We start from the raw sequence: 56869 nt of genomic DNA, 5'->3' as shown, positions 1-56869 counted from the left end.
GGCGCGCACAGCCGGACGGCGCCTGACGCGACGTCGCGCCGCACCAGACACCCCGCACCGCGACGTCACCCCGCCGCCTCACCGCACCCACGCGACGTCGTACCGACGCCCCGCCCGCCCCACGTCGCGACGTCACCCCGCCCACGCGAACCCGCCCCGTCCCACGCGACGTCACCCCGCCCCGTCCCACGCGACGTCGCACGCCCGTGTCCTCGCCCGTACCCGTCAGCGCACCGTCAGCGCACGGTAAGCGCCCCGCCCGAAGCTGTCCCCATGACCGAGAAGAGCAAGCCCTCCCAGTTGCCCGACGCCGCCCGCGTCACCCCCGTCGTCCCCACTGCCGCCGCCGCGGCGCCGCCCCTCGCCGGGCTGCGGGTGCTCGTTTCGGGGGCGAGCGTGGCGGGGCCCGCCGTGGCGCTCTGGCTGGATCGTTACGGTGCGGAGGTGACCGTGGTGGAGAAGGCGTCGAAGCTGCGGCCCGGCGGCTTCGCCGTCGACTTCCGGGGCAACGTGCACGCCGAGGTGCTGCGCGCCACGGGCATCGCGGACGAGGTGGCGGCGCGGCAGACGCACATGGGTGTGCAGCGCATCGTCGACGCGAGGGACCGGGTGCTCGTGGAGCTGCCGGCCTCGATGCTGAGCGGCGACGTGGAGATCCAGCGCGGCGACCTGGCGGAGATCATGTACGAGCGGACGCGGCGCTCGGTGCGCTACGTCTTCGGCGACTCCATCGCCTCGCTCCGTCAGGACGACGACGGCGTGGACGTGGCCTTCGCGCGGGCGGCGCCGCAGCGGTACGACCTCGTGGTGGGGGCCGACGGCCTCCACTCGCACACCCGCGCCCTGGTCTTCGGCCCGGAGGAGCGCCACGTGCGCTTCGGCGGCTACTGCTTCGCCGCCTTCGGCCTCCCGAACCACCTCGGCCTCGACCGCACGGCGCGCATGTACACGGAGCCCGGCCGCACCGTCCTGCTCAGCCATTACGGCGGCGACCCGGCGCGCGCCCTCGCCTCGCTCGTCTTCGCCTCGGACGCGCCGCCCCGCGACCGCCGCGACGTCGCGGCGCAAAAAAGGCTGCTGCGGGAGCGCTTCAGCGGCGGCGGCTGGCACACGGCGCGTGTCCTCGACGCGCTGGACGACGCGGACGACCTGTACGTCGACGCGCTCGCCCGGAGCGACGTCGACGGCCTCGCGCGCGGGCGCGTCGTCCTGCTCGGCGACGCGGGATACGGCGCGACGCTGGGCGGCATGGGCACGGGCTGCGCGCTCGTCGGCGCGTACGTGCTCGCCGGGGAACTCGCGGCGGCGGGCGGCGCGCACCGTGCGGCGTTCGCGGCGTACGAGGCGGAAGTGACGGCCTTCGCGCGCGGCTGCCAGAAGAACGCCGCGAACGTCGGCCCCTTCTTCGCCCCTGCGACCCAGGCGGCGATCCGTCGGCGCGACCGCATGTACCGCGTCCTCGCCACTCGCTCCATGACACGCGTCTTCCGCCGCCTCACGCTCCGCGCCGCGCAGAACATCCGGCTCAAGGACTACCCGCAGCGGTACGGAACGCGTCGCGACGTCGTGCGCGGGTGACCCCGCAACGACGCGCGCGAGCGGCGGGAACGTCGCGTACGGACGAGGCGCGACGCCGCGTCGCCGGCGCCGCCACGTCGCGTGGAGCGCCCCGCATCACCGCAGGTCACACGCGACGTCGCAGATGCCACGTCGCGCAGCCGCCGCATCGCGAACACCGCACCACGCAACGTCACGCGGCGTCCCCCGCCCCTCAGCCCTCCGGCGCCGCCCCCGGCGCCCCCGGCATCCCCCACGCCCCCTCGCCCCCGCGAAACCGCCACGCGTGGTCCACGGGCCCGATCCCGTCGCCCAGCGGGAAGCCCGCCGCGATCGCCCCCGTGACGTACTTCTTCGCCGCGCGCACGGCGGCCGGCACGTCGTGGCCGAGTGCCAGGTGGGAGGCGACGGCGGAGGCGAGGGTGCAGCCGGTGCCGTGGGTGTGGCGGTTGTCGAGACGGGGGGCGCGCAGCCAGTGCTCTTCCGTGCCGTCGGTGAGGAGGTCGACGGCCTCGCCCTCCAGGTGGCCGCCCTTGATCAGGGCCCAGCGGGGGCCGAGGGCGAGGACGGCGGCCGCCGCCTCGGGCAGGTCATCGGGGCGCGTGACGTGGACACCGGTGAGCTGGGCGACCTCGTCCAGGTTGGGCGTCGCGACGGTGGCGACGGGGAGCAGTCGGGTACGTACCGAGTCGAGGGCGTCGGCGGCGAGCAGCGCGTCGCCGTGCTTGGAGACGCCCACGGGGTCGACGACGGTCGGTGCGTCCGTCGTCGCGAGGAGTTCCGCGACCGTCTCGACGAGCGCGGCGGAGGAGAGCATCCCGGTCTTGACCGCCTGGACGCCGATGTCGTCGACGACGCTGCGGTACTGGGCGCGTACGGCCTCGACGGGGAGGTCCCAGGCGCCCTGCACACCCAGCGAGTTCTGCGCCGTGACGGCGGTGAGCACGCTCATCCCGTGCACACCCAGCGCGAGCATCGTCTTGAGGTCCGCCTGGATGCCGGCGCCGCCGCCGGAATCGGAACCGGCCACGGTCAGGACGCGCGGGGGTATGTGCATACGCCCGAATCTACCGCCCAGCCCGCGTCCCGGCGCACCCACGTCGCGCTACGTCGCGCACGCCGCCTGTGCCCCGTGCACCGCCCGCCCCGCCCTGTCGCCCACACCGCCCACACCGCCCACGTCACGCACGCCGCGCACGTCGCCCACGCCGCCCAGGCCGCCCACGCCGCGCACACCGCCCACGCCGCGCACACCGCCCACGCCGCGCACACCGCCCACGCCGCGCACGTCACGCACATCACCGCAGGTCACACGCGACGTCGCAGATGCGATGCCGCGCGCAACTCCCCACCCGCCCCCCGCACCCGTACGCCGCGCAAGCCCTCCGCCCCCACGCACTCCCCCGCGCCCGCCCCTCACCCCCGCCCAGGCGTCTCGATCCCGTCGTCCCCCTCGTCCCCGCCGAAGTGGTCCCAGCCCCCCGCGCGCGTCCACGGCGCGCCGTCGACCGTGACCTCGGGACGCGCCGAGGGGTGCAGGACCTCGCCGATGACCTTCCAGCGCGCGGGCAGCTTCACGTCCGGCGGAAACGTCGCGACGATCGCGTGGTCCTCGCCGCCCGTCAGCACCCACTGGAGCGGGTCGACGCCGACCGCCTGCCCGATGTCGTACATCTGCGACGGCACGTCGACCTTGCCGGAGACGAGGTTGATGCGGACGTTGCTCGCCTCGGCGATGTGCCCGAGGTCGGCGATGAGGCCGTCACTCACGTCGGTCATGGACGTCGCGCCGAGCGCGGCGGCCGCGGGGCCCGCGTGGTACGGGGGTTCGGGCCTGCGGTGCGCCTCGACGAAGGCGCGCGGGGAACGGAAGCCGCGCGACAGGACGGCGTGCCCGGCGGCGGACCAGCCGAGCCAGCCCGTGACGGCGACGACGTCACCGGGGCGCGCTCCGGAGCGCACGACCGGCTCCTGGTTGCGCATGTCGCCGAGCGCCGTGATCGCGACGGTGATCGTGTCGCCGCGTACGAGGTCGCCGCCGACCACCGCGGCGCCCGCCACCTGGCACTCGTCGCGCAGCCCGTCCATCAGCTCGGTCGCCCACGTCGCGGGCAGCGTCGCCGGCACGACGAGCCCGAGGACGAGAGCGGTGGGCACCGCGCCCATCGCGGCGATGTCGGCGAGGTTCTGCGCCGCGGCCTTGCGCCCGACGTCGTAGGCGGTCGACCAGTCGCGCCGGAAGTGCCTGCCCTCCACGAGGACGTCGGTGCTCACCACGACACGGCGGTCGGGCGCGGCCACGACGGCGGCGTCGTCGCCCGGGCCGAGCCGCACCGCCGGTGTCGTGGTGAGTCGCGCGGTCATCTCGCGGATGAGCCCGAACTCGCCGAGTTCCCCCACAGTGCCCTTCATCCCTGTGCCCCTTCTGCGCCGTACCGTTCACGGCCGCGTGCCTTCGTCGCCGCGGGTACCGCCAAGTCTTGCCTGAACTTCCGTGCGCCGCGTCCCCCGGAAGCGGCACCGCCGTACGGAGCGGGGCGCAGCACGCGCGGGGGGCTCCCCGCGGCGCGCGGCGACGCGATACCGTGACGTCCCCTTTCCCCCATGATCCTCATGGCCGCCCTGGAGGTTCCGTGGTACAGGCGTACATTCTGATCCAGACGGAGGTCGGCAAGTCCTCCGCGGTTGCCGAACTCGTCGGTTCCTTCGACGGTGTGATACAAGCCCAGGACGTCACGGGCCCGTACGACGTGATCGTGCGTGCCGAAGCGACGACGATGGACGACCTCGGCCGCATGGTCGTCGCGAAGGTGCAGCAGGTGGAGGGCATCACCAGGACCTTGACCTGCCCCGTCGTCCATCTGTAACCCCCGTCTACGCTGGGCGGCGTGAACATCTCCGTGCTGCGACGACTGCTCGTTCCCGCCGTCCTGCTCCCGCTGCTGACCGCCGTCGGCTGTTCCTCGGCGGATTCGGCTGCGGGTTCCGGGGCGAGGGCCTCGGTCCCCACGCCGGACGCCGCGGCCGCGAAGGCGTGCCGGAAGCTGCGTACGGAGCTTCCTGAGCACGTGGACGGACTCAGCAGGAACGACCCGGCTCCGAAGTCCGAACTGACGGCCGGATGGGGCGACCCGGCGATCATACTGCGCTGCGGGGTGCCCCGTCCGGCCGCTCTCGACGACCCGAAGACGGACAGTGTCGAGGTCGACGGCGTCGACTGGGCCATCGAGCACAAGGACGGCGCCCCCTACCTCCTGTCCACGACGCTGCGCATCGCCTACGTCGAGGTCACGATCCCCGCCTCGCGCGCCGGCAACGGCCTCTCCCCCCTCACCGACTTCGCGAAGCCGGTCGCCGCCACGATCCCCAAGGGCATCGCGGAGGGCTGAGCGCCGCGCGAGGAACCGCGGCGACGGCGGTACGGGGCAGGACGCCGGTACGGAACCGACGCGCCCCCCACGTCGCGCACACCGCACGCATCACCGCAGGTCACACGCGACGTCGCCGATGCCACGTCGCGCCGACCGCGACATCGCCGCGCACCGCGCCGCGCGACGCCACGTCGCGCACGTACGCCACCACGCGACGTGCCCGGCGCGACGCACCCACCGGCCTGACCCCGCCCCGAGGCCACCCTGAGACGCGACGCCGCCCCGGCGCGAGCCTCTCCGGCCCCGCCCCGACGCCCCCCGACGCGACACCGCCGCCAACGCGCCACAACGTCACCCGCGCCGCGGCACCGGCCTACCGCGCCCCGTCAGGCCCGCCGGCGCCGACCGGCTCAACCGGGCCCGTCAGGCCCCGTCAAACCCCGTCAGGCCCTGACCGGCTCAACCGGCCCCGACCGCGCGCTACCGCAGCCCCGTCGACCGTCGCAGCGCCGCCTGGATGAGCCGGTCGACGAGTTCGGCGTAGCCGACCCCGCTCTTCTCCCACATCTGCGGGTACATCGAGATCGGGGTGAAGCCGGGCATGGTGTTGATCTCGTTGATGACGAAGCCGTCGTCGGTGAGGAAGAAGTCGGCGCGCACGAGCCCCTCGCAGGAGGTCGCTTCGAAGGCCGCGACGGCCAGGCGCTGGACCTCGGCCGTCTCCTCGGGCGTGAGCGGCGCGGGCACGAGCCCGGACGCGGAGTCGATGTACTTCGCCTCGAAGTCGTAGTAGGCGTGGTCGGTGACCGGCGGGATCTCGGCGGGCACGCTCGCGCGCGGCCCGTCCTCGAACTCCAGGACCCCGCACTCGATCTCGCGGCCCTGCACGAGCGCCTCGATCAGGAACTTCGGGTCGTGCCGCCGCGCCTCCTCGATCGCCTCGTCCAGGTCGTCGAAACCGTCGACCTTGCTGATGCCCACCGAGGAGCCGCCACGCGCGGGCTTCACGAAGAGCGGCCAGCCGTGGTCGCCCGCGAAGTCGGCGATGCGGCGGCGCGCCGCGGCCGGGTCCTGCTCCCACTCGCGGGGGCGGATCACGAGGTACGGGCCGACCGCGAGGCCGAAGGAGGTGAAGATCCGCTTCATGTACTCCTTGTCCTGGCCGACCGCCGACGCGAGCACCCCGGCGCCGACGTAGGGCGTCCCCGACAGCTCCAGGAGACCCTGGAGGGTCCCGTCCTCGCCGTAGGGCCCGTGGAGCATCGGGAAGACGACGTCGACCTCGCCGAGCGCCTTGGGGACCGAGCCGGGCTCGGCGTAGACGACCTCGCGCACCGAGGGGTCGAAGGGCAGGACGACGCTGCCCTCCAGGGACTCGGCGAGGCTCTCGACGGTCGGCATCGCGCGGTCGGCGATGGCCATCCGGGCCGGTTCGTCGACGGCGAGCGCCCAGCGGCCCTCACCGGTGATGCCGATCGGCAGCACGTCGTACTTTTCCCGGTCGATGGCGCCGAGCACAGCACCGGCGGTGACGACGGAGACTCCGTGCTCGGAGCTTCGCCCGCCGAAGACGACGGCGACCCGCGGCTTGCGCGGCTCCCCCCCTTCGACGGAGGGAACAGGGCTCTGGGGGAGGTTCTGGCTGCTCATATCGCGATGAGGGTACCTGCTGCCCCGCGCGCCGTCAGTGCCCGGAGCCCGGCTTGTCGGCCCGCCCCACCGCCCGGCCGAACGCCCTCCCGCCCGGCCGGAACGCCGTACGCCCTGCCGAACCCTCCACCGCCCCGCCGAACGCCGCGTCGCCCGGCACGAGACCCACCACACGGGCCGCGGCGTCCAGCCCTTCAGCCCTGCGGCGCCCGAGGAGCGCGGCGCGGAGCCGAGCCCCGCGCCTCCCGCCGGTTACCCCCGCTCCGACTTCGCACTCCGCGACATCAGCTCCTCCAGCGCCACGAGCGGCGCCTTCCCCTCGTGGACGATGCTCACGACCGTCTCGGTGAGGGGCATGTCGATGCCGTGCCCGCGGCCGAGCGCGAGGACCGATTCGCAGGACTTGACGCCCTCGGCGGTCTGGTTGGTGACCGCGATCGTCTCGGCGAGGCTCATGCCGCGCCCGAGGTTGGTGCCGAAGGTGTGGTTGCGCGAGAGCGGCGAGGAGCACGTCGCGACGAGGTCGCCGAGGCCCGCGAGCCCGGAGAAGGTCATCGGGTCGGCGCCCATCGCGAGACCGAGCCGCGTCGTCTCGGCGAGCCCGCGCGTGATGAGCGTGCCCTTGGTGTTGTCGCCGAGCCCCATGCCGTCCGCGATGCCGACCGCGAGCCCGATGACGTTCTTGACCGCGCCGCCGAGTTCGCAGCCGACGACGTCGGTGTTGGTGTAGGGCCGGAAGTACGGCGTGAGACAGGCGTGCTGAATGCGCCGGGCGACGCTCTCGTCGCGGCAGGCGACGACGGCGGCCGCGGGCTGGCGCGCGGCGATCTCACCGGCGAGGTTCGGCCCCGTGACGACGGCGACGCGTTCCTGCGGCACCTTCGTGACGTCCTCGATGACCTCGCTCATGCGCATCGTGGAGCCGAGTTCGACGCCCTTCATGAGCGAGACCAGCACACTCTCGGGCCCGAAGAACGGCGCCCAGGCGGCGAGGTTCTCGCGCAGCGTCTGCGAGGGGACCACGAAGAAGACGTGATCGGCGCCGTCCGCCGCCTCGGCCGGGTCGGCCGTGGCCCGTACCCGCTCGGGCAGGACCGTGCCCGGCAGATAGCCGGGGTTGGTGTGCGTCGTGTTGATCGCCTCCGCGACGTCGGGGCGCCTGGCCCACATCGTCACGTCGTTCCCGGCGTCGCCGAGGATCATGGCGAAGGCGGTGCCCCAGGAACCGCTGCCGAAGACGGCGGCCTTGGCGGGACGGTCGTTCCGGCCGGGCTGGCCTGTCACGTGGTGTGCTCCCCTGTCGCGTGCGTCGTACTCTCCTCGCGCGAACGGCTCCCGTCGGCACCGTGCGAACGGCTCCCGTCCGCACCGTGCGGACCGTTCCCGTCCGCGCCCCGCGCCCGGTCCGCGCCGTCCGGACCGCCGGCACGCTTGGCCGCGGCCCGACGACGCTGTTCTATCCGGGCTCTGCGCGGATCGTAGATCTCCGCGGGCGCCTTCTCGCCCCGCAGCTCCTCCAGGAGGTCGGTGACGGCGCGCATCAGCACCTCCGTGACCTCGCGCAGGAGTTCGGGCGTCGGCTCCTTGCCGTAGTACGCGGAGAGGTCGACGGGCGGCCCGGCGAGCACCTGGAGGGTCTTGCGCGGCAGCAGCCGCAGCTTCTTCTCCTTCGCGTACGGCGGCATCGCGAGGTTGGCACCCCACTGCGCGACGGGGATCACGGGGCAGCGCGTCGCCAACGCGACGCGCGCCGCACCGGTCTTGCCGCTCATCGGCCACTGCGCGGGATCGCGCGTGAGGGTGCCCTCGGGGTAGAAGGCGACGCACTCGCCGTCCTTGATCGCCTTCACGGCGCCCTGGAAGGCGTCCATCGCCTCACTCGTCTCGCGGTAGACGGGGACGTGGCGCATTCCGCGCATCGCCGTACCCACGAAACCCTTGCGGAAAAGGCCGTCCTTCGCGAGAAAACGCGGCAGCCGCCCGGTGTTGTACTGGTAGTGCGCGTACGACAGCGGGTCGATGTACGAATTGTGGTTGACGACGGTGATGAATCCGCCGTCCTCGGGCATGTGCTCTGCTCCGCGCCATTCCCGCTTGAAGAAGACCAGCAACGGCGGCTTCATGATCGCCGCGGCAAGGCGATACCAAAAGCCGATTTTACGGCGGGACACGCGTGCACCTTCCTGTTCGGCCCGACCCGGGCCAAAGATCACGTACTGCGCCTGGCAGGCCGCACAAGTGTGGACCCGCCTCCCCCGTCTGTCGAGAACACGGTACGCCCGCACGTTCCCCCGACGCCGGTTCGCGCGCCCCCTTCCGCGCCCTCCGGGCCGCCGTACCGCCCCCTGCCCACGCGGCGTCCACGGGCGACAATGGCGCCGATGAACACTCCCGCCGGGCCCGCAGCGCCCCCACTATGGACCCTGGTCGTGCCGGTGAAGCCGCTCCCCCTGGCCAAGTCCCGCCTCGCCGGGCCGCTCTCGGCGCCGAGCCGCAGCCGCCTCGCGCTCGCCTTCGCGCAGGACACGGTCACGGCCGCGCTCGCGTGTCCCGAGGTACGGGATGTGGTGGTCGTCACGGACGACGCGCGAGGCGGCGGCGCGCTCGCTGCCCTCGGCGCGCGTGTGGTCCCCGACACCCCGGCGGCCGGGCTCAACGCCGCGCTCGCGCACGGGGCGCGCGCGGCGCGGCACGGCACCGCCCACGGCGCCGTCGCCGCCCTCAACGCCGATCTGCCCGCTCTGCGCCCCGCGGAGCTGTCCGCCGTGCTGCGCGCCGCCGCGCATTTCCCGCGTTCTTTTCTTCCCGACGCCGCGGAAATCGGCACGACATTTCTCGCCGCGCTTTCCGGTACGGAATTGCGCCCCCTTTTCGGCGGGCACTCCAGGAGCCGCCACCGGGACTCGGGCGCGGTGGAGCTGAATCCGCCCGCCGTCGCCTCGGTGCGCCAGGACGTGGACACGGTCGCCGATCTGCGCGCGGCGCTGGTCCTCGGCGTGGGCCCGCACACCCGCCGCGTCGCTGCCGGTCTCCCGGCCACCGAAGGCGTCGCCGGCCCCGCCGGTACGTAACGCGGCCCCGCCGGTACGTCGCGCGACCCCACCCCGCGACCCCACCCCGCGGCCCCGCCCCGCGCGACGCCCCGCCCCGCGCGACGTCCCCCGGCCCGCGCGCGACGTCCCCGCCCCGCGCGACGCCCCCCGTCCCCGTTAAGGTCCCCCCATGCAGGCAACGGCGTACACCTACGACCCCTCGGACCACAGCGGCAGCGTGCTGCTCGACGACGGCACCCCGGTGCCCTTCGACGGCGCCGCGTTCCTCGCGGGCGGGCTGCGGCTCCTGCGCCCCGGGCAGCGGGTACGCATCGAGACCGAGGGCGAAGCGGCGGGACTGCGCGTCACGTTGGTGACCCTGCAAACGTTCTGAACCGCCGTCGGCCGCGTTCCCCCGCGTGCGTGCGGGCACCGGCTTTGCGGAGTGCGTCCGGCCCTGACGGGAGCGCGTTCCCCCGCGTGCGTGCGGGCACCCCGCGCGTCAAAGACCCCGTACACAGGCCCCCGCACAGACCCCGCGCACAGGCCCTCCGTGCGCACGCCCCCCTCACGCGAGCACCCCTAGGCCCTCGCGCGAGCACCGGTCCGCGCATCCGCGCGTCAAAGACCCCCGCACACGCCGCGGGCCGGGCTCCCCGAGGAGCCCGGCCCGACGCGTGGGTGCCGCGTCCCTCCGGAGGGCCGGAGGTCCGGCCGCGGCCGTGACGTCACTGCGTCCGGTGCGGGAGAAAGAGCGTCACCGCCGAAGACGCACGACGTGCGGGGACGTGCAGGAAGGTCACTTCTTGCGCGCCGTCGCCTTCTTGGCGGTCGTCGTGCGCGCCGTGCTCTTCTTGGCCGGGGCCTTCTTGGCGGTCGCCTTCTTCGCGGGCGCCGTCTTGGCCGTGGTCTTCTTCGCCGTCGCGGAGGTGCCCGTCGTCTTCTTCGCCGCCGGGGTGGCCTTCTTGGTGGTGGCCTTCTTCGCCGTCGCGGTGGTCTTCTTCGCCGCGGTGGCCGTGGTGGCCTTCTTGGCGGCCGTCGCCTTCTTCGCCGTGGCCTTCTTCGCCGCCGCCTTGGCGGTGGTCTTGGTGCCGCCGGTGAGGCTGCCCTTGGGGGCCTTCTTCACCGCGACGTCGTTCTTCGGAAGCTTCTTGGTCCCCGCGACGAGGTCCTTGAAGCCCTGGCCCGCGCGGAAGCGCGGCACCGAGGTCTTCTTCACGCGGACCCGCTCCCCGGTCTGGGGGTTGCGGGCGTACCGGGCCGGACGGTCGACCTTCTCGAACGAGCCGAACCCGGTGACGGAGACCCGGTCACCGGCGACGGTGGCACGGACGATGGCGTCCAGGACCACATCCACGGCGTCGGCGGCGTTCTGCCGCCCGCCGAGCTTGTCGGCAATCGCTTCCACGAGCTGCGCCTTGTTCACGTCTTCCCCTTCGGAGACATTGCCAGAACGAATCTGTTCAAGCTTTTTCGCACGCTAGGCGGATATATACCGCAAATCAAACACGAAACGGGCTAATCACCCTTGTGCCGCAACACCCACTGGGCCCGGGAGAGTCCCGCTCCACGGCTGGATTCAGCCGTCGCCGGGATAGCGTCCCTCGTCGATGTCCTTCAACAACCGGTCCAGGCGTGCTGCCGCACCTGCGAGATCGTGTTTGGCCGCGGCCGTAATGACCAGCAGCTTCCGGGTCAGCGCCATCCGTACGCTCTCCGGGACTTGCAGTGTGCGCACCCTTGTATGTGCTTCTTTGAGTCGGTCGGCGACCGCGCCGTGAAGCTGGAGTTGGCCGTCGCTTTCCATGCCTCGATTGTGCCATCTGGCCTGAGTTGTCGCCTGCGCAGGGGGTAACTACCGTCTGGGGCGGCCTCGTCGGCGGGCAGGGACAGTGCAGGCAGGGCCCATAATCGCAGGTCTTCTGCCTTGTGGAGCAAGGGAGTTGAGACCACCCGTTCGGCGGCGCCCCGGGCGCGTCGCCGCCTTCGCAACACTGCGCCGACCGAGGGTTTTTGGCCAAAGCTCCGCGACACGGCCACCGGCCCCCCGCCCCGTGCCGCCGCGCGACATGCCCACCCGTACCCCACCCCTCCCCCCCCGTGCACACCTGTGCCCCCGGTCGTCGTACGACCGGGGGCACAGTTCGCGTTCCGCACGCGGCGAACGGCCGGTTCACACCGGCCGGCGCCGCTTCGGCGTCGTCACACCGGAAGCGTGCGCGGCTTGAAGGACGGGCGGCGCACCTCGTACGCCGCGATGGCGTCCTCCTCGCGCAGCGTGATGCTGATGTCGTCGAGCCCGTTGAGCAGCCGCCAGCGGGAATTCTCGTCGAGGTCGAAGTCCGCGGTGACGCCCTCGGCGCGCACCTGGCGCTCCTGGAGGTCGACGGTGATCTCGGCCTGCGGGTCCTTCTCCACCAGCTCTTGGAGGGCTTCGACGACTTCCTGGTCGAGTACGACCGTCAGGAGGCCGTTCTTGAGCGAGTTGCCGCGGAAGATATCGGCGAAGCGCGAGGAGATGACGGCCTTGAAGCCGTAGTTCTGGAGCGCCCAGACGGCGTGCTCGCGCGAGGACCCCGTACCGAAGTCCGGGCCGGCGACGAGGACGGTGGCCCCGGCGCGCTCGGGTTTGTTCAGTACGAACTCCGGGTCCTTGCGCCAGGCCTCGAAGAGGCCGTCCTCGAAACCGTCGCGCGTGACCTTCTTGAGCCAGTGCGCGGGGATGATCTGGTCCGTGTCGACGTTGGAGCGCCGCAGCGGGACGGCGCGGCCGGTGTGGACGGTGAAGGCTTCCATGAGGTTCAGACTCCCGAGGGCGCGGTGGCGGACAGGTCGGCGGGCGAGCCGAGGCGGCCCAGGACGGCCGTGGCCGCAGCCACCTTGGGCGAGACGAGGTGCGTACGGCCCCCCTTGCCCTGCCGGCCCTCGAAGTTGCGGTTCGACGTGGAGGCGGAGCGCTCGCCGGGGGCGAGCTGATCCGGGTTCATGCCCAGGCACATCGAGCAGCCCGCGTGCCGCCACTCGGCCCCGGCCTCGGTGAAGACCTTGTCCAGGCCCTCCTCGACGGCCTGGAGCGCGACCCGTACGGAACCGGGGACGACCAGCATGCGGACATCGTCGGCGACCGAACGCCCGCGCAGCACGTCGGCGGCGGCGCGCAGGTCCTCGATACGGCCGTTGGTGCACGAGCCGACGAAGACGGTGTCCACGGAGATCTCGCGCAGCGGCTGCCCGGCGGCGAGGCCCATGTACTCCAGGGCCTTCTCGGCGGCGAAGCGCGCGGAGGGGTCCTCGAAGCTCGCCGGGTCGGGGACCTGCGCGGACAGCGGCGCGCCCTGGCCCGGGTTGGTGCCCCAGGTGACGAAGGGGGCGAGCGCGGAGCCGTCGATGACGACCTCGGCGTCGAAGACCGCGTCGTCGTCGGTGCGCAGCGTCTTCCAGTACGCGACGGCGTCCTCCCACTCCGGCCCCTGCGGCGCGTGCGGGCGGTCCTTGAGGTAGGCGAACGTCGTCTCGTCGGGCGCGATCATGCCCGCGCGGGCACCGGCCTCGATCGACATGTTGCAGATGGTCATGCGGGACTCCATCGAGAGCTTCTCGATGGCGCTGCCGCGGTACTCCAGGATGTAGCCCTGGCCGCCGCCCGTGCCGATCTTCGCGATGACGGCGAGGATCAGGTCCTTCGCCGTGACGTCGGCGGGCAGTTCGCCCTCGACGGTGATGGCCATCGTCTTCGGGCGCGCGAGCGGCAGCGTCTGGGTGGCGAGCACGTGCTCGACCTGCGAGGTGCCGATGCCGAAGGCGAGAGCGCCGAAGGCGCCGTGCGTCGAGGTGTGCGAGTCGCCGCAGACGACGGTGGTGCCGGGCTGGGTCAGGCCGAGCTGCGGTCCCACGACGTGGACGACGCCCTGCTCGACGTCGCCGAGCGGGTGCAGCCGTACGCCGAAGTCCGCGCAGTTCTTGCGCAGGGTCTCCAGCTGGGCGCGCGAGACGGGGTCGGCGATGGGCTTGTCGATGTCGAGGGTCGGGGTGTTGTGGTCCTCGGTCGCGATGGTGAGGTCGAGGCGCCTCACCTGCCGGCCGTTCTGGCGGAGGCCGTCGAACGCCTGCGGGCTGGTGACCTCGTGCAGCAGGTGCAAGTCGATGTAGAGGAGGTCGGGCTCGCCCTCGGCGCGCCGGACGACGTGGTCGTCCCAGACCTTCTCCGCGAGTGTCCTACCCATCGCTTTCCCTTCGGCCGGCGGCGATGCCAGGCCCAACTAGAGAGGTGAGTGCCCAACCGTCCCCTCGTGGGTGGCGGCGGTCCTGGGCCCGGTGGTCCTCGGGCCCGCTCCTACAGAGTGGCAACTTCCCGTGGAAATTGAACTTGCGTTTCACAGAGTGAGACGCGAATATCGTTGCATGGACAACTCTAGCGGCGTCGGCGTACTCGACAAGGCTGCTCTCGTTCTGAGCGCCCTTGAGTCCGGTCCGGCCACTCTTGCATCGCTCGTCGGCGCGACGGGGCTCGCCAGGCCCACGGCACACCGCCTCGCCGTGGCACTGGAGCACCACCGCATGGTGGCGCGGGACATGCAGGGCCGTTTCATCCTCGGCCCCCGTCTGTCGGAACTCGCGGCGGCGGCCGGTGAGGACCGGCTGCTCGCCACGGCCGGTCCGGTGCTCACGCACCTGCGCGACGTGACGGGCGAGAGCGCGCAGCTCTACCGCAGGCAGGGCGACACCCGCATCTGCGTCGCGGCGGCGGAACGGCTGTCCGGACTGCGGGACACGGTCCCCGTCGGCTCGACCCTGACGATGAAGGCGGGTTCCTCGGCGCAGATCCTGCTCGCCTGGGAGGAACCGGAGCGTCTGCACCGCGGCCTCCAGGGCGCGCGTTTCACGGCGACGGCACTCTCGGGGGTACGGCGCAGGGGCTGGGCCCAGTCGATCGGCGAGCGCGAGCCGGGCGTGGCCTCGGTCTCGGCTCCGGTACGCGGCCCTTCGAACCGTGTCGTCGCCGCGGTCTCGGTCTCCGGGCCCATCGAGCGCCTCACGCGCCACCCGGGCCGGATGCACGCCCAGGCCATCATCGACGCCGCGGCCCGCCTCTCCGAGGCCCTGCGCCGCAACGGTGGCTGAACACTTCGTACCCGCACGCACGACCCCGTACCGCACGCACCACATCCCGTACCCGCCGGTACGGGCGGGACGCCGACGAAGCCGCCCCGCCCGTCCGGACAAGCGCCGCCCGGGAGCGCACCCGCCGCACGGCCGCGCACACCACGAAGCCCCCCATCCACGAGGGATGGAGGGCTTTTCGAGAAGTACCCCCGACCGGATTCGAACCGGCGCTACTGCCGTGAGAGGGCAGCGTGCTAGGCCGCTACACAACGGGGGCGAGACCACGTGAAGTGATCAGCTGGGCTACCAGGACTCGAACCTAAACTAACGGAACCAGAAACCGTCGTGCTGCCAATTACACCATAGCCCAAGGAACTTCCGTACCCCCGACCGGATTCGAACCGGCGCTACTGCCGTGAGAGGGCAGCGTGCTAGGCCGCTACACAACGGGGGCTTTTGGCGATCCTGCGTCTCAGAGGCATCGGGTGCGACCCGGATGTCCCCGCGGGAAGGATCTGTACCCCCGACCGGATTCGAACCGGCGCTACTGCCGTGAGAGGGCAGCGTGCTAGGCCGCTACACAACGGGGGCGAGATCACCTGAAGTGATCAGCTGGGCTACCAGGACTCGAACCTAGACTAACGGAACCAGAAACCGTCGTGCTGCCAATTACACCATAGCCCATTGATACGCAAGCCCTGAGGCCCGGTATCCGCTTCGCGCTTTCTTTCGGGTGTTCCTCCCGTCCGGCGGCGCAGGAAGAACATTACCCGAAGGTCGACGGCGCTCCAAAACGGGTATCGCCGAGCAGCCCAGGCAGCTCGGCGAGCCCGCCGATGCGGTGCACGCCCTCGGGAACCTCCTCGTGCGCGTGGCGGCCCGCGCGATCGAGCCAGACCCCGACGAGGCCCGCGTCGACCGCGCCACGTGCGTCGATCCAGGGTTCGTCGCCCACGTACGCGATCTCGGCGGGCGCGAGGCCGAGGGCGCGCGCCGCGGCGCGGAAGGCGCCGGGATCGGGCTTGGAGACGCCGAGTTCGGCGGCGCACAGCAGGGCCTCGAAGCGATCGCCGAGGCCGAGGGTGCTGAGCTTGGGGCCCTGGACGGTGACGGAGGAGTTGGACAGGACGCCGTGCCGGTGGCTCGCCGCGAGCGCGTCGAGGGCCGGCAGGACATCGCCGAAGAGCGTCCAGGCGGCCTCGTAGTGCCCGAAGTACGCCTCAAACCACGCGTCGGCCTCCGCGTCGCTCAGCGGCGCCTCCAGGAAGTCCCGTACGCGGTCCCTGCGCTGCTCCAGGAAGCCGACACCGCCCTCGGCGAAGCGGCCCCAGTGGTGCCGGGTCAGCGTCCTCCAGCGTGTGAGCGCCGCCTCCGGGCCGCCGAAGCGCTCCAGGAGGCCCTCGGCGCGCAGGTGCGCCGCGAGCCCCGCGGTATCGGCGCCGGTGTAGTCGAAGAGGGTGTCGTCCACGTCCCACAGGACGGCTTTGACCGCTGTATTCGCTGCCACGCCGCCGAGGATAGGCGCGGACCTGCGGGTACGCCCGAGGGGCGGGGGCCGGACGGTGGTTCCGGTGCCCGCCCCTCGGGACGCTCGTCCGTGCGGTGGCGCGCGGCCGCCGCGTGATCAGCCGGCGAGCCTGGCCAGCGCCGCGTCGACGCGCGCGAGCGTCTTCTCGCGGCCCAGGATCTCCAGGGACTCGAAGAGCGGCAGGCCGATGGTGCGCCCGGTGACGGCGACGCGGACCGGGGCCTGTGCCTTGCCGAGCTTGAGGCCGTGCTCGGTGCCGGCCTCAAGGACCGCCTCCTTGAGCGCCTCCGCCTTCCAGTCGGCCGCGGCGATCTTGGCGCGGGCCGTGGCGAGGAGGGCGTCCGAGCCCTCCTTCATCGCCTTGTTCCACGAGGTCTCGTCGATCGCGGGCTCGTCGAGGAAGAGGAAGTCGACGTTGGCCGTGATGTCCGAGAGGACGGTGAGGCGCGTCTGCGCGAGCGGCGCGAGCGCGGCGAAGGCGGCCGGGTCGAAGTCCTCGGGGGCCCAGGGCGCGAAGGGGGCCTTGAGCCAGGGCTCGCACCGCGCGGTGAAGTCCTCGACCGAGAGCATCCGGATGTGGTCGCCGTTGATCGACTCGGCCTTCTTCAGGTCGAAGCGCGCCGGATTGGCGTTCACGTCGCCGATGTCGAACTTCGCGATCATCTGGTCGAGCGTGAAGATGTCCTCGTCGGCCGAGAAGGACCAGCCGAGCAGCGAGAGGTAGTTGAGCAGGCCCTCGGGGAGGAAGCCGCGCTCGCGGTAGAGGTTGAGGCTCGCCTGCGGGTCGCGCTTGGAGAGCTTCTTGTTGCCCTCGCCCATGACGTAGGGGAGGTGCCCGAAGGCGGGGATCTCCTTGGCCACTCCCAGCTCGATGAGCGCCTCGTACAGGGCGATCTGCCGGGGCGTGGAGGAGAGCAGGTCCTCGCCGCGCAGGACGTGGGTGATCTCCATGAGCGCGTCGTCGACCGGGTTGACGAGCGTGTAGAGCGGGGCGCCGTTGGCGCGGACGATGCCGTAGTCGGGCACGTTCTCGGGCGCGAACGTCAGCTCGCCGCGCACGAGGTCGGTGAAGGCGATGCTCTTGTCCGGCATGCGGAAGCGGACGATTGGCTTGCGGCCCTCGGCCTCGTAGGCGGCGACCTGCTCGGCGCTCAGGTCGCGGCAGTGGCCGTCGTAGCCGGAGGGGCGGCCCGCGGCGCGCGCGGCCTCGCGGCGCGCGTCCAGCTCCTCGGTCGTGCAGTAGCAGCGGTAGGCGTGCCCGGACTCCTCCAGGCGGCGCGCGACATCGCGGTAGATGTCCATGCGCTGCGACTGGCGGTAGGGGGCGTGCGGGCCGCCGGTCCCGGGGCCCTCGTCCCAGTCGAGGCCGAGCCAGCGCAGGGAGTCGAGGAGCGCCTCGTAGGACTCCTCGGAGTCGCGCGCCGCGTCGGTGTCCTCGACGCGGAAGACCAGGGTGCCCTGGTGATGGCGCGCGAAGGCCCAGTTGAACAGGGCGGTGCGGACGAGACCGACGTGCGGGTTGCCGGTCGGGGAGGGACAGAAACGTACGCGGACGGAGCCGTCGTTAGCCACGCTTGATCACCTTGTTGGTGAGAGTGCCGATGCCTTCGATGTGGACGGCGACCTCGTCGCCGACGCTGAGCGGGCCGACCCCTGCCGGGGTGCCCGTGAGGATGACGTCGCCCGGGAGCAGGGTCATGGCCTCGGTGACGTGGACGACGAGGTCCTCGACCGAGCGCAGCATGTCGCTCGTGCGCCCGAGCTGGCGTTGCTCGCCGTTGACGGTGCACTGGAGCGTGAGGTCGGCCGGGTCGAGGTCCGTCTCGATCCAGGGGCCGAGCGGGCAGGCGCCGTCGAAGCCCTTGGCGCGGGCCCACTGCTGCTCGCGGCGCTGGGCGTCGCGCGCGGTGACGTCGTTGGCACAGGTGTAGCCGAGGATCACGTCCTTGGCGCGTTCGCGGGGCACCTCGCGGCACATGCGGCCGATCACGACGGCCAGCTCCGCCTCGTACGACAGCTCCTCGGTGAAGGAGGGGTACGGGATGGGGTCGCCCGGGCCGCTCACGGAGGTGGAGGGCTTGAAGAAGGTGACCGGGTACGCGGGGACCTCGTTGCCCATCTCCTTGGCGTGGTCCGCGTAGTTGCGGCCGACGGCCACGACCTTGCTGGGCAGGGTCGGCGGCAGGAGGCGGACCTTGTCCAAGGGGACCTTGGTGCCCGACAGCTCGAACTCGGCGAACGGAATGCCCTTGATGATGTCGAGGACGAGCCCGTCCGGGCCCTCGCCCTCGACGGCTCCGAAGGCCACATTGCCGTCGATGGAGAATCTGGCGATGCGCACGGCTGGCGGGTGCCCCTCTGTCGTCCTGGGTCGGGTGTGCCCGGTCGCCGTCCCGCGGGTGTCACCGCCGGTAACGGGGGCAGACGCGACACGGAAGACCGGTTCCCCAGGCTAACGCGTACGGGCCCCCTCCCCCTCCACCACAACCGGCACACGACCTCCCCATGTGAGTTTGCTCACGAGCGGCCCGCGAAACCGGGACATATCGTCCTGGCCCCAGGAGAGGGGGAATCGGTCATCGCGGCACGGACTCAGGCATTCCGCCCGTCGGTCCACCCTCGCGGGCGCGAGCGGGGTGAGGGCGGCGAACGTGGGATCGGACCTGTATGCCCGTAATGTTCAAGATCCTTTCGCACTCCTGGTGATGCGCCCGGCACACGCCGTCACAGGTCTCGGCGGGGGCTCTTCGGACCTTGTTGGAGATCCCCGGCTGTGCTGGAATTCCCGGGACCGCCGCGGGTATCGGCCGGCACGCGAGGGCGCAACGCAGCGCCGAGCGACGGTCAAAGGGGAGACGCGCCGGTCACTACGACCACCCGGGGGTTCACGGACCTCCACGACTCGACACCGTCCCGAGCGCCACGGCGCGAGGGGCGCCTGGTCCAGAGGTTGCGACGCTAGTGCAGGGACGTTTCAAGAGGGATGGCAGTGCTCCGGCCGAGCCGGAGCCGAACGGCGCGACCGATCGCGGCGCCGCTGCCCCGCACGCACCGCAGCAGGGGCTGAGCACCGCGGGCCAGGAGGAACAGGGCCCCGAGGGCGGCGAGGCCGCGCGCGACAAGGGCGACAAGCCGGGGAAGGCCGACAAGGCCGAGAAGAAGCCCAAGGCGAAGGCGAAGGCGGCCCCCAGCGGGCCGGGCTCGCGCATAGCCCTGCGCAACTGGCGCATCTCGACCCGTCTGGTCTCGCTCCTGGTGCTCCCGGTGGCGGCGGCGACCACCCTCGGTGGCATCCGCATCAGCGACTCCCTCGACGACATCCAGCAGCTCGACAACATGAAGCTGCTGACCGACATGACCAAGCAGGCCACCGAGCTGGCCGCCGCGCTCCAGGACGAGCGCGACCAGTCGGCAGGGCCGCTGTCGCACAAGGTCAAGGCGACCGACTACTCGGTCGCGAGCTGGCGCCAGAAGACGGACCGCCAGGTCGCCACGTTCTTGCAGAACACCAAGGACATCACCGGCAACAACGAGCTGAACGGTGTCCGCAGCAACCTCGACGCCATCACCAAGCGCGTCGCCCAGCTCAAGGCGATACGCCGCGACGCCTACGCCGACGACGCCTCGATCACGCAGACCGTCGACGCTTACAGCCAGCTGATCGACCAGCTGCTCAGCCTCTCCCAGGAGATGGCCCAGGCGACGTCGAACCCCGAGATGGTCCAGCGCACCCGCGCCCTCGCCGCGTTCTCCTCGGCGAAGGAGTACGCCTCCATCCAGCGCGCCGTGCTCGCCGCCGCGCTCCCGCCGAACAAGTCGGACTTCGGCAAGCTCTCCGAGACCGATCGCCGGTACGCCCTCAACGCGCTGAGCAACGAGGACGACGAGATCAACCAGTTCAAGGAGATCTACGGCGCCTACGCCGGCGACCCCGAGGACCTGCTCAAGCCGATCGACCCGGACGAGCAGCCCACCATCAAGGGCGCCCGCGACTACGCCCAGGGCTCCTTGAGCACACAGGGCGGCATGGAGCTGCGCGCCAAGCGGTCCTACAAGGACTGGACGGACTCGGCGTCCGAAGAGATCAACCAGATGAAGACCATCGAGCTGACGCTGCTCGGCCAGATGGAACAGAAGGCCCGTGAGCTGCGGCAGAGCGCCGAGCGCGACGCCATCATCAACGGTGCGCTCATCGTCCTCGTCCTGGGCGTCTCGCTCGTCGGCGCCTTCGTCGTCTCGCGCTCCATGATCCGCTCGCTGCGGCGTCTTCAGGACACCGCCACGAAGGTCGCCCAGGAGCGCCTGCCCGAACTCGTCGGCCAGCTCTCCGAGGCGGACCCGCAGGACGTGGACCTCTCGGTGGAGTCCGTCGGTGTCCACTCGCGCGACGAGATCGGGCGCGTGGCCACGGCCTTCGACGACGTGCACCGCGAGGCGGTCCGCCTCGCCGCCGAGCAGGCCATGCTGCGCGGCAACGTCAACGCGATGTTCACGAACCTCTCGCGCCGCAGCCAGGGCCTCATCCAGCGTCAGCTCTCGCTCATCTCCGAACTGGAGTCCCGCGAGGCAGACCCCGACCAGCTCTCCTCGCTCTTCAAGCTCGACCACCTCGCGACGCGTATGCGCCGTAACGGCGAGAACCTCCTCGTCCTCGCGGGCGAGGAGCCCGGGCGTCGCTGGACGCGCCCCGTGCCCCTCGTCGACGTGCTGCGCGCCGCGGCGTCCGAGGTGGAGCAGTACGAGCGCATCGAACTCTCCGCCGTGCCCTCGACCGAGGTCGCGGGCCGGGTCGTCAACGACCTCGTCCACCTGCTCGCCGAGCTGCTTGAGAACGCGACGTCGTTCTCCTCGCCGCAGACCAAGGTCAAGGTGACCGGGCACGCGCTGCCCGACGGACGGGTGCTCGTCGAGATCCACGACACCGGCATCGGCCTCTCGCCCGAGGACCTCGCGGCGATCAACGAGCGCCTGGCGGCTCCGCCCACGGTGGACGTCTCGGTCTCGCGCCGCATGGGCCTCTTCGTGGTCGGCCGCCTCTCGCAGCGCCACGGCATCCGCATCCAGCTCCGCCCCTCCGACTCCGGCGGTACGACGGCACTCGTCATGCTGCCCGTCGACGTCGCGCAGGGCGGCCGCAAGGCTCCCGGCAAGCCCGCGGTGGGCGGGCAGGGCGGTCCCGCGGCGGCGCAGGCCGCGGCAGGCGCGGCGGCGGCCCGACGCGCCCCCGCGGGCGCGCTCGGCGGCGGCCAGGGCGGCCAGGGACAGGGCGCGCCGGGCGGCAAGCGGCTCGGTGCCGCGCCCGAGCGCGGCCAGGTCGCGCCCGGCGGCACCCCGCGTGCCGCGCTGCCCGCGCGCGGCAACGCGCCGCAGGCCCCCGGCGGCCGCGAGTCCTTCCCGCAGGTCGGTGGCAACCGGCAGCAGCAGGGTGCGGGCAGCCTCTTCGGCGAGACGCGGCAGGGACCGCCCCAGGGCGGCGGCCGCCCCGTACCGCCGCAGGACGACAGCCGGCAGGATGCCTTCGGCGGCGGCAGGACCGCGCCGATCCCGCCGCAGCGCCGCGCCCCGCAGGACGAGGGCCAGGACGGCCGCCCGCAGCTGCCGCCACGCGGCGGCCCGCGCGCCGAACTGCCCGGCGGCGCTCCGCAGGCGCAGCACCCCGCGCCCGCCGAGCGGCAGCAGCCGCCCGCGCCGTGGGAGCCGCAGGCCCAGGACGCGCCGCGCGGGCACGACGAGCCGCGCGGCCCGCGCCAGGGCTTCGCCGCGCCCCGCAACGACAGCGGCCCCGGTTCGACCGCGCAGTTCCCCGCGATCACCCCCGACATGCCGGCCCCTGAGGGCATCGGGCGCTACGAGGCGCAGGGCGACCCCGCCTCGACCGGCTCCTTCCCCGCCGCGAACCCCGCGGACGCCACCGGCGCGCGGGGTCCGCAGGGCGGGTACAGCCCCGAGGACACCGGCGCCTGGGCGCGCCCCCAGGAGGGTTACGCGCCCGGCGGCCAGGGCCAGGACCGCGGCTACCCGCCGCACCAGGACCAGCACCGCGAGCCGCAGGACCAGGGCGGGCAGCGCCGGGGCGCGCCCGGCCGTCAGGGACAGCAGCAGGGGTACGGCTACGAGGACCCCGCGCGCCAGCAGGGCGGCTGGTCCCCGCAGGAGACCGGGCAGTACCCCGCGCCGGGTGGCCCGGGAGCCCCGTACCCGCAGGCGAACGGCTACGACACCGGGCAGTACCCCGCGGCCTCCGACACGGGGCAGTTCCCCGCGCCCGCGCCGCAGCAGGGGCAGTACCCGGGCGACACGGGGGCGTACCAGGGAGCGTCCGAGACCGGGCAGTTCCCCGCGCCTTCGCAGCAGTCCGGGCAGTACCCCGCAGGCGGGCAGACGGGACAGTTCCCCGCCGCCTCGCAGACCGGGCAGTTCCCGGCCGCCCCGTACCCCGAGGACGGACGCCCCGGCGCGTACGCCGAGGGCAGGAACGGACAGCCGCACGCCCCGCGACAGCCCGGCCCCCAGGGCCCGCAGGCGCCGCAGGGTCCCCAGGCACCGCAGGGTCAGGGCGGCTTCGCGGTCAGCGAGACCTCGTCCTTCCCCGTGAACACCGGGTACGAGCCGCCCAGGGCGCCGCGTCCCGACGGGCCGCCCGCGCGCGAACTGCCGCGTCGCGGCCCCGCCGAGAACGCGCTGCCCCCCGCCGGTCCCGGCGACGGTCGCACCCCGCTGTACGACACGCTGGAGACGAGCTGGTTCCGCGGCCCGCAGCCCGGGGGCCAGGAGCAGCCGCCGGAGCAGCCCGAGCCGCCGCGCGCGGCCGAGCCGCCCCGCGCCGCCGCTTCCCGGCCGCCCGTCGAAGAACCCCGTCCCGCCGCCGCGCCCGAGCGTGCGGAGGACACCGCGGGACAGGGTCCAGGCGCGCTGCCCGCGCAGGCGGGCCAGGAGAACTGGCGCCCTTCGCCCAACGACGAGTTGGTGCGGCAGGCGGAGCGGGTGCGGCAGCCCTCGGCGGGCGGCGTCACCACCTCCGGCCTCCCGCGCCGGGTGCCCCGCGCCAACCTGGTGCCGGGTACCGCTCAGCAGCAGCCGCAGCAGCAGTCGGGTCCCCAGGTCTCCCGGGCGCCCGACGACGTGCGCGGCCGGCTGACCAATCTCCGCAGGGGCATCCAGCAGGGCCGCTACCAGGCCGGCAACAGTCTGCGTCCGTCCGGTGAGAACCGGCCGAACGAGGGCTACCCCCGCCCCTCTCACCAGCAGGAGCGCTAGTTGACCCCCATGAGCCAGGCGGCACAGAACCTGAACTGGCTGATCACCAATTTCGTGGACAACACCCCTGGGGTGTCGCACACGGTGGTGGTCTCCGCCGACGGACTTCTCCTCGCGATGTCCGAAGGCTTTCCCCGCGACCGCGCCGACCAGCTCGCGGCCGTGGCCTCCGGTCTCACCTCGCTCACCGCGGGTGCGTCCCGGATCTTCGAAGGCGGCACCGTCAACCAGACGGTCGTGGAGATGGAGCACGGCTTCCTCTTCATCATGTCCGTCTCGGACGGCTCTTCCCTTGCCGTGCTCGCCCACCCCGAGTGCGACATCGGCCTCGTCGGTTACGAGATGGCTCTTCTGGTGGACCGGGCGGGGGCCGTGCTGACGCCGGACCTGCGTGCGGAACTCCAGGGCAGCCTGCTCAACTGACGCCCGCTCACCCGCCACCCGCCCGGCCGCATCAGCCCCCCACCGGCCACAGCCTGACGGCGCCGAGACCATCCGCTGTTCCGCCCGGAGGATTGCATGACACCGCCCACCGCACCGCACGACCCGTACGGGAATCCGCCCTCCGCCGGCTACGCGGTCGAGGGTGACCAGCCCCTGGTGCGGCCCTACGCGATGACGGGCGGCCGGACCAGGCCCCGTTACCAGCTCGCCATCGAGGCCCTGGTCAGCACGACGGCGGACCCGATGCAGATGTCGGGCCTGCTCCCGGAACACCAGCGGATCTGCCACCTGTGCCGCGAGGTCAAATCGGTGGCGGAGGTCTCCGCGCTCCTGACGATGCCCCTCGGCGTGGCCCGGATTCTCGTCGCCGACCTGGCGGAGGCCGGTCTCGTCGCGATCCACCAGCCCGGCGGCGACGAGAACGCCGGCGGCCAGCCAGACGTGACACTGCTCGAAAGGGTGCTCAGTGGACTTCGCAAGCTCTAACGCCGAGGCGGCACGGTCGACGACCAGCGCGAAAATCGTGGTCGCCGGCGGCTTCGGCGTGGGCAAGACGACCTTCGTCGGCGCCGTCTCGGAGATCAACCCGCTGCGCACCGAGGCCGTCATGACGAGCGCGAGCGCCGGCATCGACGACCTCACCCACACCGGCGACAAAACGACCACCACGGTCGCGATGGACTTCGGCCGCATCACCCTCGACCAGGACCTCATCCTCTACCTGTTCGGCACCCCCGGACAGGACCGCTTCTGGTTCATGTGGGACGACCTCGTCCGCGGCGCCATCGGCGCCATCGTCCTCGTCGACACCCGCCGCCTCGCCGACTGCTTCCCCGCCGTCGACTACTTCGAGAACTCGGGCCTCCCCTTCGTCATCGCCCTCAACGGCTTCGAAGGACACCAGCCCTACACCCCCGACGAAGTACGCGAAGCACTCCAGATCGGCCCCGACACCCCCATCATCACCACCGACGCCCGCCACCGCGCCGACGCCAAATCCGCCCTCATCACCCTCGTCGAACACGCCCTCATGGCCCGCCTGAAGTGAGGGCGCGGGAGCCGCGTGAGGGCTCCGTGCGGCCGGCGTGAAGGTCGCGACAGGGAGCCGGGAGGCCGCGCGGCGCGCGCGGCCGGCCCCACTGTGTCCTTCGACACGGTGTCGACAAGCTTCATAACGTTTCGACAGAGAATTGAACCCGCGCCACCACGCGCAGCGCCCGCACGGTGCCGCTGCGCGCATACGAGTCCCGGCTTTTGCCGGGGCTCGTTCTTTTATGCCCCTTTTATTAGCCTGGCGCGGCGTCTCGGGTGTCCGGAAGACCACTTCCGCAGAACGTTTGGCGGCGCACGGCGGGGCGTGCTGAAATCGCTGAACTGCCCAGTAGTAAGGGCGGCCACTGCCCACTGTTGAGGGCCTGAAAACGTCAGCGGCACGCGAGAAGTGCCGACGCCGAGAGGTTGTTGGTCGAGTGAGGCGAAGCACGAAGGGCTCAGGCCCGGCGGAGCGGGCCCGGGGGAACTTCACCCCGCCCGCCACCGCCGAGGCGCCCGCCGCAGTGCGGGAGAACGGGAGCCCCACCTCCCCCTCCGCCCGCGGCAGCCGGCTGTCCCCCCGCAACTGGCGGGTGCCGACACGGCTGAACGCGATCCTGCTCATACCCGTCATCGTCGGCCTGGTCATGGGCGGCTTCCAGGTCAAGGGGTCGATCGACACCTGGCGGGAGGCCGAGGACGCCGAGCACACCGCACGGCTCGTGCAGGCCGCGATGACGTACGGCAACCGGCTCATCGAGGAACGCGACATCAGCGCCGAGCCCCTGCTCAAGGGCGAGGGCGCGAACGCGGCCGTGGCCAAGGCGCGCTCCGCGACCGACACCGCCGCACGGGAGTTCAGCGCCGCGGCCGCGAACATGCCGCACACCGAGGGCCTCGACCGGCGCATGGCCGACTTCCGCAAGGTCGAGCCGCGGCTCGACGCGCTGCGCAAGGCCGCGTACACGAAGAAGCTCGACGGGGTGCGGACCGAGGAGGGGTACACCGAGGTCCAGCACCCGCTCATGGAGTTCGCCAACGAACTCGGTCTCGGCACCGGCAACATCACGAGCTACGGGCGCACCGTCTACGCGATCTCGCTCGCGAAGGCCGCGCTCTCGCTCCAGCGCTCCATCGGCATGCACCTGTGGCTCAAGCCCGGCCCCGACGCCGCGGGCGCCGCCAAGCAGCGCACCGCGCTGCCCACGTACGCGTACCTGGAGGGCATCGCCGTCGAGGAGTACACCTCCGGCGGGACCCCCGCGGACGTCGCGACGCTGGACGAGGCGATGAAGCGGCTCGCCGCCGACGGCAAGAAGGCGAACGCGCGCGCGGCGGTGGCGGCGAAGGAGGCGGGAAAGAAGTACGTGGCCCCGCCCGCCCAGGAGACGATGGTCACCCTCCTCGCGAGCCCCGCGGCGACGCAGTCCCAGCTCACCGCCCAGGGCGTCACGCCCGCGAGCTGGTGGGCCACGACGACGGCGCGCTTCGACGCGTACCGCACGATCGAATCGGACCTCACGCGGAAGGCGGTGACCGAGGCGGCGGGCATCGCTGACGACGCCAAGCGCGACACGCTCCTCGTCGCCGCCGCCGTCGTCGCCGCCCTGCTGCTCGCCTTCCTCATCGCGGGGATGATGGCGCGGCAGATGAGCAAGTCGATGCGGCGGCTGCGCACGGAGGCCTTCGGCATAGCGCAGAAGCGGCTCCCCTCGCTGGTCGACCAGCTCTCACGCACCGATCCCGGCCGCGTCGACACGCGGGTCACGCCGCTGCCGATCACGTCGACCGACGAGATCGGCGAGGTCGCCCGCGCCTTCGACCAGGTGCACCGCGAGGCGGTCAGGCTCGCCTCCGAGCAGGCCCTCCTGCGCGGCAACATCAACGCCATATTCACCAACCTCTCGCGCCGCAACCAGTCCCTCATCGAAGGGCAGCTCACCCTCATCACGGACCTGGAGAACAACGAGGCGGAGCCCGAGCAGCTGGAGAACCTCTTCAAGCTCGACCACCTCGCGACCCGCATGCGCCGCAACGGCGAGAACCTGCTGGTCCTCGCGGGCGAGGAGCCCGGCCGCCGCTGGGACCAGCCGGTGCCGCTCGTCGACGTGCTGCGCGCCGCCTCCTCCGAGGTCGAGCAGTACGAGCGCGTCGAGCTGTCCGGGGTGCCCGAGGCCGAGATCCACGGCCGTGCCGTGACCGACCTCGTGCACCTGCTCTCCGAGCTTCTGGAGAACGCCACGACGTTCTCCTCGCCGCAGACGAAGGTGCGGGTCACCGCGACGCGCATGCCCGACGGGCGCGTCATGGTCGAGATCCACGACAAGGGGATAGGGCTCACGGCGGAGGACTTCGCCGACATCAACCACCGGCTCGCCAATCCGCCGGTCGTGGACGCGGCGATCTCGCAGCGCATGGGGCTCTTCGTGGTCGGGCGGCTCGCCGACCGGCACGGCATCCGGGTCCAGCTGCGGCCCTCGGGCGAGCAGGCGGGCACGACCTCGCTCGTCATGCTTCCCGAGTCGATCACGCACGGCGGGGGCGGGCAGGCAGGTCAGGAGGGCGAGTTCACGGTCTCGTCGATGATCCCCTCGCAGCCGCACGCCGAGCTGAACGCGGGGCACGCGCCGCTGCGCACCGCCGCCGAACTGGGCTTCGACGACACGCGGTACGGGGCCAGGCAGCACGCCCTGCCCGGTGGCGACAACCCCGCCGAGCTGGACCCGGTGGGCCGCTCCCTGTTCCGCGAGGAACGCCGCGCGGCCCTGGAGGCCCAGGCGCAGACGCAGGAACAGCGCGGGGACGAGGGCGAGGGGCGCGCGTACGAGAACGGCGACGCCCCGGCGCCGTACGGCGAGGACCCCGGGTACCCGCAGACGCCGCCCCCGCCCGCCTACGGCGGCGGCGAGGACTACGCGCAGGGGGGCTACCCGGGCCCGTACGAGAACGGTCAGGGCGGCTATCAGGGCGAAGGCGGCACCGCCTACCCGGATGCCGACGCCTACGCTCCGCAGCCGTCGTACCCGGGCTTCGCGCAGGGGGCGTACCCCGGCGCCGACATCGGGACGGCGGGCGCCGAGGGCGGCTACCCGGCGCAGGAGCAGGGCGAGTACGCCCCGCAGTCCGCCTACCCGCCCTATCCGGAGCTTCCGCACGCCCCGTACGCGCCGGACGCCGCGGGGACGGGCGGCTACCCGTCCGCCCCTCACCAGGAGGAGTGGCAGCGGGGCGCCGGGCAGGGCGGCGCCGCCGGGGGTGAAGCGGAATCCCCCGCGCGCGCTCCCCAGGAGGACGCGGACCGCGTAGGCTTCGGCCCGCACGGTGGCGCCGCCGAGCAGGACGGCGGAGTGACCGGAGCAGGTCTGCCGCGCCGGGTCCCCGCCGCGGGGGCCGGTGAGGTGACGGACCGTCAGGGATGGGACAATGGCCCGAGCGGCACCCCGCCCCCGGACGGCACGCCCGCAGGCGAGCAGCCGCAGGCGGAGCAGGACCCCGGTTCCTCGGCCAACACGGCCAACGAGGACCGTGCCCAGCGCGCGAGCGGCCTGCGCCGTCCGCAGGCGGGCGGGGTCACCTCCTCCGGTCTGCCGCGCCGGGTGCCCAGGGCCAATCTGGTCGAGGGCGCCGCGGAGGCGGAACAGAGCCCGCAGGGCGGCCCCCAGGTCTCCCGCGCTCCCGAGGACGTCCGCGGCCGGCTCAGCCGGCTCCGCAACGGCGTCGCCAGGGGCCGCACCGCGGGAAGCGACACGAATGGCACGAACGGTCGGGGTTCCGGCCCCGACAGCACCTACGACCAGGAGCGTTAGCGTGAGCCCGATGAGCCAGGCGGCACAGAACCTGAACTGGTTGATCACCAATTTCGTGGACAACACCCCCGGGGTGTCGCACACGGTGGTCGTCTCCGCCGACGGTCTTCTCCTCGCGATGTCCGAGGGTTTCCCGCGCGACCGCGCCGACCAGCTCGCGGCCGTGGCCTCGGGCCTCACCTCGCTCACCGCGGGTGCGTCCCGGATCTTCGAGGGCGGCACGGTGAACCAGACGGTGGTGGAGATGGAGCGCGGATTCCTCTTCATCATGTCCATCTCGGACGGTTCCTCGCTCGCGGTCCTCGCCCACCCGGAGGCCGACATCGGCCTCGTCGGCTACGAGATGGCCCTGCTCGTGGACCGCGCGGGCTCCGTCCTGACGCCGGATCTGCGCGCGGAACTCCAGGGTGGTCTGCTCAACTGACGCTTTTCTCAACCATCAGACAAGCGGTGCGTTTTCGCGTCCCGGGGCCGTAAGGTTTCGGGACGCGGCTCCACACTGACGGCGCCCGGACAGCAGGAGGAGGAAGAACGTGACGACACCCCCCGGTGGTTCGCCTGCCGACTGGTCCCACGGCCAGGGCGGGTACCAGGGTGACGGACCGGGTCCGCACTCCTTCCCAGGGCAGCAGCAGGGCGAGTGGCAGTACGAGCAGCAGCAGCCGTACGGGGACCAGCGTCCCTTCGGGGAACAGCAGCCGTACGGGGAACAGCAGCCGTACGGGGAACGGTCGTACGGGGACCAGCAGGGCCCCTTCGACTCGTACCCGTACCCGCACCCCGGCCGGCAACCGCAGCAGCCCCAGCCGCAGCAGCCCGCGCAGCCGCAGCAGCAGCCGACGCACCCGCAGCACCAGCGACAGCCCGTACGGCCCGCCGGGCCGCGCGCCCCTTTGCCGCGCCAGAACGCGGCGGGCGCTTCCGGCGGTGCGGCCGGGCGCGGCCCGAGTCCGCTCGTGCGGCCGTACGCGATGACCGGTGGCCGCACCAGGCCCCGTTACCAGCTCGCCATCGAGGCGCTGGTCAGCACCACCGCTCAGCCTTCGCAGATGCAGGGGCAGTTGCCCGAGCATCAGCGGATCTGCAATCTGTGCCGGGAGATCAAGTCAGTAGCGGAGATCTCGGCGCTCCTTTCCATTCCCCTCGGCGTGGCCCGGATTCTCGTCGCCGACCTGGCGGAGGCCGGTCTCGTCGCGATCCACCAGCCCGGCGGCGACGAGAACGCCGGCGGCCAGCCAGACGTGACACTGCTCGAAAGGGTGCTCAGTGGACTTCGCAAGCTCTAGCGGCGAACCGGGACGGTCGACCACCAGCGCGAAAATCGTGGTCGCCGGCGGCTTCGGCGTGGGCAAGACGACCTTCGTCGGCGCCGTCTCGGAGATCAACCCGCTGCGCACCGAGGCCGTCATGACGAGCGCGAGCGCCGGCATCGACGACCTCACCCACACCGGCGACAAAACGACCACCACGGTCGCGATGGACTTCGGCCGCATCACCCTCGACCAGGACCTCATCCTCTACCTGTTCGGCACCCCCGGACAGGACCGCTTCTGGTTCATGTGGGACGACCTCGTCCGCGGCGCCATCGGCGCCATCGTCCTCGTCGACACCCGCCGCCTCGCCGACTGCTTCCCCGCCGTCGACTACTTCGAGAACTCGGGCCTCCCCTTCGTCATCGCCCTCAACGGCTTCGAAGGACACCAGCCCTACACCCCCGACGAAGTACGCGAAGCACTCCAGATCGGCCCCGACACCCCCATCATCACCACCGACGCCCGCCACCGCGCCGACGCCAAATCCGCCCTCATCACCCTCGTCGAACACGCCCTCATGGCCCGCCTGCGGTAGTCCTCGCGCGCGGCCCGTCGCGCGCGACCCGCGCGAAAGGGCCCGTACTCCTCACGGAGTACGGGCCCTTTCGGTGTGCGCGGGTGCGCGTCGGGGCTCAGCGCCAGCTGTGCGGGGCGTGGAAGCCGTTCTCACGCTCCAGGCGGCGCCAGGCCGCCCTGGCGGTGCGGGTGGTGGCCCGCGTGGTGGGTGCGGCGGCGGTCTCTGCGGCGCGGGCGAGAAGCACGGCGGTCAGGGCCGCCAGCTCCTCGGGCTCCGCGTTGCCCTTCTCGACGCGCAGGAGGCCGGGGTCGACGGTGACGGGCTCGCTCATGTCGTTCCGTTCTGCTTCGAAGTGGTGCGGGGTGGTACGGGGGCCCGCGGGCTCACTGCGGCGGGTTGCCGTGCTTGCGCGAGGGGAGGTCGGCGTGCTTGGTGCGGAGCATCGCGAAGGAGGCGATGAGCACCTCGCGGGTCTCGGCGGGGTCGATGACGTCGTCGACGAGGCCGCGCTCGGCCGCGTAGTAGGGGTGCATCAGCTCCGACTTGTACTCCTTGACCATCTTCTGGCGCATGGCCTCGGGGTCGTCGGCCGCGGCGATCTGGCGGCGGAAGATGACGTTCGCCGCGCCCTCGGCGCCCATGACGGCGATCTCGTTGGTCGGCCAGGCGTAGGTGAGGTCGGCACCGATCGACTGCGAGTCCATGACGATGTAGGCACCTCCGTACGCCTTCCGCAGGATCAGCGAGATCCGGGGCACCGTCGCGTTGCAGTACGCGTAGAGGAGCTTCGCGCCGTGCCGGATGATCCCACCGTGCTCCTGGTCGACGCCGGGGAGGAAGCCGGGGACGTCCAGGAGGGTGAGGAGCGGGATGTTGAAGGCGTCGCACATCTGCACGAAGCGGGCGGCCTTCTCGCTCGCCTCGATGTCGAGGACGCCCGCGAGGGACTGCGGCTGGTTGGCGATGATGCCGACGACCTGGCCGTCGAGGCGGGCGAGGGCGCAGATGATGTTGGTCGCCCAGCGCTCGTGGACCTCCAGGAAGTCGCCGTCGTCGACGATCTCCTCGATGACCTTGCGCATGTCGTACGGGCGGTTGCCGTCGGCGGGCACGAGGTCGAGGAGAACGTCGCCACGGCGGTCCGCGGGGTCCTCGCTCGCGGCGGCCGGGGGGTTCTCGCGGTTGTTCTGCGGGAGCAGCGAGAGGAGGTAGCGGACCTCGGCGAGGCAGGTCTCCTCGTCGTCGTACGCGAAGTGGCAGACGCCGGAGGTCTCGGCGTGGACGTCGGCGCCGCCGAGCCCGTTCTGCGTGATCTCCTCGCCGGTGACGGCCTTGACGACGTCGGGCCCCGTGATGAACATCTGCGAGGTCTCGCGGACCATGAAGACGAAGTCGGTGAGCGCGGGGCTGTAGGCGGCGCCGCCCGCGCAGGGGCCGAGCATGACGGAGATCTGCGGGATGACGCCGGAGGCCTTGGTGTTGCGCTGGAAGATGCCGCCGTACCCCGCGAGCGCGGAGACGCCCTCCTGGATACGGGCGCCGGCGCCGTCGTTGAGCGAGACGAGCGGGGCCCCGGCGGCGATGGCCTTGTCCATGATGTTGTGGATCTTCGCGGCGTGGGCCTCGCCGAGTGCGCCGCCGAAGATCCGGAAGTCGTGCGCGTAGACGAAGACGGTGCGTCCTTCGACGGTGCCCCAGCCGGTGATGACACCGTCGGTGTAGGGCTTCTTCGCCTCCAGGCCGAAGCCGGTGGCGCGGTGGCGCCGCAGTTGTTCGACCTCGTGGAAGGAGCCGGGGTCGAGGAGCAGGTCGATCCGTTCGCGCGCGGTGAGCTTCCCCTTGGCGTGCTGGGCCTCGGTGGCCCGGTCGCTGGGGCCGCGCAGCGCCTCGGCACGTACCGCGAGCAGTTCCGCCACGCGGCCCCGGGCGTCCTTGGGCTCGTCCGAGGTCTCGTCCGGCGTCTCGTCCAAAACGGTCATGTAGCGACCATACGAAATCGGGCACCGCAAAGGGTCCGTCGGGTCCGCACAGTCTCGCGCGGCATTTCCTGGCGTCCTTGCACAGAAAAGCGGGGACGGGCGGGATCAGCCCTGCGCAAAGGGGTGCGGCTCTTGTAGGGGTCGGACAAGAGGGGGGCGGGGGCTTGGTACGAGAGATGCGCCACAGGGGGGTACGGGTCTTGTCCGGGTCCCACCGTACGGGTCCGGTCGTACGGGCCGGACGGGCGGGCCGCGCGGGAGGGCGGCGCGGGGGCGGCGCGGCCGTACGCGGGGCCGTACGCGGGTCCCCTCGTACGGCCCCGCGTACGGCCCCGCGTACGGCCGGACGGGCCGGGTGGCTCAGCAGCCGCCGCAGGTCTTGAAGGTCACGTCCCAGTGGTTGCCCTCGTCGGCGTAGAGGTTGCCGGAGGCCGCCTGCCACTGCGGGTAGCCGTCGCCGCGCAGGCCGATGTACGTGAACGTGTTCTTGACGTAATTGGTCAGGCACGTGTTCTTGCCGAAGTCCAGCTTGTAGCCGTTCCCGTGCGAGTACGTTCCCGAGGCATGGCCCGTCTCGGTGCCGCCGGTGATGTTGAGGGCGCAGCCCGAGGCCGACTTGAGGGTCTGGGCGCCCTGGGCCGTGGCGAGGTTGAGCTGGTCGAAGGACGTACAGGTGGGGACGTCGCGGTCCGAGCAGCCGCCGGAGGAGGACCAGGTGATGCCGGAGGCGCTGAACATCGAGGTCGCCGTGGCGTGGCTGATCTTGTCGACGGCGAAGGCGGGAGCGGCGGCGAGCGCGCCGACGCCGGGGGCGAAGAGGGCGGCGCCGAGCAGGGCGCCGGTGGCGAGGAGGGAGCGCAGGCGGGGGGTGGCAGGCATGGCGGATCTCCTGTGCACGCGTCGGGTCGTGGGGGTGGCGCGGTGGAGCAGGGCGATCGTGCCGTACGGGGCGGGCGGGGCGCCAGATGGCCTGGGGCCCCGGCTCACCCGACCGGGTGCGCGCCGGGTGCCGCGCGACCGCGGTGTGGCGAGCATGAGGCGTACCCGGAAACGTGTTCGCCCGCATACTCCGCGCCAGCTGTTGAAACTTGAACGGGATGGGTCTACTGTCGGTGTCGTTGAAGGTTCAACCTTTCGGTCGGGCTTTCGCCGACGTTCCCGTCCCCCTTCGTTTCCCAAGGAGCAATCACATGGGTCTCTTCGGCCGCAAGAACGAGAGCACCGCCCCCGCCGAGGCCGCCGCGCCCGCCGCCGTCAGCCCCGACCTCGCCGCGCTGACCGGTGACTACACGATCGACCCTGTGCACTCGACGCTCGGCTTCTCGGCGCGGCACGCGATGGTCACCAACGTGAAGGGCTCCTTCAAGGACTTCGAGGGCACGCTGCACCTCGACGGCTCCGACCCCTCGGCCTCCAGCGCCTCGCTCGACGTGAAGCTCGACAGCGTGGACACGGGCGCCCCCGACCGCGACGGCCACCTCAAGAGCGCCGACTTCTTCGACGTCGAGAACCACCCGCTGATGACCTTCCGCTCGACCTCCGCCGAGGCGCTGGGCGGCGACGACTACCGCATCACGGGCGACCTCACGATCCACGGCACGACCAAGCCGCTCACGATCGACCTGGAGTTCAACGGCTCGGCGAAGGACCCCTTCGGCAACGAGCGCGTCGGCTTCGAGGGCAAGGCGGAGATCCTGCGCTCCGAGTGGGGCCTCACGTACAACGCGGCCCTGGAGACCGGCGGCGTGCTCGTCTCGGACAAGATCAGGCTGACGCTGGAGATCTCGGCGATCAAGAACGCCTGAGCCACTCGGCCGCCCGACGCCGACGGGGCCTGCCCGGCTCCGTCCTCCTCGCGTCCTTCCCCCTCCCGCTCCCCCGCTCCTCCCCCGGTGCCCCTCTCGGCGCCCTCCGGTCCTGCCGGAGGACGGCGAGGGGGGCACCGTCGCGTGTCGCCGTGTCGCCCGTTCTCAGGCGGCCGCGTGGTGCGGCAGGCCCGCGGCGAGGGGGGTACCGGTGAGGAGGGCGGGGGCGAGGTCGGGGCCGTACCAGCCGGTGGCCCAGGGGGCCCACCGGGCGGGGTCGGCCTCCCAGTAGGGGCGGCGCCCGAGGGCCGTGGGGACGGTGCGCACCGCGGGAGGCTCACCCGCGGTGAGGAGCGCGGCGTCGGCGGCGCAGACGGGGACGGAGCGCGGCGCCGCGCCGGGCGGGGCCCAGGTCACCTCGCCGGCAGAGGGGCCGTGCGCGGGGTCGAAGAAGCAGGGGGGCCTGCGGTCGGGGACAGGGACGCCGGCCCGGCGGGCGCGCAGGGTCGCGAGGCTGTGGCCGCCCTCCGCCAGGGCGCGCGTGACGCCGCGCAGATCGGCGGGCGCGAGCGCGGCGGCGAGGAGGGAGCGGGCCTGGTCGAGTGCGTCGAGCGCGCGTTCGTGGTCGGCGCGGCGGGTGTCGTCGGCGCCCGGTTCCGCCGGGTGGAAGTCGAGCGCTTCGAGCTGTTCGGTGAAGGCGGCCAGATCCTCCTCGGCGACCGCGCGCAGGGTGTCGAGCACGTCGGCGCGGGCGCGCTCGCGGCGGTCCCTGCGGCGGCGCAGCACCGCCCACGTACCGGCGAGGACGAGGACGAAGGCGCCGGAGACGAGGAGGCCGGGGACGAGCGGGCCGTCCTCGTCGGCGCCGAGGCCCCAGGAGGCGGGGGCAGAGCCGCGCGCGGAGCGCAGCGTGAGCCGGACGAAGGCGTCGAGCTGGCGCGGCAGGGCCTGCGTGCGCACGGCGGCGACCGCGTGCCGCACCGTGGCGGCGGGGAGCACCGTGTCATCGGCGCGGGCGTACAGGGTGTCGCCGAGGCGTACCGCGTAGACGCCGGCGATGCCCGTCGACTGCCGCAGCTCGTCGAGGAGCCTGCCCGCGCGGCTCCCCCGCGGCAGCACGGCCACGAAGACGGCGCGGTCGCCGTCCTCGATGCGCCGTTCCAGGGCCCGCTCCCCCGCCTTCGAGAACTCCGCGCGCATCGCGGGGTCCACGTACACCGGGTCGGCGCGCAACGCCCGCGCGACGGACCGCACCCCGGCGTCCACGGCCACCGCCGCGGGGGCGGCCGCGAGGAAGGCGCCGAGGGCGAGCAGGAACGTGAGGAGCGGGGCGAGGAGCCGGGCGACCACGGGGGTGCGGGGCGGGAACGCGGCCCGGACCGCGGGGGTACGGGGCCGGAGCACGGCCCGGACCGCGGGGGTACGGGGCCGGAGCACGGCCCGGACCGCGGGGGTACGGGCGGGGGCGGCGGTGACCGGCCGGGGAGCGACCGCGGGGCGGCCCGGCCTGATCTGGTTCATGCGTTCGACGCTAGCCGAGCGGGAGCCCCGGGCCGAGCGGCAAAAGCTTCCTTTTACACCTTGCGGCCCGGGTCTTTTCCCTCCTCCACCCGTGCGGGTCACTCCTCACCCGGGCACGGCCCCCGCGTCACTCGGACGGGGCGACCCCGGCACGCAGCAGCCCGTACGTGTAGGCGTCCTCCAGGGCCTGCCAGGAGGCGGCGATGACGTTGTCGGCGACGCCCACCGTGGACCATTCCGTGACGCCGTCGCCCGTCGAGATGAGCACGCGCGTCGTGGACTCGGTGCCGTGGCGGCCCTCCAGGATGCGCACCTTGTAGTCGGTGAGGCGGAAGCCCGCCAGCTCGGGGTGGATGCGCTCCAGGGCGACGCGCAGCGCCCGGTCGAGCGCGTTGACGGGGCCGTTGCCCTCGGCGGTCGCGACGATGCGCTCGCCCTTGGCCCACAGCTTCACTGTCGCCTCGTTGGCGTGGCTGCCGTCGGGGCGGTCCTCGACGATGGCGCGCCAGGACTCCGTGCGGAAGTAACGCGGCGCGCGGCCCTCGGCCTCGCTGCGCAGCAGGAGTTCGAAGGAGGCGTCGGCGGCCTCGTAGCTGTAGCCCTTGAGTTCGTGCTCCTTGACGCGCGCGACGACGCGGCCGACGAGTTCCCTGTCGCCCGACAGGTCGATGCCGAGTTCCTTGCCCTTCAGCTCGACGGAGGCGCGGCCCGCCATGTCGGAGACGAGCATGCGCAGGCGGTTGCCGACGAGTTCGGGTTCGATGTGCTGGTAGAGGGCGGGGTCGACCTTGATCGCGGAGGCGTGCAGGCCGCCCTTGTGCGCGAAGGCGGAGACGCCGACGTAGGGCTGGTGCGTCGCGGGGGTGAGGTTGACGACCTCGGCGATGGCGTGCGAGATGCGCGTCATCTCGCGCAGCGCGCCCTCGGGGAGGACCTTGCGCCCGTACTTCAGCTCCAGCGCGGCGACGACGGGGAAGAGGTTGGCGTTGCCGACGCGTTCGCCGTAGCCGTTCGCCGTGCCCTGGACGTGGGTGGCGCCCGCGTCGACGGCCGCGAGGGTGTTGGCGACGGCGCAGCCCGTGTCGTCCTGCGCGTGGATGCCGAGCCGGGCCCCGGTGTCGGCGAGGACGGTCTGCACGATCGCGCCGACCTGTGCGGGGAGCATCCCGCCGTTGGTGTCGCACAGCACGACGACGTCGGCGCCCGCCTCGTGCGCGGTGCGGACGACGGCCTTGGCGTACTCGGGGTTCTCGCGGTAGCCGTCGAAGAAGTGCTCGCAGTCGAGGAAGACGCGGCGGCCCTGGGCGCGCAGGTGCGCGACGGTGTCGGCGATCATCGCGAGGTTCTCGTCGAGCGTCGTGCGCAGGGCGAGTGCGACGTGGCGGTCGTGGGACTTGGCGACGAGCGTGATGACGGGGGCGCCGGAGTCGAGCAGTGCCTGGACCTGCGCGTCGTCGGCGGCCTTGGTGTGGGCGCGGCGCGTGGCGCCGAAGGCGACGAGCTGGGCGTGCCGGAAGGGGACCTCCTTCCGGACGCGCTGGAAGAACTCGGTGTCGCGCGGGTTGGCGCCCGGCCAGCCGCCCTCGATGAAGCCGACGCCGAAGTCGTCGAGGTGGCGGGCGATGGTGAGCTTGTCGGCGACGGTGAGGTTGATGCCCTCGCGCTGGGCGCCGTCGCGCAGGGTGGTGTCGAAGACGTGGAAGTCGCGGGCGACGGCGGCGTCGGCGCCGGGAGCGGCGGCGGTGCGGGCCTCCGCTTCGGCGGCGGTGCGGGCCGCGTCCTGGGCGCCGGGGGTTGTTGCGGTCATGGCCTGGGGCTCCTGGGGGGAATCGGAAAGGGGGCTGCGTGGTGGCTCCGTCGCCTCTCCACTCGCGTCGCTCCGTCCGTCGGCCGGGTGGGGCCGGAAACGAAAAAGACCCCTCGCGGGTGCGAGAGGTCTGCGCGCGGGTCCGAGGCTCGGTGGCCGTGACCGCGAGGGTGTGGATCGCGGATCAGCGGCCACGAAGGACCGGCGCGCTGCGGCCGATAATCATGGCGCGAGCGAGCATGGAGGCAGTGTGCCACAGCCGGGCGCGGGGGTGGAGGGGGTGTCTCAGGATGCGGGCCGAGGGGGCGCGGGAGGGGTGGGGCGGGGGCGAATGGATCACCTAGGGGGAGGTCGAACGCTTCACCTAGGGGATGGCTGGGCCCCCGACGGGCCCAACGCGCGGGGCGGGAGAGGGGTTCCCGGCGGGGCGGTTCGCAGGCGGTTCCCGGCGGGGGCAGTTCCCAGGCCGTTCCGGGCGGGGCGGTTCGCGGGCGGTTCCCGGGGGGGCAGTTCGCGGGCGGTTCCCGGCGGGCAGTTCGCAGGCCGTTCCCGGCGGGGCGGTTCGCAGGCCGTTCCCGGCGAGGCGGTTCGCAGGCCGTTCCCGGGCAGGGCAGTTCGCGGGCGGTTCCCGGTTCCCGGACAGCTGCGGAGTTCCCCGGTTCCCGAGCAGCCCCCGGGTTCCCGAGCAGCCCCCGGATCGCCGGGCAGGCCCCGGCCTCCCGAGCAGCACCCGGGAGCCGGGCAGCCCCCGGGAGCCGGGCCCCGCGGGTACGGGTCAGGCCGGTTCCGTACGGGGTGTGGGGGCCGCCTCCTGGACGGGGACGCGTCCGGGGCCGACGCGGGTCAGGTCCAGGTCGCGGGTCTCGCGCATCGACACGTACACGACGAGCGAGACGGCCGCGCAGCCCGCGACGTACCAGGCGAAACCGCTCTCGATGCCCGCGTTCTTGAACCACAGCGCGATGTACTCGGCCGTGCCGCCAAAAGCGGCGTTCGCGAGGGCGTAGGGGAGGGCGACGCCGAGGGCGCGGACACCGGTCGGGAAGAGTTCCGCTTTCACGCACGCGTTGATCGAGGTGTAGCCCGTCACGATGACCAGGGCGAGCAGCGAGAGGCCGAGCGCGGGCCAGAAGCTCGTGGCGTGGGCGAGGAGCGTGAGGATCGGGACGGTCAGGAAGGTCGAGCCGACCGCGAAGGTGATGAGCAGCGGCCGCCTGCCGACGCGGTCGGAGAGCGCCCCGGCGAGCGGCTGGAGCGCGGCGAAGACGAGGAGCGCGACGAGCGAGACGAGCGTCGCCGTGCGCTTCGGCAGCCCCGCGGTGTTGGCGAGGTACTTGGTGAGGTAGGTCGTGTACGTGTAGTACGCGACCGTGCCGCCCATCGTGAGCGCGATGACGAGCAGCGCCTCGCGCTTGTGGCGCAGCAGCGCGCGCACGGTGCCCCTGTCGCCGGGGCCCGTCTCCGCCCCGGCCGCCCCGTCCTTCTCGTACACCTCCGTCTCCAGCAGCGAGCGGCGCAGCCAGAAGACGACGCCCGCGCCGAGCGCGCCGACGGCGAAGGGCACGCGCCAGCCCCACGCGTGCAGAGCCGCGTCGCTCAGGGCGTGCTGGAGCAGGAGGAGCAGGGCGAGGCCCAGGATCTGGCCGAGCGTCATCGACACGTACTGGAAGCTCGAAGCGAAGCCGCGGCGGCGGGGCGCGGCCGCCTCCGTGAGGTACGTCGCGCTGGCCGCGTACTCGCCGCCGACCGAGAGCCCCTGGAGCAGCCGCGCCAGGAGCAGGACGCACGCGCCGCCGTACCCCGCGAGGCCGTAGGTCGGTGCGACGGCGATGAGGACCGCGGACGCCGACATGAGCGAGACCGTGAGGGTCAGGGCGGCCTTGCGGCCCCTGCGGTCGCCGACGCGGCCGAGGAGCCAGCCGCCGACCGGGCGCAGGAAGAAGCCGACGGCGAAGATGCCCGCGGTGTTCATGAGCTGTGCCGTCGTTTCGCCCTTCGGGAAGAAGGCGCTCGCGAAGTACGGCGCGAAGCTCGCGTAGACGAACCAGTCGAACCACTCGACCATGTTCCCGGCCGAGCCGACCCAGATCTTCTTCCAGTGCTGCTGACCGTCCTGTCGTCCCATGCCGGAACGGTGCCCACGCGTAAGGGGCGTCATCCAGGATGACGCCCCTTACCGACAGCCTTGTTCACGCGAACGTTCAGCCCAGTTCGTGCATCCAGCCGTGCGTGTCCTCGACGGCGCCGGACTGGAGGCCGAGGAGCCCCTCGCGCAGGCGCATCGTGACGGTGCCGGGGGTGCCGTCGCCCTGGGTCCACTCGGCGCCCGCGGACTTGACCGTGCCGACCGGCGTGATGACCGCCGCCGTGCCGCACGCGAAGACCTCGGTGAGGCGGCCCTCCTCGGTGTCGCGCTTCCACTCCTCGGTCGAGATGCGGCGCTCCTCGGCGGTGTAGCCGAGGTCGCGGGCGAGCGTGAGGAGCGAGTCGCGCGTGATGCCGGGGAGCAGGGAGCCGCTCAGCTCGGGCGTCACGATGTGATCGCCGTAGACGAAGTAGAGGTTCATGCCGCCCATCTCCTCGACCCAGCGGTGCTCCACCGCGTCGAGCCACACGACCTGGTCGCAGCCCTTGTCGGCCGCCTCGGCCTGCGCGACGAGCGAGGCGGCGTAGTTGCCGCCGGTCTTCGCCGCGCCGGTGCCGCCCTTGACGGCGCGCACGTAGTCCTCGGAGAGCCACACCGAGACGGGCTTGACGCCGCCGGGGAAGTAGGCGCCCGCGGGCGAGGCGATGACGACGAAGAGGTACTCGTTGGCGGGCCTGACGCCGAGTCCGACCTCGGTGGCGATCATGAAGGGGCGCAGGTAGAGGCTGGCCTCGCCGTGCGCGGGGACCCATGCCTTGTCCTGGCGCACGAGCGCGTCGCACGCGGCGACGAAGGTCTCGACGGGCAGCTCGGGCATCGCGAGGCGGCGCGCGGAGCGCTGGAAGCGCTCGGCGTTGGCCTCGGGGCGGAACGTCGCGACGGAGCCGTCGGGGCGGCGGTAGGCCTTGAGGCCCTCGAAGATCGTCTGCGCGTAGTGCAGCGTCATGTTCGCCGGGTCGAGCGAGAGCGGCGCGTACGGGACGAGCTGGGCCTCGTGCCAGCCGCGGCCCTCGGTCCACTTGATCGTCACCATGTGGTCGGTGAAGTGGCGGCCGAAGCCGGGGGCGGTGAGAATCGCCTCGCGCTCGGCGTCGGAGAGGGGCGTTGCGGTGGGCTTCAGCTCGATCGTCGGCGTCATGACTCTTCCTTCACGTTCTCGTCTGGGTAGTAGGACGTCCGAGCATCGTGCGATGTCGCGGCTCCGTGTCCGATTATCGCCCGTCCGCACGAACAGCGGAACGGGGCGGACGCGGAACCGGGGCCGGGGCCGGGGGACGTCGCACCGGTCACGTACCCCCGGACGCACCGAAGCCGCCGGGCGGTGGTGCGCGGCCCGGCGGCTGTGGTGCTCGGTGGAGCGGGGTGGTACGGCGCGCTGTCGTGCGGTCGTACCTGCCGGGTCAGCCGGCTACTCGGGCGGCGAGGGCGTCGCCGATCTCCTCGGTGGTACGGGGCGAGCCGTCGCGGGCCGTGAGGTCGGCCGTGACGGCCTCCTCGACGCGGGCGGCCTCGGCCTCGTAGCCGAGGTGGCGCAGCAGGAGCGCGACGGAGAGGATCGTCGCCGTCGGGTCCGCCTTGCCCTGTCCCGCGATGTCGGGCGCGGAGCCGTGGACCGGCTCGAACATCGAGGGGAAGGCGCCGCTCGGGTTGATGTTCCCCGACGCGGCGAGGCCGATGCCCCCGGTGACGGCGGCCGCGAGGTCGGTGAGGATGTCGCCGAAGAGGTTGTCGGTGACGATGACGTCGAAGCGCTCGGGCTGCGTGACGAGGAAGATCGTCGCCGCGTCGACGTGCAGGTAGTCGGTGGTGACCTCGGGGTACTCGGCCGCGACCTTGTCGAAGGTGTTCTTCCACAGGTGGCCCGCGTAGACGAGCACGTTGTTCTTGTGGACGAGGGTCAGCTTCTTGCGGGGGCGCGCCTGGGCGCGGGCGAAGGCGTCGCGGACGACGCGTTCGACGCCGTACGCCGTGTTGACGCTGACCTCGGTGGCGACCTCGGCGGGCGTACCGGTGCGCAGCGAGCCGCCGTTGCCGGTGTACGGGCCCTCGGTGCCCTCACGGACGACGACGAAGTCGATCTCGGGGCTGCCCGCGAGCGGCGTGGCCGTGTTCGGGAAGAGGCGCGAGGGCCGCAGGTTGATGAAGTGGTCGAAGGCGAAGCGGAGCTTGAGGAGCAGCCCGCGCTCCAGGACCCCCGAGGGCACCGAGGGGTCGCCGATCGCGCCGAGAAGGATCGCGTCGTGCGACGTCAGGGCCTCCAGCTCCGCGTCCGGGAGGGTCTCCCCCGTGCGGTGCCAGCGCTGGGCGCCGAGGTCGTACTCCTTGGTCTCCAGCTTGGCGTCCTGCGGGAGGACGGCGCGCAGGACCTTCAGGCCCTGCGACACGACCTCGGGGCCGATGCCGTCACCGGAAATGACTGCGAGATTGATGCTGCGCGACATGCGGGCACCGTACTCCTCGTCCCACTGCATGACACGCTGCGTCCACCATACGGACACATTGCCGTCCGGCCGTGTCGCGGACACCTGTACGCCACACGTAAGCCACGCGCGAGTGGGACCTTCCGCTCATGGAGACACCACGGGTCGGCATCCCCGACCACCTCGCTTCCCGTATGACGATGCCCGAGCAGCACGAGTACCTGCGCCGCAAGCTGACGCGGCGTTCGGCGCTGCGCGCGGGCACCGTCACCGCCGGCGCCGTCGCCGGCCTCGGCGTGCTCGGTGGCAGCGCGAACGCCGCGCAGCACGTCGCGACGCGTACCCCCGCCCCGTCGCCCGCCTTCCTGCCCTCCTCCGCGGCGTCCCGCGTCGACGGCTCACTCGTCGCGCCGTTCGCGCGCCACCTCGCCTTCGGCGCCGACCCGCGCACACAGATGACGGTGAGCTGGCAGGTGCCGCTGCCCGTCAAGAAGCCCTTCCTGCGCGTCGGTACGCACCCCTGGGACCTCAGCAGGAAGATCGAGGCGGAGGTGCGGGCGCTGCACACCCCCGCGCTCACCTCGAACCTCCCGGCCGTCGACCAGTACTACCTGCACGTCGAGCTGGAGCGGCTGCGCCCGGACACGACGTACTACTACGGCATCGGCCACACCGGTTTCGACCCGGCGAACCCGCGCAACATCGGCACGATCGGCAGCTTCCGCACGGCGCCCGCGCGCCCGGAGTCGTTCACCTTCACCGCCTTCGGCGACCAGGGCGTCTCCTACGACGCGCTCGCCAACGACGCGCTGATCCTCGGCCAGAACCCCTCCTTCCACCTGCACGCGGGCGACATCTGCTACGCGGACAGCAGCGGGCAGGGCGAGGCGGGCGACGTCTACGACGCGCGCGTGTGGGACCAGTTCCTCGCGCAGACCGAGTCCGTCGCGTCGAAGGTGCCGTGGATGGTGACGACGGGCAACCACGACATGGAGGCGTGGTACTCGCCGAACGGCTACGGCGGGCAGAACGCGCGCTGGTCGCTGCCGAAGGGCGGGCTCGACGCGGAGAAGTCGCCCGGCGTGTACTCCTTCGTCTACGGCAACGTCGGCGTCGTCGCGCTCGACGCCAATGACGTGAGCCTGGAGATCAGGGCGAACACCGGCTACACGGGCGGCGCCCAGACGAAGTGGCTGGAGCGCAAGCTCAAGGAGCTGCGCGCGCACCGCGACGTGGACTTCGTCGTGGTCTTCTTCCACCACTGCGCCTTCTCGACGACGAACGCGCACGCCTCGGACGGCGGCGTGCGCGAGGCGTGGGTGCCGCTCTTCGACAAGTACCGCGTGGACCTCGTCGTCAACGGCCACAACCACGTCTACGAGCGGACCGACGCGCTGCGCGGCGGTCGCATCGCGCGCACCGTGCCGATCGGCGAATCGGTCTCGTCGACGCGCGACGGCATCGTGTACGTGACGGCGGGCGGCGCGGGCAAGGCCCTCTACGACTTCCCCGCGCCCGACTCGTACGAGGGACACGAGCAGCACGTCGACTCGGTGCCCTCGTACCACTGGACGGAGGCGGGCAAGGCCACCGAGGCGGTCGAGTGGTCCCGCGTGCGATACACCGGCTTCTCGTTCCTCGCGGTGCGGGTGACGACGGGGGCGCGACCGCGCCTGGAGGTCACGGCGCTCGCCGAGACGGGCGAGCGCGTCGACCACTTCACGATCACGCGCTGAGGCCCGCGCGGGCCCGGTGCGCGCGTGAAGGTGCCGGCCGGCCCGCGTCCTTACGGGCCGGCCGGGCGACCGGCGGCTCCCGGTGGCGTATGTGTACCAGCTCGGCGCGCCCCGCGGGAGGGGGCGACGGCGCGTCAGTGCCCGGTCTGGCCGCCGTTGTCGCGGCGGTCGAGGGCGCGCTGGAGCGCGGCGGCGGCGTTGCGGCGCTCGGCCTCGCTGCGCGTGGCGGAGTGGCGGACGCGGCGGACGGTCGTCTCTGCGGCCATGAGGATCGACTCCTAGCAGGTCCAGGTCCACGGATGGCCCGTGGGCGGTGGGGGCACGCCGCGCCGTCCGGTCCGCGTCGGGGCGCGGTGCGGCCGAGTCGGGCGTGGAGGGTGGACTGTGGCGACGGGGCCCGCTGAGCCGGGTACGTCCGACGGGATGCCGGGGTACGGGGACCACGGGGTGCGCGCCGTCCGGGGCGGGGACCGGGCCCGCAGGGTTCGCCTGCGCGGGGCCACGGCCACGACCGCCTTCGCCAGGTCGGGCGAGAACAGTCCGGCTCCTACAAAGCTAGGTCAGCTCGGCGTCGCTGTCTCCACAATTACTCGGACTTCCTACTATCTGAGACGGCCGCGGCGCACGCGCCACGCCGCGTGCGCCGGAGCCGCCCCCTCGCCCCTCCCCCGGACGGGCCCGTGAAACCGGCCGGAGCCTCAGAACCAGTCGGGTTCCATGTCGGCCGCCGTCGTGTCGAGGCTTTCGAGCAGCGCGAACTGCGGGCCCGTACGGGGCAGCTCGTACCGGAAGAAGTAACGCGCGGCGGCCCGCTTGCCCGCGTAGAAGCTCCCTTCGCCCTCGTCGGCCGTGAGGAGCTGTTCGAGCCAGATCCAGGCGAGGACGACGTGGCCGGCGGCCTCCAGGTAGACGGAGGCGTTGGCGAGCGCGACGCGCGCGTCGCCGTCCCGCCACAGCCGCGCCGTCACGGCGCCGAGGCGCGCCGCCGCCTCGCGCAGGGACGTCGCGTACGTCGCGGCGTCGCCGCCCGCCGACGCCGCGCGGCGCGCCGTCTCCTCGAAGCGGCCGAGCAGGAGGCGCAGCGCGGCGCCGCCCTTCATGACCGCCTTGCGGCCGAGGAGGTCGAGGCCGTGAATGCCGTGGGTGCCCTCGTGGATGGGGTTGAGGCGGTTGTCGCGGTAGAACTGCTCGACGTCGTACTCGCGCGTGTAGCCGTAGCCGCCGTGCACCTGGATCGCGAGGCTGTTCGCCTCCAGGCACCACTGCGAGGGCCAGCTCTTGGCGATCGGCGTGAGGATGTCGAGGAGCAGCCCCGCCTCCTCGCGCGCCGCCTCGTCCGGCGCGGTGCGCTGTTCGTCGACGAGCCGGCCGCAGTAGAGGGTGAGGGCGAGGGCGCCTTCGACGTACGCCTTCTGCGCGAGGAGCATCCGGCGCACGTCGGTGTGCTCGATGATCGGGACCTGCGGGCTCGCGGGGTCCTTCGCGGCGACGGGGCGGCCCTGGGGGCGCGTGCGCGCGTAGTCGAGCGCGTGCAGGTAGCCGGTGTAGCCGAGCGCGGTCGCGCCGAGCCCTACGCCGATGCGCGCCTCGTTCATCATGTGGAACATGTACGCGAGGCCCTTGTTCTCCTCGCCGACGAGGTAGCCGACCGCGCCCGCCTCGCCGCCGGGACGGTGCGCGCCCTCGCCGAAGTTGAGGAGCGTGTTGGTCGTGCCCCGGTAGCCCATCTTGTGGTTGAGCCCGGCGAGCACGACGTCATTGCGCGCGCCGAGCGTGCCGTCCGGCTCGACGAGGCGCTTGGGCACGACGAAGAGCGAGAGGCCCTTGACGCCCGCCGGTCCTCCCGGGGTGCGGGCGAGGACGAGGTGCACGATGTTCTCGGTCAGCTCGTGGTCGCCGCCCGAGATCCACATCTTGTTGCCGAAGAGGCGGTACGTGCCGTCGCCCGCGTGCTCGGCGCGGGTGCGGACGTCGGCGAGCGAGGACCCCGCCTGCGGCTCGGAGAGGCACATCGTGCCGAACCAGCGGCCTTCGGACATGGGCCGCACGAAGGTGTCGATCTGCTCCTGGCTGCCGTGGGCGAGGAGCAGGTTCGCGTTGCCGATGGTGAGGAAGGGGTACGCGGACGTGCCGACGTTCGCCGCCTGGAACCACGCGAAGCACGCGTCCGTGACGACGCGCGGCAGCTGCATCCCGCCGACCGAGGCGTCGAGCCCGGCGCTCGTGAGCCCGGCGTCGGCGAAGACCTTGAGCGCCTCGCCGACCTCGGGGACGATGTGCACGCGCTCGCCGTCGAAGGTGGGCTCGTGCGCGTCGCCGAGCTTGTTGTGCGGCGCGAAGTGACGCGCGGCGAGGGTCTCGCTCAGTTCGAGCACCGCGTCGAACGTCGCGCGGTCGTGCTCGGCGTAACGGGGGCGGGCGGTCAGGTCCTCGACGTGCAGCCACTCGTGCAGGAGGAAGCTCAGGTCCCTGCGGGACAGGAGCAGGGAGCCGCTCTTCTCGGCGGTCTTCGCGTTCTTCGCCATGATCCTCTCCGGGGCTGCGAGACGCGGCACGTGGTCCCGGCCGCTCCCCCATACTAAGCGGACGCTTAGCTCTGGGAACAGGGGTGGAGCGGAACGGATGCGAGGCGGCGCGAGTGGAAGCGGCGCGACCGGAGACGGCGTCGGTGCCGGGGGGGGGAACGCGCGGGGGGGAGGGGGGAACGCGCCCCCTCCCCCGCCCCCGAACGCGGCACCGCCCCCGGCCGGTATGAGCACCAGGGCCGGGGGCGGGGGCGGGGGCGCGGCGGGCCCCCGGGGAACGGGGGCCCGTACGCGGGGACGGGCCTTGCGCCCGGGGCTGCCGTCAGCCCATGTGGGGGTAGGTGTAGTCGGTCGGGGAGACCAGCGAGTCCTTGATGGCGCGCGTGAGCGTCCAGCGCTGGAGGTTCTGCGGGGCCCCGGCCTTGTCGTTGGTGCCGGAGGCACGGCCGCCGCCGAAGGGCTGCTGGCCGACGACGGCGCCGGTCGACTTGTCGTTGATGTAGAAGTTGCCGGCCGCGTAGCGGAGCTTGTCCATCGTGAAGGCGGCCGCCGCACGGTCGCTCGCGATGACCGAACCGGTCAGGGCGTAGTCGGAGACCGACTCCATCTGGTCGAGCATGGCCTCATAGGCGTCGTCCTCGTAGACGTGCACGGCGAGGATCGGGCCGAAGTACTCGGTCGTGAAGACCTCGTTCTCCGGGTCGGTGCACGCGATGACGGTCGGGCGCACGAAGTAGCCCACGGAGTCGTCGTACGTACCGCCCGCGACGATCGTGCAGGAGTCGTCGGCCTTGGCACGGTCGATCGCGGCCTTGTTCTTCGCGAAGGCGCGCTCGTCGATGACGGCGCCGATGAAGTTCCTGAAGTCGGTGACGTCGCCCATCGCGATGCCGTCGACCTCGGCCGCGAACTCCTCTTTGAAGCCGTCGTTCCAGATCGAGGCCGGGATGTAGGCGCGCGAGGTCGCGGAGCACTTCTGGCCCTGGTACTCGAAGGCGCCACGCGTCAGCGCGGTCTTGAGCACGGCGCGGTCGGCGCTCGGGTGGGCGACGACGAAGTCCTTGCCGCCGGTCTCGCCGACGAGGCGCGGGTAGGTGCGGTACTTCTCGATGTTGGTGCCGACCGTCTTCCACAGGTGCTGGAAGGTCTTGGTGGAACCGGTGAAGTGGATGCCGGCGAGGTCGCGGTGGTTGAGCGCGACGTCCGAGACGGCGATGCCGTCGCCCGTGACGAGGTTGATGACGCCCTTGGGCAGCCCGGCCTCCTCCAGGAGCCGCATCATGAGCACGGCGGCGTGGGTCTGGGTCGGGGACGGCTTCCACACGACGACGTTGCCCATGAGCGCGGGCGCGGTCGGCAGGTTGAGCGAGATCGCCGTGAAGTTGAACGGCGTGATCGCGTAGACGAAGCCTTCGAGCGGCCGGTGGTCCATGCGGTTCCACACGGTCCGCGAGTTCGCCGGGGGCTGCTCGGCGAGGATCTGGCGCGCGTAATGGACGTTGAAGCGCCAGAAGTCGACCAGCTCGCACGGCGCGTCGATCTCGGCCTGCTGCGCGGTCTTGCCCTGGCCGAGCATGACCGAGGCGGCGATGGTCTCGCGCCACGGCCCGGAGAGCAGGTCGGCGGCGCGCAGGATGATCGCGGCGCGGTCGTCGAAGGACATCGCGCGCCAAGCCGGGGCCGCGGCGAGCGCGGCGTCGATCGCGTCCTGCGCGTCCTGCCGCGTCGCGCCGCGACCCGTACCGATGACGGACGCGTGGGCGTGCGGCTGGACGACCTTGAACTCCTCGCCGCCGCCGAGGCGCTTGACGCCCCCGATGGTCATGGGCAGCTCGATCGGGTTCTCGGCCAGCTCCTTGAGCTTGGTCTCCAGGCGGGCGCGCTCGGGGCTGCCGGGCGCGTAGCCGTGAACGGGCTCGTTGTAGGGGGCGGGGACCTGGGTCACAGCGTCCATGATGTCCGTTCTCCTTGGGGTCGGGGGTGCGCGGTACGGGGGCCGCCGCGCGGGCGGTGCTGGGCGAGGACGGAGCCCCGGTCCTCAGTTCTTGGTGAGGACCGAGCGCAGGAAGAAGAGGAGGTTGGCGGGCTTCTCGGCGAGACGCCGCATGAAGTAGCCGTACCAGTCGGTGCCGTACGCGGTGTAGACGCGCATCCGGTGGCCCTCGCGGGCGAGCCGTACGTGCTCGTCGGAGCGGATGCCGTACAGCATCTGGAACTCGAAGTCGCCGGGCTTGCGGCCCGCGCGGCGCGCCAGTTCCTGCGCTATCTCCACGATACGGGGGTCGTGCGAGCCGACCATCGGGTAGCCGTCGCCCTCCATGAGGATGCGCAGGACGCGGACGTACGCCTTGTCGATCTCCGGCTTCTCCTGGTAGGCGACCGAGGCGGGCTCCTTGTAGGCGCCCTTCACGACGCGCACGCGGCTGCCGGCGGCGGCGAGGCGGCGCGCGTCGTCCTCGGTGCGGAAGAGGTAGGCCTGGATGACGCAGCCGGTCTGCGGGAAGTCCTTCCGCAGCTCCTCGTGGATCGCGAACATCGAGTCGAGCGTCGTGTGGTCCTCGGCGTCGAGCGTGACCGTCGTGCCGATCGCCGCGGCGGCCTCGACGACGGGGCGGACGTTGGCGAGGGCCAGCTCATGGCCGCCCTCCAGCGCCTGCCCGAACATCGAGAGCTTGACGGACATCTCGGCGCGGGTGCCGAGGTCGAGTGCCGTGAGGTGCTCGATCAGCTCCAGGTAGGCGTCGCGCGCGGCGGCGGCCTGCTCGGGCGTCGTGATGTCCTCGCCGACGACGTCCATCGTCAGCTCCAGGCCCTTGCTCGTGGCGTCGACGATGATCGGGACGATCTGGTCGACGCTCTCGCCGGGGATGAAGCGGTTCACGACCGGCTTGGTGACGGGCGCGGCCGAGACGACGCGGCGCAGCCGGTCGCTGCGCGACGCGGCGAGAATCACGGGACCCAGCACGGGGACCTCCACGATGCGGACGGGCGCCTTCCCCGCCCGGGGGGGGTGGGGCGGGGAAGGCGGATCGAGACCTGTCGCGCGGGGGAACGCGGCAGGAGCTGCCGGTGAGCACGCGTGCCTTGTGTGCACGGGACCACACCGCAGTCACTGCCGATTCTCGGGACGCGACGCCGCGTATGCCATCGACACCTGTCACGCATCCCCCGTTCGGTTCTCAGACATTTGTATGAAACGACTGTCCGGGCGCGCGACAATGGTGGGGTGAAGGCCGACTACCAGGAACTCGTGGACGAGATCTCCGCGCTGCTCGGTGCCCCGGCGACGCTGGAGGACAAGGACTTCGGGCTCATCGCCTTCGGCGCCCACGACGGCGGGCCGGGCGGCGAGGAGTCGCTCGACCAGGTGCGTACGCGCACGATCCTCACGCGCACGTCGTCGGCGCAGGTGCGGGCGTGGTTCGAGGGCTTCGGCATCGCGCGCGCGACGGGCCCGGTACGCATCCCGGCCTCGCCGGACGCGGGGGTGCTGCGCGATCGCATCTGCCTGCCCGTGCGGCACGCGGGGACGGTGTACGGGTACGTGTGGCTGCTCGACGGCGCGCACGGGCCGACCGCTCCCCAGCTCGCCTCGGCGATGCAGGTCGCCGACCGGATCGGTGAGCTGCTCGCCGACGAGGCGACGGCGGAGGACGCGGCCACGCGCGAGTTCCGGCGCGCCGTGACGACGGCGGCCGGCTGGGAGCGCGACACGGCGCTCGCCGCGCTGCGCGCCGCGCTCGGGCCGCACGCCGACGACCTCTACACCGTCCTCTGCGTCGCGCCGTGGCCCGCCGACGAGCCGCCGCCCGCGCGCCGCGTCCCCGGCACCGCCGCGGCGTGCGTCCTGCCGACGGCGGGCGGCGGCAGACGCCTCGCGCTGCTCGTGCGGGTACGGACGGGGACGGGCGTGCCCGCGTCGGTGCTCTCGGCGGCGGGGCAGCTCGCGACGGGCGCCGCGGCGGGTGTGGGGGCTCCGCGACGCGGCCCGGCGGAGGTGCCCGAGCTGTGGCGGGAGGCCGTCGCCGCGGCCCGCGCGGCGGCGGCGGAACCGGCGCTCGGCCCGGTCGCGCAGTGGTCCGCTGTCGGCCCGTACCGCCTCCTGACCGCGCTGCCGCCCGGCGCGGCGCACGACCCCGTCCTGCGTGACCTCCTCTCGCCCGCCCACGCGGAGCTGGCGCGCACCGTCGAGGTCTTCCTGGACCACGCGGGCCAGGCGGGCCGCACGGCCGCGGCGCTGGGCATCCACCGGCAGACGCTGTACTACCGGCTCTCGCGGGTGGAGCAGCTGACGGGCCTGGACCTGGACGACGGGGAGCACCGGTTGCTGCTGCACATGGGGGTGAAGGCGGCGCGGTTGTGACGTGGCGGGCCGCGGCCGCGTGGCGGACCGCGGCCGCGTCGTGACGCCGCGGCGTGCGCCGCTGCGGCGTCCGGGTGGTACGGGGCACGTGGTCGCCGTATCCACTCCCCCACCGGTCACTTTTTCAGGTCATATACGTCCATGACGGAAGGTGATGTCACCGCGGTACCCACGGGCCCAGGCCCCGCGCCGGACCACGCTCCAGTCGTGAGCCGCCTCGCCGAGGGGCTCGCGGCACGCGGCGTCGCGCTCGTGGGCGCCCGCGTCCTGCTGCTCGGTCTCGCGCGCGGGAGCGGGGACGGCGGGGGTGGCGGCGCGCCGGTGCCGCCGCTCGCGCGGCTCCTGCACGCGGCGGGCGCGCACGTACGCGCCGCGGTGGCGCACGCGGCGACGAGCGCGCACCCGGCGGGGCTCCTGTGCGTGCCGCTGACGGCGCGTGAGCTGTCCGAGGCCGACGCGGTCGTGGTGCTGGCCGCGCCGCGGGAAGCGGACCGCGCGCTCGTGGAGCGCTGGGCCGCGTACGTACTCGACGCGCGGCCGACGCCGCGTACGCCGCGTACGTGACGCCGCCCGCCCACGTCGCGCCGCGCGACGCGACGCCACGCCACGCCACGCGACGTCGCGCCGCCGCGTCGCACGGCGCCGCCCCGCGGCATGAGCCACGGGGCGGCGGTGGTGCGTGACGCGTGACGCGTCACGCCCGAGGGAGCCGTCACGCGCCCCCCGGCGCGCTCGGGTCACCGGTGGGCGTCAGGAGCAGGCGCCCGCCGGGGTCTCGCGGGTCACGATGTCGGTCGTGCCGCGCGTGTCGGCCCAGACGACGCGCTGCGAGCCGTCGTCCATGCCCGGGTACATCTGGCCGGTCGGGGCGCAGGAGACGCGCTGCCACGTGCCGCCGTCGCCGGTCATGACGTCCTCGACATCGGCGACCTCAAGCTTCGGCATGTTGGCGTTGGTGGCGCCGCCGAGCGTCGCGGAGAGCAGGTCGGTGCGGACGAGCTGGGTGTCGTTGGCCGCGAGCTGCACGCCGGAGCCGAAGATCGACCGGAGCTTGACGCTCTTCTGCTTGGCGGTGTTCGCCGGGTCGGACAGGTCGTACCCCTTGGCGCTCTGGAAACCGAGCAGGAACGGGTTGGTGATGACAGCGAAGCCGTACTTGCCGTTCGAGACGTAGTCGGTCGCCGAGCTGAGCAGGTCGCCGGCCTTCGTGACGGTCAGCTTCTTCGTCGCGAGGTCGTAGACGTTGAGCATCGTCGTCGACGCGCCGCCGTAGTCGATGAACGAGACCTTGCCACCGGCGATCTGCGGGCGCACGGCGCTCGTGCCCGGCTCCGGGGTGATGTTGACGGCGGGCTTGCTGCCCTGCCTGACCCACACGTCGGCCTCGTCGCCCTGGATGTCGACCCAGGTCACGACGTTGCCGTCGACGTCGGCCTCGCGCTGGTCACCGGGGCCGCCCGCGACGACGGTCTCCTGCGCGTTCTTGCCCCCGCCCGCGGGCCTGCTGACGATGTCCGCGCCGTTGACGCCCACGCGGCTGTAGTACAGCTTGTTGCCCTTGAGGGCCGGGTCGATCATCCAGACGCCCGGCGTCGAGATGTCGTTGGCGCCCTTCTCGGGCTGCGAGATCTTGCCGGTCTTGATGCCGTACTCGGGCGTGCCGTCGAAGAAGCTCTTCAGGTCGACGTACGAGGTCGCCCAGCGGTCGCCGTCGACGGCGATGGTGTGCGACATGTCCATGCCCTCGGCGCCGGGCGCGACGTCCTTGGCGAGGGTGACGGCGTCGCGCGGCGCCTCGACGTCCTCCCAGCCGGGCACGATGCCGTGCGCGTCGAAGGCGTTGTTGATCTTCTGGAGCTGGGTGTTGGTGGCGCCGAGACGACGCGCGGCGTCGACGATGCCGTAGCGCGCCTGGAGGAAGTCCGTCCACGGCGTGAAGTTCTCCAGCGCCGCCGTGTAGATGACGTTGTCGGCGAACTTCTTGCTCAGCGACTTGCGCATGTCCCACATGGCCCCGCCGATGATGGTGGAGTTCGAGTGGACGCCGCCGTTGTCGCTGGCGAGCGGGATGTTGATGAAGTCGCGGTCGGCGCGGCGGCCGTCACTGAGGTCGCGCAGCGCGCACGTGGCCGGGTCCTCGTCGTGGCCGCACAGGTCCTCACCGATGAGACCCGCCATCGGGTCGTTCATCGCGAGGCCCTCGTCATCGACCTCCATCGCCTCGCCGAAGTAGTCGCTGATCGCCTCGTTGAGCGCGCCGGACTGGGAGACGTAGAGGAGCCCGGCGGTGTGCTCGGTGATGCCGTGGGTCATCTCGTGCCCGACGACGTCGAGGCCGACCGAGGCCGGGGCGCCGTTGATGTTGCCGTACACCATCTTGGTGCCGTCCCAGAACGCGTTCGGGTACGCGACACCGTTCGACGTGACGTTGACGACCGAGCGCATCGTGCCGCCCTTGCCGTCGATGCCGTCGCGCTTGAACTGCTTCTTGTAGAAGGCGTAGACCTTGGCCGCGTTGGTGTGCGCGTCCACCGCCCCCGTGTCGGTCGCCTCGGCCGGGAACTCCGTGGAGTCGGCGGCGGCGAGCGGGGTGTCGGCGGGGAGCACGCTCTGGTAATTCTTCACGTCGCCGCGCTGCGCGTCGTACGTGAGGATCTCGCCACCGGTCTTCTGGAACATCGTCTGCGTCTGGTCGCGCAGCTCGACCTTGCCGTCGGCGCGCTGGTAGGCGTTCAGGTCGACGGTGTCGCCGTCGTAGGTGGTGCCCGTCGCGGTGACCGGGCCCTCGGTGACACCGGGCTCCGCGTCGGCGGCCCGCGCCCGGGCGGGGGCGCTCGCCGCCGTACCGGCCGCGGCGATACCGGCCATGTCGTTGTACGAGAAGGCGATGCCACCGGTGTGCGCGTCGACGTAGACCTGCTGGCTCACGGGCTCGCCGGAGCGCTGGGTCCCCTTCACGGTGAAGTGGTAGGTCAGGACGCCCTCGCCCTTGGGCAGGACGACGAGGTCGTGCGCCTCGATCGTGCGGCCCTCGGGGCTCAGCTTGCGGAGGCTCTCGTCGGCGAAGAGACGATTCTGCGCCTGCTTCGACGTCAGCTTCGGCGTCGCGCCGACCTTGAGGTCGGTGAAGAGGCTGCCGCTCGCGGACTCGACCTCGGTGCCCTTGGTGTGCACCTTGTACTCGGCGCCGAGGACCGGGATGCCCTTGTGGCGCTGCGTGAAGCTGACCGTCGTACGGCCGTCGACCGTGCTCGACCTCGGCTTCGACAGGTCGAGGTTCTTCGTGTGGAAGACGTCGTCGTGCTGGGCGAGGTGCTCCTCGGCGGCGACGGCCGGGGTCTCCTTCTTGCCCGAAGCGGACTTCGCCGCACGGTCCTTGAGACCGCGGACGAAGGACGGAACCTTGGTGTGCGAGCCCGCGACGCGGTCCGGGGTGTGGTCGGACCCGGTCTGCGGGGGTGCGGCCTGTGCGGGCAGCGTGGTGAACAGCCCGCACAGGAGCGCGGCCGTCGAGGTGGCGGCGGCCAGCCGTATGCGTCTGGTGCTGGAGGAGGACATGCCTGACCTTCTGGAAGGGGGGGGGTGAGGAGTGGACCTCCGGAATCGTCGCGAGCGACCAGGTGCGTGGGCAATGGCCCCACGTGTCGCATCACTGTCAATGGCAAGAACTTGTCAGTGATAATCGGATGGACAGGTGATGACGGGGGCGGGGACGAAACAGGGAAAAGTGCTGCACAATCTCGATCTCAACCGGTCACAAGAGTGCGTCTACCGCCACCTCGTCGAAGCCGGTACGGCCACGGCGGAATCCCTCGCGCAATCCTGCGCCCTCGAACTCCCCCGTGTCGTGGACACCTTGGAGGAGCTGCGCGCCACGGGCCTGGTGACCAGGCTCGGAGCGGGGCACGCCGAGGCCCTGTGGTGGGAACCCGCGCCGCCGCAGCTCGCGCTCGGGTCGCTGCTCGCGGTGCGGCAGGACGAACTGCGCGCGGTCTCGGCCGAGATCGCCAAGCTCGACGCCTCCTACCGCACCACCGTCGCCCGGCGCGGCACCGGCGACAGCATGGAGATCGTGCACGGCCCGGAGAACATTCGGCACCGTTTCCTCCAGCTTCAGCGCGGGGCCAGGCGCGAGGTCCTCAACCTCAGCAAGGGCCCCGCCGTCGCGGTGCAGCGCGCGGACAACCCGGCCGAACTGACCGCCATCGAGCGCGGCGTACACATCCGCGTCGTCGTCGAACCGGCCGTCGTCGAGCAGGACCTCGCCCTGCTCACGCTCGGTGTCTCGATGGGCGAGGAGATACGGGTCGCCGCCGAGGTCCCCACCAAACTCGTCGTCGTCGACCGCGAGCACGCCCTGCTGCCGCTCCGCCAGGACCCCGACGACATCGCCGAGCACGCCGCGATCGTCCACGCCCCCGGCGTCGTCGGCGCGCTCACCGCCCTCTTCGAGCAGGTCTGGCAGCGCGCCAGGCCGCTGAGCGGCCACTCCCGCGGCGAGGACGACCGCGCGATCCAGACCCTCATGCTCGCCGGCCTCACCGACGAGGCGATAGCCCAGCGCATGAACACCTCGGTCCGCACCGTCCACCGCCGCATCCGCCGCATGATGGACCGCACGGGCGCCGCCACACGCTTCCAGCTCGGCTGGCACCTGCGCGACGAGGCGGAGGAGGAGTGAGGAGGGGTACGGGGCGGGGCGGCAGTACGGGGCCTTGCGGCAGTACGGGGCGTGACGCCGGGGCGCCGCGCTGCGCGGTGTGAGGACGCGCGGCGGCGGGGAGGCGGCGCGGCGTGACACGGCGCGCGGGGCGACGTGGCGCGGGGCGACGTGGCGCGGGGCGACGTCGCGGGAGGGGAGCGTCGCGCGGGGCGACGTCGCGCGGAACGCCCCCGCCCGTACGCGACGTAGCGGCGCCCCGCGCGACGTCGCCGACCCGTCCCCGCGCGACGTCGCCGACCCGTCCCCGCGCGACGTCGCCGACCCGTCCCCGCGCGACGTGGCCCCCCTCCCCCGCGACGTAGCGTCCCGCCTCCCGCCCTTGTCAGTCCTCGCCGTACTCCCACACCCGCCCCAGGAAGCTCCGCATGCCCTCCGTCAGGGCCTCCGCCGTCGTGGCCGATTCGGGGTCGAAGAGCCACTGGAGGGTGAGGCCGTTGAGCAGCGTCATGTGGAGGCGGCCCTCTGTGTCGACGAGTTCGGGGGGCAGGGAGTCCTCGTCGAGTCCGGAGAAGGCGGCGAGGAGCCCTGAACGACCCGCCGGCTGCGCGGCGATGAGCACGTCGCGCGCGGCGGGCCAGCGGTCGCCGAAGAGCGCCATCTCGAAGCTGAGCCGCCAGAGGGGGCGCTGCGTGGGGAACGAGGCGAGCACGGCCTCCCACGTCGCGCGGAAGTGCGCGAGGGTGCCGGGCGCCGCGTCGGCACCCGGCGTCCCTTCGGCCGGACTCAGGTCCATCTCCTCCACGAGCGCGACGTAGGCGCGCCCGAGCAGCGCGTCCTTCGAGCCGTAGTGGTAGCCGATCGATGCGAGGTTCGCGCCCGATTCCCGCACGATGTCGCGCGCCGTCGTGGCGGCGAACCCCTTGTCCAGCAAGCAGCGTTTGGCGCCTTCGAGCAGATCCTCACGGTGTCCCATACGGGAAGCGTAACGGGGTTCTGACGCGCGTCACAGACGCTTGTACAGATGCGTGGACGACCTACGCCAGAACACGTAGACACATGTATGAAACGAACGTATTAAACAGGCGTCCTATACAGTCGTCATAGACACCCGTACAGATCCGCCTCTAGCGTTCTTCCCATGACCTCAGAACACCTCGCCCCAGGCCACCGCCCGGAATCCGCGCCTCGTGCGGGCCGCCGTGAGTGGGCCGCCTTCACCGTCCTCCTGCTCGCCCTCCTCATGGTCGCGATGGACACCTCGGTGCTCTTCTTCGCGGTCCCGGCCATCAACGCC

47 protein-coding genes and 5 tRNA genes (2 of these 52 cut by a window edge) are annotated in these 56869 nt (G+C 72.4%); 21 read left to right on the top strand and 31 right to left on the bottom strand.

The window, feature by feature from the left end; translation table 11 throughout:
* Positions 1 to 26, top strand: partial view of an AfsR/SARP family transcriptional regulator gene (locus ACQYWQ_RS22815; protein WP_431037094.1) — the 3' portion only. The gene continues 3331 nt to the left of window position 1, outside the view; the window shows 26 of its 3357 coding nt (coding positions 3332-3357); its start codon lies off the left edge, out of view; the stop codon is at positions 24 to 26.
* A 247-nt stretch (positions 27 to 273) separates the two neighbouring features.
* Positions 274 to 1578 carry an FAD-dependent monooxygenase gene (locus tag ACQYWQ_RS22810; protein ID WP_431037093.1) on the top strand — a complete coding sequence of 435 codons (1305 nt, stop codon included), beginning with the start codon at positions 274 to 276 and terminating at the stop codon, positions 1576 to 1578.
* A 193-nt stretch (positions 1579 to 1771) separates the two neighbouring features.
* Here the strand turns inward: ACQYWQ_RS22810 and thiD are convergent, their stop codons facing one another.
* Entirely contained in the window at positions 1772 to 2614 is an 843-nt protein-coding gene (gene thiD, locus ACQYWQ_RS22805; protein WP_431037091.1) for a bifunctional hydroxymethylpyrimidine kinase/phosphomethylpyrimidine kinase, read from the bottom strand.
* A gap of 359 nt (positions 2615 to 2973) precedes the next feature.
* Positions 2974 to 3969, bottom strand: coding sequence for a thiamine-phosphate kinase (locus ACQYWQ_RS22800; RefSeq protein WP_431037090.1), 996 nt, complete (start codon positions 3967 to 3969; stop codon positions 2974 to 2976).
* Between the two features lie 221 nt (positions 3970 to 4190).
* Here ACQYWQ_RS22800 and ACQYWQ_RS22795 point away from each other — a divergent pair, with 221 nt between their 5' ends.
* On the top strand, positions 4191 to 4424 hold the full coding sequence (locus ACQYWQ_RS22795) for an Lrp/AsnC family transcriptional regulator (RefSeq protein ID WP_043254555.1): 234 nt from the start codon (positions 4191 to 4193) through the stop codon (positions 4422 to 4424).
* Between the two features lie 21 nt (positions 4425 to 4445).
* A complete protein-coding gene (locus ACQYWQ_RS22790; RefSeq protein WP_431037088.1) occupies positions 4446 to 4946 on the top strand; it encodes a DUF3515 domain-containing protein in 501 nt (166 codons plus the stop codon).
* 462 nt (positions 4947 to 5408) lie between these two features.
* Here the strand turns inward: ACQYWQ_RS22790 and ACQYWQ_RS22785 are convergent, their stop codons facing one another.
* From ACQYWQ_RS22785 to ACQYWQ_RS22775, 3 genes are all read right to left on the bottom strand, one after another.
* Positions 5409 to 6578 (bottom strand): D-alanine--D-alanine ligase family protein, encoded by a 1170-nt coding sequence (locus ACQYWQ_RS22785; RefSeq protein ID WP_431037086.1) that lies wholly within the window; start codon positions 6576 to 6578, stop codon positions 5409 to 5411.
* A 252-nt stretch (positions 6579 to 6830) separates the two neighbouring features.
* Positions 6831 to 7862 carry an NAD(P)H-dependent glycerol-3-phosphate dehydrogenase gene (locus ACQYWQ_RS22780; RefSeq protein ID WP_431037084.1) on the bottom strand — a complete coding sequence of 344 codons (1032 nt, stop codon included), beginning with the start codon at positions 7860 to 7862 and terminating at the stop codon, positions 6831 to 6833.
* Complete coding sequence (locus ACQYWQ_RS22775) at positions 7859 to 8749, bottom strand: lysophospholipid acyltransferase family protein (RefSeq protein WP_431037082.1); 891 nt, start codon at positions 8747 to 8749, stop codon at positions 7859 to 7861. The genes ACQYWQ_RS22780 and ACQYWQ_RS22775 overlap by 4 nt, the downstream gene beginning before the upstream one ends.
* 201 nt (positions 8750 to 8950) lie before the next feature.
* Between ACQYWQ_RS22775 and cofC the strand changes: the two genes are divergently transcribed.
* Both cofC and ACQYWQ_RS22765 read left to right on the top strand, forming a co-directional pair.
* Positions 8951 to 9649, top strand: coding sequence for a 2-phospho-L-lactate guanylyltransferase (gene cofC / locus ACQYWQ_RS22770; RefSeq protein ID WP_431037080.1), 699 nt, complete (start codon positions 8951 to 8953; stop codon positions 9647 to 9649).
* A gap of 151 nt (positions 9650 to 9800) precedes the next feature.
* Positions 9801 to 10004, top strand: coding sequence for a hypothetical protein (locus ACQYWQ_RS22765; RefSeq protein WP_007821692.1), 204 nt, complete (start codon positions 9801 to 9803; stop codon positions 10002 to 10004).
* 405 nt (positions 10005 to 10409) lie between these two features.
* Here the strand turns inward: ACQYWQ_RS22765 and ACQYWQ_RS22760 are convergent, their stop codons facing one another.
* The 4 genes from ACQYWQ_RS22760 to leuC form a co-directional block, all read right to left on the bottom strand.
* Entirely contained in the window at positions 10410 to 11036 is a 627-nt protein-coding gene (locus tag ACQYWQ_RS22760; protein ID WP_431037078.1) for an HU family DNA-binding protein, read from the bottom strand.
* 153 nt (positions 11037 to 11189) lie between these two features.
* Positions 11190 to 11417, bottom strand: a complete 228-nt coding sequence (locus tag ACQYWQ_RS22755; RefSeq protein ID WP_431037076.1) for a hypothetical protein — start codon at positions 11415 to 11417, stop codon at positions 11190 to 11192.
* Between the two features lie 395 nt (positions 11418 to 11812).
* Positions 11813 to 12406, bottom strand: coding sequence for a 3-isopropylmalate dehydratase small subunit (leuD, locus tag ACQYWQ_RS22750; RefSeq protein ID WP_431037074.1), 594 nt, complete (start codon positions 12404 to 12406; stop codon positions 11813 to 11815).
* Between the two features lie 5 nt (positions 12407 to 12411).
* On the bottom strand, positions 12412 to 13833 hold the full coding sequence (leuC, locus tag ACQYWQ_RS22745) for a 3-isopropylmalate dehydratase large subunit (RefSeq protein WP_431037072.1): 1422 nt from the start codon (positions 13831 to 13833) through the stop codon (positions 12412 to 12414).
* Positions 13834 to 14011: 178 nt separating this feature from the next.
* On the opposite strand from leuC, the gene ndgR reads away from it, so the two are divergent.
* On the top strand, positions 14012 to 14731 hold the full coding sequence (ndgR, locus tag ACQYWQ_RS22740; protein WP_007821702.1) for an IclR family transcriptional regulator NdgR: 720 nt from the start codon (positions 14012 to 14014) through the stop codon (positions 14729 to 14731).
* A 186-nt stretch (positions 14732 to 14917) separates the two neighbouring features.
* Here the strand turns inward: ndgR and ACQYWQ_RS22735 are convergent.
* From ACQYWQ_RS22735 to ACQYWQ_RS22700, 8 genes are all read right to left on the bottom strand, one after another.
* Positions 14918 to 14990 (bottom strand) — tRNA-Glu (locus tag ACQYWQ_RS22735).
* 21 nt (positions 14991 to 15011) lie between these two features.
* Positions 15012 to 15083: transfer RNA gene (locus ACQYWQ_RS22730), tRNA-Gln, on the bottom strand.
* An 11-nt stretch (positions 15084 to 15094) separates the two neighbouring features.
* Positions 15095 to 15167, bottom strand: a tRNA-Glu gene (locus ACQYWQ_RS22725).
* 64 nt (positions 15168 to 15231) lie between these two features.
* Positions 15232 to 15304: transfer RNA gene (locus ACQYWQ_RS22720), tRNA-Glu, on the bottom strand.
* Between the two features lie 21 nt (positions 15305 to 15325).
* Positions 15326 to 15397: transfer RNA gene (locus ACQYWQ_RS22715), tRNA-Gln, on the bottom strand.
* Between the two features lie 82 nt (positions 15398 to 15479).
* Positions 15480 to 16220 carry an HAD family hydrolase gene (locus ACQYWQ_RS22710; protein WP_431037069.1) on the bottom strand — a complete coding sequence of 247 codons (741 nt, stop codon included), beginning with the start codon at positions 16218 to 16220 and terminating at the stop codon, positions 15480 to 15482.
* Between the two features lie 117 nt (positions 16221 to 16337).
* Positions 16338 to 17813 (bottom strand): glutamate--tRNA ligase, encoded by a 1476-nt coding sequence (gene gltX / locus ACQYWQ_RS22705; protein WP_431037067.1) that lies wholly within the window; start codon positions 17811 to 17813, stop codon positions 16338 to 16340.
* A complete protein-coding gene (locus ACQYWQ_RS22700; protein WP_431037065.1) occupies positions 17806 to 18582 on the bottom strand; it encodes a fumarylacetoacetate hydrolase family protein in 777 nt (258 codons plus the stop codon). The genes gltX and ACQYWQ_RS22700 overlap by 8 nt, the downstream gene beginning before the upstream one ends.
* Before the next feature lie 620 nt (positions 18583 to 19202).
* Between ACQYWQ_RS22700 and ACQYWQ_RS22695 the strand changes: the two genes are divergently transcribed.
* From ACQYWQ_RS22695 to ACQYWQ_RS22660, 8 genes are all read left to right on the top strand, one after another.
* The gene (locus ACQYWQ_RS22695) at positions 19203 to 23498 is read left to right on the top strand and encodes a nitrate- and nitrite sensing domain-containing protein (protein WP_431037063.1); all 4296 of its coding nucleotides are present in this window, start codon (positions 19203 to 19205) and stop codon (positions 23496 to 23498) included.
* Positions 23499 to 23507: 9 nt separating this feature from the next.
* Positions 23508 to 23921: a roadblock/LC7 domain-containing protein gene (locus ACQYWQ_RS22690; RefSeq protein WP_007821711.1), complete on the top strand. Its 414-nt coding sequence runs from the start codon at positions 23508 to 23510 to the stop codon at positions 23919 to 23921.
* A 96-nt stretch (positions 23922 to 24017) separates the two neighbouring features.
* Complete coding sequence (locus ACQYWQ_RS22685; protein WP_008745457.1) at positions 24018 to 24428, top strand: DUF742 domain-containing protein; 411 nt, start codon at positions 24018 to 24020, stop codon at positions 24426 to 24428.
* Positions 24409 to 24990 (top strand): GTP-binding protein, encoded by a 582-nt coding sequence (locus ACQYWQ_RS22680; RefSeq protein ID WP_009068854.1) that lies wholly within the window; start codon positions 24409 to 24411, stop codon positions 24988 to 24990. Before ACQYWQ_RS22685 ends, ACQYWQ_RS22680 begins: the two co-directional genes overlap by 20 nt.
* Positions 24991 to 25411: 421 nt before the next feature.
* On the top strand, positions 25412 to 28780 hold the full coding sequence (locus ACQYWQ_RS22675; protein ID WP_431037060.1) for a nitrate- and nitrite sensing domain-containing protein: 3369 nt from the start codon (positions 25412 to 25414) through the stop codon (positions 28778 to 28780).
* 10 nt (positions 28781 to 28790) lie between these two features.
* A complete protein-coding gene (locus ACQYWQ_RS22670; RefSeq protein ID WP_008745460.1) occupies positions 28791 to 29204 on the top strand; it encodes a roadblock/LC7 domain-containing protein in 414 nt (137 codons plus the stop codon).
* A 109-nt stretch (positions 29205 to 29313) separates the two neighbouring features.
* Positions 29314 to 30066 (top strand): DUF742 domain-containing protein, encoded by a 753-nt coding sequence (locus ACQYWQ_RS22665; RefSeq protein ID WP_431037058.1) that lies wholly within the window; start codon positions 29314 to 29316, stop codon positions 30064 to 30066.
* Entirely contained in the window at positions 30047 to 30628 is a 582-nt protein-coding gene (locus ACQYWQ_RS22660; RefSeq protein ID WP_008745462.1) for a GTP-binding protein, read from the top strand. The genes ACQYWQ_RS22665 and ACQYWQ_RS22660 overlap by 20 nt, the downstream gene beginning before the upstream one ends.
* 97 nt (positions 30629 to 30725) lie before the next feature.
* Here the strand turns inward: ACQYWQ_RS22660 and ACQYWQ_RS22655 are convergent, their stop codons facing one another.
* The 3 genes from ACQYWQ_RS22655 to ACQYWQ_RS22645 form a co-directional block, all read right to left on the bottom strand.
* Positions 30726 to 30941, bottom strand: a complete 216-nt coding sequence (locus tag ACQYWQ_RS22655) for an acyl-CoA carboxylase epsilon subunit (protein WP_431037056.1) — start codon at positions 30939 to 30941, stop codon at positions 30726 to 30728.
* Positions 30942 to 30993: 52 nt separating this feature from the next.
* Positions 30994 to 32589: an acyl-CoA carboxylase subunit beta gene (locus ACQYWQ_RS22650; RefSeq protein WP_431037054.1), complete on the bottom strand. Its 1596-nt coding sequence runs from the start codon at positions 32587 to 32589 to the stop codon at positions 30994 to 30996.
* Positions 32590 to 32949: 360 nt separating this feature from the next.
* Positions 32950 to 33468, bottom strand: a complete 519-nt coding sequence (locus ACQYWQ_RS22645; RefSeq protein WP_431037052.1) for a hypothetical protein — start codon at positions 33466 to 33468, stop codon at positions 32950 to 32952.
* Between the two features lie 311 nt (positions 33469 to 33779).
* Here ACQYWQ_RS22645 and ACQYWQ_RS22640 point away from each other — a divergent pair, with 311 nt between their 5' ends.
* Positions 33780 to 34394, top strand: a complete 615-nt coding sequence (locus tag ACQYWQ_RS22640) for a YceI family protein (protein WP_431037050.1) — start codon at positions 33780 to 33782, stop codon at positions 34392 to 34394.
* Between the two features lie 165 nt (positions 34395 to 34559).
* Here ACQYWQ_RS22640 and ACQYWQ_RS22635 read toward each other — a convergent pair whose 3' ends face one another.
* From ACQYWQ_RS22635 to ACQYWQ_RS22615, 5 genes are all read right to left on the bottom strand, one after another.
* Positions 34560 to 35915: a hypothetical protein gene (locus tag ACQYWQ_RS22635; protein ID WP_431037048.1), complete on the bottom strand. Its 1356-nt coding sequence runs from the start codon at positions 35913 to 35915 to the stop codon at positions 34560 to 34562.
* Between the two features lie 127 nt (positions 35916 to 36042).
* Positions 36043 to 37722: a citramalate synthase gene (gene cimA, locus ACQYWQ_RS22630; protein ID WP_431037046.1), complete on the bottom strand. Its 1680-nt coding sequence runs from the start codon at positions 37720 to 37722 to the stop codon at positions 36043 to 36045.
* 775 nt (positions 37723 to 38497) lie between these two features.
* Positions 38498 to 39847, bottom strand: coding sequence for an MFS transporter (locus ACQYWQ_RS22625; protein WP_431037044.1), 1350 nt, complete (start codon positions 39845 to 39847; stop codon positions 38498 to 38500).
* 76 nt (positions 39848 to 39923) lie between these two features.
* Positions 39924 to 41006 carry a branched-chain amino acid aminotransferase gene (locus ACQYWQ_RS22620; RefSeq protein ID WP_431037042.1) on the bottom strand — a complete coding sequence of 361 codons (1083 nt, stop codon included), beginning with the start codon at positions 41004 to 41006 and terminating at the stop codon, positions 39924 to 39926.
* Positions 41007 to 41268: 262 nt separating this feature from the next.
* Positions 41269 to 42309, bottom strand: coding sequence for a 3-isopropylmalate dehydrogenase (locus ACQYWQ_RS22615; protein WP_431037040.1), 1041 nt, complete (start codon positions 42307 to 42309; stop codon positions 41269 to 41271).
* Between the two features lie 128 nt (positions 42310 to 42437).
* On the opposite strand from ACQYWQ_RS22615, the gene ACQYWQ_RS22610 reads away from it, so the two are divergent.
* Entirely contained in the window at positions 42438 to 44024 is a 1587-nt protein-coding gene (locus tag ACQYWQ_RS22610) for a purple acid phosphatase family protein (protein WP_431037038.1), read from the top strand.
* A 134-nt stretch (positions 44025 to 44158) separates the two neighbouring features.
* Here the strand turns inward: ACQYWQ_RS22610 and ACQYWQ_RS22605 are convergent, their stop codons facing one another.
* The 4 genes from ACQYWQ_RS22605 to ACQYWQ_RS22590 all read right to left on the bottom strand — a co-directional run bounded on the left by ACQYWQ_RS22605 (position 44159) and on the right by ACQYWQ_RS22590 (position 49514).
* Positions 44159 to 44290, bottom strand: coding sequence for a hypothetical protein (locus tag ACQYWQ_RS22605; protein ID WP_007821745.1), 132 nt, complete (start codon positions 44288 to 44290; stop codon positions 44159 to 44161).
* 432 nt (positions 44291 to 44722) lie between these two features.
* Positions 44723 to 46549, bottom strand: a complete 1827-nt coding sequence (locus tag ACQYWQ_RS22600; protein ID WP_431037036.1) for an acyl-CoA dehydrogenase — start codon at positions 46547 to 46549, stop codon at positions 44723 to 44725.
* Between the two features lie 322 nt (positions 46550 to 46871).
* Positions 46872 to 48503, bottom strand: a complete 1632-nt coding sequence (pruA, locus tag ACQYWQ_RS22595) for an L-glutamate gamma-semialdehyde dehydrogenase (RefSeq protein WP_431037034.1) — start codon at positions 48501 to 48503, stop codon at positions 46872 to 46874.
* Between the two features lie 84 nt (positions 48504 to 48587).
* Entirely contained in the window at positions 48588 to 49514 is a 927-nt protein-coding gene (locus ACQYWQ_RS22590) for a proline dehydrogenase family protein (protein WP_431037032.1), read from the bottom strand.
* Between the two features lie 261 nt (positions 49515 to 49775).
* On the opposite strand from ACQYWQ_RS22590, the gene ACQYWQ_RS22585 reads away from it, so the two are divergent.
* Both ACQYWQ_RS22585 and ACQYWQ_RS22580 read left to right on the top strand, forming a co-directional pair.
* A complete protein-coding gene (locus ACQYWQ_RS22585) occupies positions 49776 to 50912 on the top strand; it encodes a PucR family transcriptional regulator (RefSeq protein WP_431037030.1) in 1137 nt (378 codons plus the stop codon).
* Positions 50913 to 51119: 207 nt separating this feature from the next.
* The gene (locus ACQYWQ_RS22580) at positions 51120 to 51476 is read left to right on the top strand and encodes a hypothetical protein (RefSeq protein WP_431037028.1); all 357 of its coding nucleotides are present in this window, start codon (positions 51120 to 51122) and stop codon (positions 51474 to 51476) included.
* A 186-nt stretch (positions 51477 to 51662) separates the two neighbouring features.
* Here ACQYWQ_RS22580 and ACQYWQ_RS22575 read toward each other — a convergent pair whose 3' ends face one another.
* Positions 51663 to 54470: a M4 family metallopeptidase gene (locus ACQYWQ_RS22575; RefSeq protein WP_431037026.1), complete on the bottom strand. Its 2808-nt coding sequence runs from the start codon at positions 54468 to 54470 to the stop codon at positions 51663 to 51665.
* Positions 54471 to 54639: 169 nt separating this feature from the next.
* Here ACQYWQ_RS22575 and ACQYWQ_RS22570 point away from each other — a divergent pair, with 169 nt between their 5' ends.
* Positions 54640 to 55593, top strand: a complete 954-nt coding sequence (locus ACQYWQ_RS22570) for a LuxR family transcriptional regulator (protein ID WP_431037024.1) — start codon at positions 54640 to 54642, stop codon at positions 55591 to 55593.
* Between the two features lie 364 nt (positions 55594 to 55957).
* Here ACQYWQ_RS22570 and ACQYWQ_RS22565 read toward each other — a convergent pair whose 3' ends face one another.
* Positions 55958 to 56548 (bottom strand): TetR/AcrR family transcriptional regulator, encoded by a 591-nt coding sequence (locus tag ACQYWQ_RS22565; RefSeq protein ID WP_431037022.1) that lies wholly within the window; start codon positions 56546 to 56548, stop codon positions 55958 to 55960.
* A 165-nt stretch (positions 56549 to 56713) separates the two neighbouring features.
* Between ACQYWQ_RS22565 and ACQYWQ_RS22560 the strand changes: the two genes are divergently transcribed.
* On the top strand, positions 56714 to 56869 hold the beginning of the coding sequence (locus ACQYWQ_RS22560; protein ID WP_431037020.1) for an MFS transporter. 1590 nt of this gene lie beyond the right edge of the window; 156 of the gene's 1746 nt are visible here — the first part of the coding sequence; the start codon lies at positions 56714 to 56716; its stop codon lies off the right edge, out of view.

This window comes from Streptomyces sp. P6-2-1 (assembly GCF_050613165.1).
Lineage (GTDB): Bacteria > Actinomycetota > Actinomycetes > Streptomycetales > Streptomycetaceae > Streptomyces.
The sequence above is the reverse complement of the archived record's forward strand: the minus strand, read 5'-3'. Positions and strand labels throughout refer to the sequence as shown.

What these genes read in the sequence shown, in the direction of transcription:
- ACQYWQ_RS22810 (WP_431037093.1), top strand. Translation starts at nt 274, where the DNA reads ATGACCGAGAAGAGCAAGCCCTCCCAGTTGCCCGACGCCGCCCGCGTC.
- thiD (WP_431037091.1), bottom strand. Translation starts at nt 2,614, where the DNA reads ATGCACATACCCCCGCGCGTCCTGACCGTGGCCGGTTCCGATTCCGGC.
- ACQYWQ_RS22800 (WP_431037090.1), bottom strand. Translation starts at nt 3,969, where the DNA reads ATGAAGGGCACTGTGGGGGAACTCGGCGAGTTCGGGCTCATCCGCGAG.
- ACQYWQ_RS22785 (WP_431037086.1), bottom strand. Translation starts at nt 6,578, where the DNA reads ATGAGCAGCCAGAACCTCCCCCAGAGCCCTGTTCCCTCCGTCGAAGGG.
- cofC (WP_431037080.1), top strand. Translation starts at nt 8,951, where the DNA reads ATGGCGCCGATGAACACTCCCGCCGGGCCCGCAGCGCCCCCACTATGG.
- ACQYWQ_RS22765 (WP_007821692.1), top strand. Translation starts at nt 9,801, where the DNA reads ATGCAGGCAACGGCGTACACCTACGACCCCTCGGACCACAGCGGCAGC.
- ACQYWQ_RS22755 (WP_431037076.1), bottom strand. Translation starts at nt 11,417, where the DNA reads ATGGAAAGCGACGGCCAACTCCAGCTTCACGGCGCGGTCGCCGACCGA.
- leuD (WP_431037074.1), bottom strand. Translation starts at nt 12,406, where the DNA reads ATGGAAGCCTTCACCGTCCACACCGGCCGCGCCGTCCCGCTGCGGCGC.
- leuC (WP_431037072.1), bottom strand. Translation starts at nt 13,833, where the DNA reads ATGGGTAGGACACTCGCGGAGAAGGTCTGGGACGACCACGTCGTCCGG.
- ndgR (WP_007821702.1), top strand. Translation starts at nt 14,012, where the DNA reads ATGGACAACTCTAGCGGCGTCGGCGTACTCGACAAGGCTGCTCTCGTT.
- ACQYWQ_RS22690 (WP_007821711.1), top strand. Translation starts at nt 23,508, where the DNA reads ATGAGCCAGGCGGCACAGAACCTGAACTGGCTGATCACCAATTTCGTG.
- ACQYWQ_RS22685 (WP_008745457.1), top strand. Translation starts at nt 24,018, where the DNA reads ATGACACCGCCCACCGCACCGCACGACCCGTACGGGAATCCGCCCTCC.
- ACQYWQ_RS22670 (WP_008745460.1), top strand. Translation starts at nt 28,791, where the DNA reads ATGAGCCAGGCGGCACAGAACCTGAACTGGTTGATCACCAATTTCGTG.
- ACQYWQ_RS22655 (WP_431037056.1), bottom strand. Translation starts at nt 30,941, where the DNA reads ATGAGCGAGCCCGTCACCGTCGACCCCGGCCTCCTGCGCGTCGAGAAG.
- ACQYWQ_RS22650 (WP_431037054.1), bottom strand. Translation starts at nt 32,589, where the DNA reads ATGACCGTTTTGGACGAGACGCCGGACGAGACCTCGGACGAGCCCAAG.
- ACQYWQ_RS22645 (WP_431037052.1), bottom strand. Translation starts at nt 33,468, where the DNA reads ATGCCTGCCACCCCCCGCCTGCGCTCCCTCCTCGCCACCGGCGCCCTG.
- ACQYWQ_RS22640 (WP_431037050.1), top strand. Translation starts at nt 33,780, where the DNA reads ATGGGTCTCTTCGGCCGCAAGAACGAGAGCACCGCCCCCGCCGAGGCC.
- ACQYWQ_RS22635 (WP_431037048.1), bottom strand. Translation starts at nt 35,915, where the DNA reads ATGAACCAGATCAGGCCGGGCCGCCCCGCGGTCGCTCCCCGGCCGGTC.
- cimA (WP_431037046.1), bottom strand. Translation starts at nt 37,722, where the DNA reads ATGACCGCAACAACCCCCGGCGCCCAGGACGCGGCCCGCACCGCCGCC.
- ACQYWQ_RS22625 (WP_431037044.1), bottom strand. Translation starts at nt 39,847, where the DNA reads ATGGGACGACAGGACGGTCAGCAGCACTGGAAGAAGATCTGGGTCGGC.
- ACQYWQ_RS22620 (WP_431037042.1), bottom strand. Translation starts at nt 41,006, where the DNA reads ATGACGCCGACGATCGAGCTGAAGCCCACCGCAACGCCCCTCTCCGAC.
- ACQYWQ_RS22615 (WP_431037040.1), bottom strand. Translation starts at nt 42,309, where the DNA reads ATGTCGCGCAGCATCAATCTCGCAGTCATTTCCGGTGACGGCATCGGC.
- ACQYWQ_RS22610 (WP_431037038.1), top strand. Translation starts at nt 42,438, where the DNA reads ATGGAGACACCACGGGTCGGCATCCCCGACCACCTCGCTTCCCGTATG.
- ACQYWQ_RS22605 (WP_007821745.1), bottom strand. Translation starts at nt 44,290, where the DNA reads ATGGCCGCAGAGACGACCGTCCGCCGCGTCCGCCACTCCGCCACGCGC.
- ACQYWQ_RS22600 (WP_431037036.1), bottom strand. Translation starts at nt 46,549, where the DNA reads ATGGCGAAGAACGCGAAGACCGCCGAGAAGAGCGGCTCCCTGCTCCTG.
- pruA (WP_431037034.1), bottom strand. Translation starts at nt 48,503, where the DNA reads ATGGACGCTGTGACCCAGGTCCCCGCCCCCTACAACGAGCCCGTTCAC.
- ACQYWQ_RS22575 (WP_431037026.1), bottom strand. Translation starts at nt 54,470, where the DNA reads ATGTCCTCCTCCAGCACCAGACGCATACGGCTGGCCGCCGCCACCTCG.
- ACQYWQ_RS22565 (WP_431037022.1), bottom strand. Translation starts at nt 56,548, where the DNA reads ATGGGACACCGTGAGGATCTGCTCGAAGGCGCCAAACGCTGCTTGCTG.